Consider the following 57,464-nt stretch of genomic DNA (forward strand, 5'->3'; position numbering starts at 1 on the left):
CGCGTGCCGGTACCGGTGCGGTCGCCGCGATCGGCGCCGTTCTCCAGCACATGCTTCAACAGGTCGAGATATTGGCGCATCGGCTCGGCCTCGATTCGGATGACAAGCGATCATAGCCGACTGGCGGTGGGTCGAATACCCAAAGCCTACAGATGTCGATCCGGCGCGAAAAATCCACGGCGCCGGCACGTTGCCATGCCGGCTGCCGATCGCCTTGCCTCACAGAGAACCCAGTTTGCCCAGGTCCTTCGCCACCAGATAGTAGAAGGTCACGCGGCTCTTGGTGTTGTCGGCGGCCATCGCCTTGCACGCCTTCTCGATCGAGGCGTCGGCCTTCTTGGCGTCGGCAATCCCAAGCTTCTTGGTCACCCAGTTGTCCCGGACGCGCTCGAGCTCCTTCGGGTCCGCACAGGAGACCAGGGAGGAATCGCGGTTCCTGAGCGCGATGCCCAAGTGCTTGACGATCTTCTCGACCGCATCGGCGCTGGCGCCGGCATCGTATTTCTTCACATCCGCAAGATAGTCGGCCATGAAACTTCCCCTCGTCGGCGCCACGGATCCGATCGATGAGGCTTGTGGCGCGCCGCGCAACTTGTGCGCTAGGTCAGGATATTCCTCATCACCGGCGGAGCTTCGATTGAGTAGACGCGCAAGTCAACCCTCGGCTGTCGAGTTTGGCGCAGGGGACAAGCCTCGACTTGGCCCTTTCATTTTCCGTAACCGCTCCCTATATTCGCTTCGTCGGCTTGACCGACTATGGCGATAAACAGGCGATGAAATAAGCCGTTCGGACCCGGGGGCGGTACCCGGCGCCTCCACCAAAAACCGCTCTTCCAAAGGGAGCGGCTTTTGCTGGGGGCGAAATAGGATCGACGAAGGTGTAAAGATCGTACTTTTGCCCGGCATTGTACCACCGTCATCGGGCTAAACTTATAGTTGCCAACGACAACTATGCGGAAGCTCGTCTCGCTGCTTAATGCAGTGCGAACGCTTCAAATCAAGCCCTAGAGGTTCGCACTTCTAGGCGGGGTTCGGAGGTACCTGGCAACAGAAACCTCCACCTTCCCCCTCGCCTTCTTTCCAAGTCAATTGAACGGCCGAGCATGCTTGGCGCGCATGCTTGCGGTCCTGCCTGGGCTGAAAAAGGCCGGGCAATCCCGGCCTCTTCCGATTTTCTATCCGCGTCTTACTCGGCAGGCGCTTCGACCGCTTCGCGCGCACGGCCGAGCGTCAGCTTGGCCAGCATGAAGGAAATCACCGCGCAGAGCGTGATGCCGGCCACCATCGGCAGCGGCGTGCCGTCGAAGAAGAGGCCCGCCACGCCCATGGCCAGCGCGCCGATGGCGAAGTGCAGCGTGCCCATCAGCGCCGATGCCGTGCCGGCGATCTCGCCATGCTCTTCCATCGCCAGCACGGAGGTGGTCGGAATGACCAGGCCAAGGAAGCCGTAGCCGACAAAGAGCAGCGCCGCCATCACGTCGAGCCGGTCGACACCGGATGCCATGATCGCGAACAGCGCCACCATCACCGTGGCATAGCCGGTCACCGCGACCCACACGACCCGCTTCAAGCCGAAGCGATCCGCCAGCATCCCGGTCAGCTGCGACATGCCGATGAAGGCGACCGCGTTGATCGAGAAGAACACGCTGTAGACCGACGGCGACAGGCCGTAGTGGTCGATCAGGATGAAGGACGAACTCGACAGATAGACGAAGAAGCTCGCAATGCCGAAGCCGGCGATCGCCGTCAGGCCAAGGAAGTTGCGGTCGCTCATCAGGTAGCGGTAACCGGCAAGTGCCGTGCCGAAGGACGAGTTGGCGCGCTCCTCCGCCGAACGCGTCTCTTTCAGCGAGGTCGCGAGCAGGATGGTGGCTAAAGCGGCGGCGCCCGTCACAGTCCAGAACACGGCACGCCAGCCGAAGCTCTCGATGATCTGGCTGCCCGTGAGCGGCGCGAGGATAGGCGACACCGAGAACACCAGCATCAGCAGCGACATCAGCTTGGCGGCCTCGTTGCCGGTGTGCAGGTCGCGCACGATGGCGCGCGGCACTGCCATGCCCGCGCTGGCGCCGAGCCCCTGCAGGAAGCGGAAGGCGATCAGCCACTCGATATTGGGCGCCATAGCCGAGCCGACGCCGCCAACCATGAACAGCGCGAGTCCGACATAAAGCGGCAGCTTGCGCCCGACCATGTCCGAGATCGGTCCGACGACGATCTGGCCGAAGCCCATCGACAGGAAGAAGATCAAGAGGCTCATCTGCACGGCGGCGGTGCCAGCTTTCAAATCCTCACCGATCGAAGGCAGCGCTGGAAGGTACATATCGATGGCGAAGGGGCCGATTGCGGACAACAAGCCGAGCACGACCGCGATGCGGAGGAATTTGGGACTCATGATAAGGGCTTCTTTCGGATCTGGTTGTCGCCGTGGTCCGGCGTCTACCCGAGGACGTTCCATCCCGTGGAACCCCGACATCCGGGATGTGAAATCATCGTCGCTTCAAAGCGCGATTCTGTCGTTCCCGGGAGCGGGCTTCGCTTTATTGTGTCTACAAATTTAGACAGCCTTGTCCAATTCGTCAATCATCGCTATATAGTTTCTTATGAAGGTCGGCGTTTCTCCTGACACTTTCCCGCCACGCAGCCACGAGGCCAAGCGCATATCGGTGGTTGATGCTGCCGCTTCGGTCTTCTGCCGCGAAGGCTATGCCGGCGCCAATATCGACCTGATCGCGGCCGAGGCCGGCGTTTCGCGCCAGACCGTCTACAATCACCATGGCGATAAGGAAAAGCTGTTCATGGCCATTGTGCGCGACCTGACGGAGCGCTGCAATGCCGGCATCTTCGCCACCATTGCCACCTTTCCCGACCAGCCCGCCGATCTCGAAGCCGATCTTGTCGCCTTCGCGGTGCGCATGAACCGCAACTGTATCTGCAACCGCGACGGCCGCTTCCTGCGCAAGCTGATCCAGGCCGAGGGCGAGCGCTATCCCGAGCTTTTTGCCGAGTGGCGCGAACAGGGACCGGGCCGCACCTGGTCGGCGCTTGCCGCCCGCTTCGCGCGGCTGGCCTATGCCGGGCACCTCTCGATCGACGATCCGGACGTGGCGGCGCGGCAGTTCCTCGCACTAGTCAACGCCGAGTTGCAGACAACCTTCATGCTCGGCGGCATACCGACGGAGGAAGAGGTGTTGCGCTCAGCGACCAATGGCGTGCGCACCTTCCTGGCCGCCTTCGGCAGGAAGAAAGCGGCAGCCGCCCGGCAGGCCGCCCTCGCCCACGCCTGAGCGATCAAATCGCCGCCAGCCCTCTTGGCCTTAGCTTTCGGCGCCTATATGCGGTTTACGCCGCGCCCAAGCTTGATTACAGCTATGCGGACGATTCAACGGAACCCGACCGTCACATGGCCGACGACCACATCCGCTACGACATTCTGGCCCAGGAGGCATTGCGCGGTGTCATGCGCAAGGTCCTGGCCGAAGTCGCGCGCACGGGCCTTCCGGGCAACCATCATTTCTTCATCACCTTCCTGACCGGCGCGCCGGGCGTGCGCATCTCCTCGCGGCTGCGCGAGCGTTATCCGGAGCAGATGACCATCGTCATCCAGTTCCAGTACTGGGACCTGAAGGTGACCGACACCGGTTTCGAGGTGGGACTCTCCTTTTCCGACGTGCCCGAAAAGCTCGAAATCCCCTTTTCCGCCGTGCGCGGTTTCTATGACCCATCAGTGAATTTCGAACTCGAATTCGACGTCAAGGCGGACAACGCCGCGGAAGACGACGACGCCGCGCCGGCCCCGGAGCTGCCGATCGCGGTCGTGACCGAAAAGAAACCGGAATCGAAGAAAAAGGCCACCGAGGCCGAGAAGAAGCCGGCTGCCGCCGATACCGGCGGCAAGGGTGCCGAAGTGGTTTCGCTCGACGCCTTTCGCAAGAAGTGAGCCGGGGAAATGGGCGAGGTCGTCAATCTCCGCCAGGCCCGCAAGCAGAAAGCGCGCATCGAGAAGGAACGCCTGGCCAGGGAAAACCGGGCATTGCACGGCCGTTCCAAAGCCGAGCGCGAGCGTGACCGGCTGACGTCCGACATGACGGAAAAATTCATGGACGGCCATCGCCGCGAAAAGCCCGGCGATCCGGACCGGCGCTGAGCGCCCGGATGGCCGCTGTCGAAAAACGCTCGGTGACGATCCGCGGCCACCGCACCAGTTTTTCCCTGGAGCAACCCTTCTACGACGATTTGGTGGCGATCGCGACGCAGCGCTCGCTGTCGCTCGCGGCCCTCGTTGCCGAGATCGACGAAACGCGGACACGTGACGCCAACCTCTCCTCCGCGCTCAGACTCTACGTGCTCGCCTGGGCAAAGCGGGGCGGCAAGGCATCTTGACCGGCCTCAGACCGGATCGCCGAGGCTTTCCTGCGCCTTGCGCTTGGCGCCGAAGCTGAGCAGGGCCGAACGGTCGCGTTCCTCGGCCTGCTTTTTCGACCGCACCCGCATCAGGTCCTTCCAGCCGATATAGCCGACCAGCCGTGCATCCTCGCGCGAGACGACCGGCAGATGCGAGACGTTGGCCAGGAGCAGCTTGTCTGACAGTCCTTCCAGATATTCGTCGGGATAGGCGAGCGTGACCTTGCTGCCGGCCAAAAGTTCGCCGAGCGTCGTCTTGCGGTGCTTGCCGGCGCGGCGCCAACGCAGGATCGCCGGCGGATCGATGAGGCCGAGCACATGGCCTTTCTCGTCGATCACAGGAAAGCTCGGATGGCGCGTGTCCGGGGCGGTCAGGAATGCCGCCGCGCCGTGCAGCGTCATCGTCGCCGGCACGCTCTCGACCTTGGTCGTCATCACCTCGCGCACCCTGGTCAGCGCGAAGGGATCGACGCGGTATTCGCGAACGAGGTGGTGTCCGCGCCGCGCCACCTTTTCGGTCAGGATCGATCGCTTCATCAACAGCACGGTGACGGCATGGGCGGTGGCGCAGGCTGCGATCAGCGGCACCAGCATGTGGGTGTTGCCGGTGAGTTCGACCGCGAAGAAGGTCGCGGTCAGCGGCGCGCGCATGGTGCCGCCCATGGTCGCGGCCATCGCCAGCAGCGGCCAGAAGCCGGGCGTCGCCTCGGGCAGGATACCGGCAAGCACCGCGCCCATCGCGCCGCCCATGATCAAGAGCGGCGCCAGCACGCCGCCCGACGTTCCCGAACCCAGCGCCACCGACCAGATAATGGCCTTGACGACCAAAAGCGTCAGCGCTGCCGCCGCCAGCACATGGCCATCCAACATGTTGGCGATGTTGTCGTAGCCGACACCGAGCGCCTGCGGCTCGATCAGTCCACCGATACCGACCACCAGGCCGCCGATCATCGGCCACCACATCCAGTGTATCGGCAGCTTCTGGAAGGCGTCCTCGCAGGCATAGACCATTTGCGTCAGCAAGCCGGAGAGCAGGCCGGCGGCAATCCCGACCAGCACCCAGCCACCCAATCCGGCGATCGACGCTTCCATGCTGCCCGAGAACGGGAAGATCGGTCCGGGCAGGTGCAGCAAGGTGCGTTCGACCTCGGCGATGATGGCGGCGACGGCGACCGGGATGAAGCTGCGCGGCGTCCATTCGAACAGCAGCAGCTCGACGGCAAGCATGATTGCCGCGATCGGCGTGCCGAACACGGTCGTCATGCCGGCCGCCGCGCCCGCCACCAGCAGCGTCTTGCGTTCATTGTCGCTGACCGGCAGCATCTGCGCGATCAGCGAGCCGATCGCCCCGCCGGTCATGATGATTGGCCCCTCGGCGCCGAACGGTCCGCCGGAGCCGATCGAGATCGCCGACGACAATGGCTTCAATACCGCCACTTTGGCGTCGAGCCGCGAGCGGCCGAGCAGGATTGCTTCGATGGCTTCCGGAATGCCGTGGCCGCGGATCTTTTCGCTGCCGAAGCGCGCCATCAGCCCGATGATCAGCGCGCCGATCACTGGAACCAGCACGGCGCCATAGCCGAGCGGCGTGTCCTCGAGCCTGAGCTCGGTCAGCGTGAACTGGCCGAAATAGGCGATGTTGGTGGCGAGCCTTATCAGCTTCAACAGCGCGATGCCGGCAAACAGCCCGGCGGTCGCGACAACGACTGCGATGGCGGCGATGATGAGCACCCGAGGATCGGTGGTGAAGTCGCGGAGATGGCCGTTTCCGGCATGAGCGGATTTCATTGGGGAGCCTGAGCTTTCTGGCGGCGCGGTACCGTCCGGTTGTCGGGCGGCTACATATCGTAACACGATATAATTCTTCAAGGCCGTTTTTGGCGGTTGCTCCGCGTCATTTTGGTCATGGATGCGCCAGGCTTTCATAAGAGTTGAGCTTTGGCCGGAAAGGGCGATAAGTCGTGGCATGACGCACCCGAAGAAACCACGTCCCGCCATCAGCCAGGCCGACTATCAGCGGCTTTCGGAGTTCCGCTACCTGATCCGCCGCTTCCTCGAATTCAGCCAGTTGCAGGCGAATGAGGCGGGCTTGACCCCGCGCCAGCACCAGGCGCTGCTGGCGATCAAGGGCTATCCCGGCGGCGGGCCGGTGGCAGTGGGCGATCTGGCGGAGCGGTTGCGCATCCGCCACCACAGCGCCGTCGAACTGGTGAATCGGCTGAGCGAGGCCGGCTTGGTCGCGCGGGATCAAGACAAGGCCGACCACCGCCGCGTCCTGCTGCAACTCACCCCGCTCGCCGACGACCGTCTCGCCGAATTGTCGGCCGCCCATCTCGACGAGCTTGCCCGCATCGAGCCTATGCTCAAGCGCCTGCTTTCGCGGCAGGAGCCGGTTTGAGCGCTACATCCAGCGCTGTCCTTCGCGACGTCTTGGGTGTTTTGTTCGCCCGCGATTCCGGGCGGAACCGCTATGCAGTTTTCCCGGAATAATGGGTTTCAACCGCCGTCCAGCGACTTCAGGAGGTTGTCGATCGTGAACGGATTGGACTTGGGCTTCGGCGGCTCTGGAACGGAACCGTCGTTGACGCCGGGAAGCGACCGGTCGACTTTTGGCGCCTGCTCAACCGCCCTGCGTTCAGCTTCCAGCCTCGCCTGCTCGGCACGCTTGCGATCCGCCTCGGCCTGGGCTTTCGCGGCTGCGGCCTGTTGCTCGGCCTTTGCCTTGGCATCGGCTTCCGCCTCTGCTTGCGCATCAGCCTCGGCCTTGGCGCGCGCCTCGGCCTCGGCCTGAGCCTTGGCGTCGGCTTCCGCTTTTGCCCTTGCCCCTTCTTCCGCTTTGGCTTGCGCCTCGGCTTCTGCCTTCGCTTGCGCCTCCGCTTCGGCTTTCGCCCTGGCTTCAGCCTGGGCTTTCTGTCGCGCCTCTTCCTCTTGCCGGCGCAGTTCCTCGGCCGCCCGGTCGCGCTCCGTCTGCAGCGCAGCGTAGTAGCGCACCTCGCGCCGCAGCCTCTGCTTCTCGAGCAGCGCCGCCTGCATCGCCTCGACGCGCTGCTGCTCCTTCTCCAGCGCGCGCTGGGTCAGGAACTGCGCCAGCGGCGCGCTGTCGAACTGGAGCGACGTCGCCCCGATCTGGCCTGCAAGGCTGAAGTTCACAGCCGGTTCGGAGCCGACAAGCGCCTCGTCGCCCGGTCGATAGGTGATCGCTCCCTTGGCGGCCAGCGTGCTCGCATCGAGGTCGGCGGTAACGTCCGCCGACAGCGTCGCCGCCGGATTGTCGAGGCTGATCGGCGGCGCCCGCAGCGTGCCATTGGCAACGGTGAAGGGGATATCGGTGTTGCCGGCCGCGAAACTTCCCTGTCCGGCGATCTCAGGCGCGAAGCCGGCGGTCTTGGCGGCATCGATGTCGCGTCCGATTGCATCGGCCTTGGCGATGACGGGGGCAAAAGCATCGGGATTGATGCCGGCGATGGTCAGTCCCTTCAGCGCCGCCGTGCCGGACCCTGACAGGGCGGCGATCATCGCATCGACAGACTTGCCGCTGGTCGACAGCGCGGCCGAAATGTCGCCGCTGCCGCTGATTCCGGCGCCAGGCAGCACTGCGGTAAGATCACTGCCCGCCAGCTTCAACTGACCCGATAACAGGCCTGTGCCCTCCGTGTTCTTGAGCTCGAACAGGCCGGTTAGCGTGCCCTCATAGAGCTTGGCTTTGAGGTCCGAGACACGGATGCCTTCCCGGTCGAGCTTCAGCGACAGCGTCGCGTCATGCGCGGTCGCGAACGGTCCGGCGGCAAGGGCCGCCGTGTTGAGGTCGAGATCGGCGCTGAACGGCAGGGTCGATTTCCGGCTGAACGGCGTCGTCGGCCAGCCACCGTCCTTCCCGGCGAGGAAGGACTGGTCGCCGAACAGCGACACCGCCAGCGGGTCGAGGTCGAGCTCATCGAGCGCCAGCGCGCCGGCAAGATGCGGCAGTCCGTCCTTCATGTCGGCGTTGACGTCGCCGGACACAGTCGCCTTGTTGATGGCGCCGCTGAGCCCGCTCAGCACCAGAAGCCCATTGCCGAAGTCGGCATCGCTGGCGAGCGAAGCCGACGTCCCGGTGCCCATGCCGGGCAGCCCGACACCTGTCGTCATCAGCCATGGCTCGATATCGGCGGCGTCGAGATTGACCTTGCCCTTGGCGGTGGCGCCTTGCTCTGTCTCGGCGATGGTCCCGTCAAAGCTCGCCCTGAAATCGTCGGCCGTCAGGTTGAAGCTGGTTGCCAGACCGCCGCCCAGCGAGCCTTTGGCCGTGATATCGGTGGTGGCCTGTCCAAGCATGCCGAGCGGCAGCGCCGGCAGGCCGTAGAGTGCAAGCAGCGTGGCGGCGTTCTCGTTCCTGGCATTGAAGGTGATCGATACCGGCGCATCGGGAAGCCGATCCCGCGTCCCCCTGCCCGAAAGCGAAGCCGAGAAGGCGGAACCGCCGGCCTTGCCTTGCGCCGAGAGCGCGAGTCCGGTGGTGCCGTCGCCATTGTCGGCGGCACTTGTCACCAGGTCGATCCGGGCGTCCTGGAACAGCTCCGGATAGGCAGCAACACGGGCAGCCAGGCCTTTCAGAACCTGATTGTCCGAATAATGCTGGGCTGCGACATCTATGAGCGGCTTGAGATCGACGGCCACCACGGATGCGTCGAGCTTGCCGGTCGGGCTTTCCGGAAAATCCTTGATGCGCCCGGTGGCGCTGATTGAGGCGCCGGCGAGCCCTCCGACCGAGAGCCGGTCGATCTCGAGCAGGCCCTTGCGCAGCCTCAACGCCGTATCAACTGTATCGGCGGTCAGCCCGGCGGCGCTGACCGGGCCCGCCTTGATCTGGAAATCGAGGTCGCGGTCGGAGAAGCGGTTGGCGCCCTTGTCGCTGACGAAGATCGAGGCGAAGGCCGCCAGCCCATCGACCTCGAGCTCGCCGCCCTCCAGCTGCATCAGCACCGAGGGCCTGGCGCCATCGGGTTGGCTGGAATCGATGCGGCCGGAAAATTTCGCCTTGCCGAGGATCAGCTCGAGGTCGCTGAACGACTGCCGGTTCTCGCTGAGATCGACCTTGGCCTTGAAGCCCGCCGCCGGCAGACGGCGGATCGCGTCGTCGACATCCTTCGACAGCCAGGCGGCGAAACCGGACGGCTGTCCGACAGCAAGCAGCAGGGATCCGGTGAAGCCGAAATGGTCCTCGACGTTCAGCATGCCGTCGGCTTCAAGCGTCGCCCGGCCCGGCAGTGTCGCGGCGAGCGACTTCACCGACCACCCGCCTTCGGCCGGCTCCGCCGAGAGCCGCACGTCGCGAACCGTGGTATCGCCCGCCACCACGGCCGGCAGCCTGACCTCGACCGTGCCCGGTATCGTCGGCTTCGGCATGTGCTGAAGCGTCTGCTCGAACGCCGCGATACGCTGGTCGAGCGTCAATCCGGCACCTGCGGATGCGCCCACCGCCTCGTCGAACTGCACCTGCGCGCCGTTCGCTTCGATCGAAAAATGCGGTTTCAGGCCGAGATCGACCGAGGCCTTGCCGTCGGCGGTATAGGGGTTGTCGAGCGGTCCGGTCTCGAAGCGGAATTCATCGACACCGAGCTTCTGATGGTCGAGCGCGAATTTGCCGTTCAGCCGGAAGCCGGGATCGGGCTTGCTGGCGCTGACCTTCACAGGCTCGGCGTCAGTGCCGCGCAATTCGGCCGAGCTCCTGTCGGCCCCATTCTTGTCAGAAGCCGAAACCTTGAACTGACCGGAATAGACCGCCGCGCCTTTGACGATGCCGGCATTGCCGTCTGTCTCGATGATGAGCGGATAGGCATCCGGGTCGGCTTTGAGCCTGACCCGCATCTGGCCGTCGGCTTCCGCTCTGCCGGTTGAGGCCGAGACTTCCGTGCGCAGTCCGTCGAAGCGCAGCGAGCCATCCATCCGCCACGGACCGGCGAGCGACTTTGCCGAAACGGTCGAGTTGATCTCGGAGATGAAATGGCTGCGCCCGCCGGCGGCATGGCGCAATTCGATCTGCCCTTCGGTCACCGTCAGCTTCTCGATCGCGATCTGTCCGGGATCAAAGGGCGTCGACGGCCGGATCGCCCAGTCGACCGTGCCGTCGCCCGCAACATCGATGGTCGCCTTCGGATGCACCAGCCGCATGTCGAAGATCAGCAGTTCGCCGCGCAGGAACGGCGCCAGCTCCGCGTCCATGGAGAAGGTCTCCATCGTCATCGCCGGCTGTCCGCCAGGGCCGCCTGCGACCTCGACATTGGAGAAGGTCACCGAAGGGAATGGCAAGAGCCGCGCGGTCGCGTCGCCTTTCACGGTCACCTTGCGACCGAGGATGGTGCTCGCCTCGCGCTCGAAATCGGCGCGGTAGCCGGTCCAGTCGACGAAATACGGCACCACCAGCGCCGCGCACAGCACCAGCACGAACAGGCCACCGAAGATCACGAACAGGCGAGCGAGCATCGGCCCCAAAGCCTAGGATTAAGTCAGCCGCACTCTACCCGCATCCGCGCGGCGATAAAGAGGCAATTCGGCTGCAACCCTCGGCGTCTAGGCTCTCGGCAAGATCTTGCCGGGGTTCATGATGTTCAGCGGATCGAGCGCCTGCTTGATCGTTCGCATGACCTCAACGCCATGGCCGAGCTCATGGCGCAGGAAGCCGACCTTGCCCTGGCCGATGCCGTGCTCGCCGGTGCAGGTGCCTTCCATGGCGATCGCCCGCATGTTGAGCCGCGCGACGAATTTTTCAGCGAGTGCGATCTCCTGCGGGCTGTCGACATCCATCAGCACCAGCACATGGAAATTGCCGTCGCCGGCGTGGCCGACGATCGGCGCGATCAGGCCCATTTCGGCAATGTCGGCTTCGGTCTCGGTGACGCATTCGGCAAGCCGTGAGATCGGCACGCAGACATCGGTCGACAGCCCCTTGGCGCCGGGGCGCAGCGTCAGCGACGACCAGTAGGCGTCGTGCCGCGCCTTCCAGAGCTTCGTCCGCTCCTCGGCGACGCTGGTCCACAGGAACGGTCCGCCGCCATTCTCCTCGGCGATCATGCCGAAAGTCTCGGCCTGTTCGGCGACACCGGCGTCGCTGCCGTGAAATTCGACGAAAAGGCACGGGCTCTCGGGGTAGTCGAGCTTCGAATAATTCTTCATCGCCCGCATCTGCAGCGCGTTGACCAGTTCGATGCGCGCCACCGGGATGCCCATCTGAATGGTCGCTATCACTGCGTTGCATGCGGCCTCCAAGGTCGGGAACGGGCAGACGCCGCCGGAGATCGCCTGCGGAATGCCCTGCAGCCTGAGCGTCAGTGCTGTGATGATGCCGAGCGTGCCTTCCGAGCCGACCAAGAGCCGCGTCAAGTCGTAGCCGGCCGAGCTTTTCTTTGCCCGCTTGCCGGTCGTCACTGCCTCGCCGTCGGCCATCACCGCCGTCAGCGACAGCACGTTTTCGCGCATCGTGCCGTAGCGCACGGCATTGGTGCCGGACGCCCGTGTTGCCGCCATGCCGCCCAGCGAGGCATTGGCGCCGGGGTCGATCGGGAAGAACAGGCCGGTGTCGCGCAAATGGCGGTTGAGATCCTCGCGTGTCACTCCGGGCTCGACCGTGCAGTCGAGATCCTGCGGATTGACCGAGAGGATGCGGTTCAAGCGAGAGGTGTCGATGGATATGCCTCCGCCCGGCGCATTGGTGTGGCCCTCGAGCGAGGAGCCGACGCCGAAGGCAATGACCGGCACACGATGCGCGGCGCAGGTGCGCACGATCTCCTGCACCTCCGGCGTGCTTTCGGCGAAGACGACGCCATCCGGCGCCTGGGTCGGGATGTAGGTGGTGGTGTGCGCATGCTGGTCGCGGATCGCCTCGCCGGTCTGAAAACGCTCGCCGAACCGCTGCTTGAGGATGCCGAGCGCGGCGGCGATGCCTTCCTCGTTGCGCTCGACGGGGTTGAGGTCGCTCAAAGCCATGAATTCCTCCGCGAATGGACCAGCGGCCACTCTTGTAATGCAGCTATGGATGATGCCTAAAGCAATTCCAGGAAAAGAGTGAAGCTCCGGAATTGCGCCAGAGCGAAGAGAACCTCACCAGCCAGGCCCTGTCCAGCGACGATCAAGGAAAACCAAATGACGATGCCCGCGCCGATCATTTCCAGCCCGATGGCGATCGAGAAGGACTGGATTGACTATAACGGCCATCTCAACATGGCCTATTATAACGTGCTGTTCGACCGCTGCTCGGACGAAGCGTTCGAGCTGATGGGCATGGGACCGAACTATGCCAAGGACCGCCGCCTCACCATCTACACCGCGGAAGTCCATGTCTGCTACGTGCAGGAGCTTCACCTCGACCACAAGGTGAAGGTCTCGTTCCAGCTCATCGACCACGACGAGAAGCGGCTGAGGGCCTATCAGGAGATTCGCCACGTCGATGGCTGGCTGGCCGCGACGTCCGAGCAGCTTGCGCTGCATGTCGACATGGCCGGGCCGAGGGTCGCTCCCTTCCCGGCCGATGTGATGGCACAGGTTGAAGCCATGCGCGCCGCCCACGCCGCGTTGCCGATGCCGGAGCGTGCCGGCCGTTCGATCGGCATCAAACGCAAGAGCGCTTGAAAACCCGCACACCCGCGTTAACCTTACCAAGGTTTTAACGTGAACAAGCCGATTGAGTCTGTTGAACGACTCAGTGGCGCGTTCGAAAACCGCCGCACCGGGTTTACGCGCGGGCGGCAGGCGGAATGCGGTGCGAGGACAGTGCATGAAAACCGACATCAAGGTCGAAGTGGAGCGGTTGGCGGCCGATCCGCGCATCACCGACTATGATTTCTGGCGATCGTTGAAGAACGTCAACAACGAGATCTTCCACATCGCCAACAACAACGAGCCCATCCCCTTCGACATGATCCGCTGGCGCGCGATTCTCAAGCAGGCGCGCATCAGACGCGGTCACACTGAGCCTTCAGCGCTCCCTTAAACTGCCAAGCGGCGAGCGCGCCTCGACCGGCGACGACTGTATGATGGCGGTGTTGGTCATCGCATAGGGAATAATTTTGTCGATCACCCGCTCCAACTCGGCCACCGAGCCGACATGCGCGAGCGCGATGAAGCAATCCTCGCCGGTCACTCGGTCGCATTGGGCGATTTCCGGCAGGTCGCGAATGATCCCGGCCACCCCGGCAAGCTGCCCCGGGACCGGCCTGATTCGCAGCCATGCCGACAGCTTCATGCCGAGGGCCGTCGGATTGATCTTCACCGTATAGGCTTCGATCACGCCATTCTCCTGCAGCTTGCGAATGCGTTCGGCCACGCTCGGCGCCGAGAGCCCGACGGCGCGCGCCAGTTCCGCCGTGCTGGTGCGCGCATCCTTTTCCAGGAGTCGCAGGATTTTCAGGTCCGCCGCATCCAGCTCGCCATTTTCATTTCGAAGGCGTTTCAAATAATTCTCTTTTCTTCAGAAGGTGAACGGTGATCGGAGCCGTGCATCATCCATATAAGTCGCGAAGTTCGCCTGCGATAATGACCCTATGAATTCTGAAGCGCAAGTTCATCCGACAAACCGGGCCGGCAGCGACACCGACGCTGCACGCCCTGCCCTCGCCGGACTGGCCGATGCGGTGCCGCCGCATGTCTGGTTCTGCGTCAGCGCGATCTTCCACTATCTTGGGCCGGCCTTCGCCGTGCTGCTGTTCGCTCAGGTCGGCGTGCTCGGCATGGCCTGGCTGCGCATCGCCACGGCCGCGCTCGTCTTCGCGCCGCTTACCAGGCCATGGGCGGTTTTCACGCGCGCCGACCGCTCGGCCCGCCTGCTGCTGTTGGCCTTCGGCGCCTGCCTGGCGGTGATGAACTGCGCCTTCTATCTGGCTCTAGACCGCCTGCCGATCTCGCTAGTCGCCGCGATCGAATTTGTCGGCACCATAGGCGTCGCGATGGTCGGCCTCAGAACCCCGCGCAATTTCGCGGCGCTCGCCATCGCTGTCGCCGGCACGTTGCTGCTCATCGATGTCAAATGGTCGAGCGATCCCGTCGGCCTGTTCTGGGCTTTTCTCAACGGCGCGCTGTTCATCGGCTATATCGTTTTGGGCCACCGCATCGCCCGAACTGGCCTCGGCATCGCCGGCCTCGGCACCGCCATGGCGATCGCCTTCCTCGTCGTGCTGCCGGTCGGCTTCAGCGAGGCGCTGCCAGCCTTCTCGGCGCCGCAACTGCTGATCGCCGGTATCGGCGTCGGCCTCTGCTCCTCCGTCATCCCCTACATTTGCGATCAGCTCGCCATGGCGCGGCTGCCGCGCGCGAGCTTCGCGCTCATGCTATCGCTCTTGCCGCTCACCGCGACCCTGATCGGCGTGGTCGTGCTCAGGCAGGTTCCGAGCCTTACCGATTGCCTCGGCATCGCGCTGGTTGTGGCGGGCGTCGCCATGCACAAGCCAGCGCCGGAGTGATCCGCCGCCCGTCGAGGTGTGTTGAGGTTCAGGTCAGGCCGAGCCGAGAATGGTGGATTCCGAGAACCAGAGCGGAGCGTACTTTGAAGTACGTGAGCACCGGAAGCGCAGGAAGCCGCCATTCGCAGGCCGGGCTAACCTGAATATCAACACACCTCAGGCCAGTTTCTCCTTAAGGAAGGCGACCGTCCTCCCCCAGGCCAGATCGGCCGCCTTCTTGTCGTAGCGCGCGGCCGAGGTGTCGTTGTTGAAGGCGTGGTTGACGCCGTCATAGACATAAACGGTGTATTCGACATGCGCGGCGTCGAGCGCCTTCTTGTAGGCGTCGATGCCGGCATTGATGCGCTCGTCCAGCCCGGCATAATGCAGCAGCAGCGCCGCCTTGATCTTCGGCACATCCTCGGCCTTAGGCTGCATGCCGTAATAGGCGACGCCGGCACTGAGGTCCGGCGCATTGACGGCGAGCGTGTTCACCGTGCCGCCACCCCAGCAGAAGCCGACCGCGCCGACCTTGCCGTTGCTGTCTTGGTAAGTCTTGAGATAGGCGACCGTCGCTACGCCGTCGGCCGCGACTTGGGCAGCATCAAGCTTGCTGAACATGTCGCGCGCCTTGTCCTCGTCGGCTGGCGTGCCGCCGAGCGGCGACAGGAAGTCCGGCGCCAGCGCGACGAAGCCTTCCAGCGCCACGCGCCGGGCGACGTCACGGATATGCCCATTGAGCCCCCGGTTCTCATGGACGACGATCACCGTGCCGAGTTTGCCGGACTGATTCGCCGGCTTGACCAGATAGCCCTTCATCTCGCCGCTGCTGCCGGGATAGGTAATGTCCTCGCCCTTCACCCTCGGATCGTTCTCGGCGACGATCGCCGCCTTGGCCGAATTCGCAGCCAGCATCGGCGCGATCGCGGCGGCCGCGGCGCCCGATCCAGCGAGCCGAGTCAATTGCTCCATGAAGCGCCGCCGGTCGAGCGTCAGATGCGTATATTCGTCATAGGCATCGATCATCGCCTGAGTGATGATGGGCTGTGTGACGACAGGCTTGGCGACAGGTTCGGTCATGGCTCTCCTCGACGACTGTTTGACGCGCAAGATAGGGTTAGAACGCGCACGGTCCAGTCATCCGCCGGCGACAACGGCACTCGATCCGAACTTCGACCATGACGATTGCCGGTGGCTTCTGCATCCATCACATTTTGGTCATTCCGAAAACGTTGATGATGCTGTCTCGGTGGGACGGGAAACTGCGGAGCGGCCCGCCCGGTCCGAACGGCAAAAAGGGGAATGCCGGGAACGTGATGGCCGCCGGCGCTGCGGCTGGCTGAGGCGGCGCTTGCTGTCGTCGCTGCAGGCGCTTGGCCACGTGCTCGGCGAAAAAGGCCGGCGCGATTGGATGTCCTCGTCTACTTGGGCAGCGTGTAAGCCATCACATAATCGCCCGGCTTGGTACCGACCGAGCCGTGGCCGCCGGCGACGATGACCACGAACTGGCGGCCGTCGGCGACGGTGTAGGTCATCGGTGTCGACTGGCCGCCGGCCGGCAGCCTCGCGCGCCAGAGCTGCTTGCCCGTCGTAAGGTCATATGCGCGCAGATAGTCGTCGACCGCGGCCCCGAGGAAGGCAACGCCACCGGCCGTGATCATCGGCCCGCCGATGCCTGGAACGCCGACCTTGAGCGGCAGGGGCAGCGGCGTCATGTCGTAGACGGTGCCGTTGCGATGCTTGTAGGCGATCTGGCCGGTTCTCAGGTCGACGCCGGCGACATAGCCCCAAGGCGGCGCCTGACAGGGAATGCCGAGCGGCGACAGGAATGGCCCCATCACCACCGCGTAAGGCGCGCCCTCATTGCGGTTGAGCCCCTGCTCGCTGCCCTTGGTGTCGCCGGGCGGCGGCACGTCCGCGCGCGGAATGAGCTTCGACGTGAAAGCGAGATAAGTCGGCATGCCGAACATCACCTGCCGCACCGGGTCGACCGCGACCCCGCCCCAGTTGAACACGCCGAAATTGCCGGGGTAGACCAGCGTGCCCTGCAGCGAGGGCGGCGTGTAGCGTCCCTCGTAACGCAGTGTCTTCAGTTCGATCCGGCACGCCAGCTGATCGAACATGGTGATGCCCCACATGTCGGCGCCGGTCAGCGGCTTCGGGTTGAACGACAGGTCGGACGACGGCTGCGTCGGCGAGGTATGGTCGCCTTCGATCGCTCCGCCCGGTGCCGGCACTTCCTTCACCGGAATGATCGGTTCGCCAGTGCGCCGATCGAGCACATAGAGATCGCCCTGCTTGGTCGGCCCTACCAGTGCCTGCACCACGCCGCTCCCCGTCGTAATGTCGACCAGCGTCGGCTGCGCCGGCACGTCCATGTCCCACAGGTCGTGATGCACGGTCTGGCGCACCCAGCGCAACTGTCCGGTGTTGAGGTCGAGCGCGGTGATCGAGGAGGAGAATTTTTCGACATTGGCGCTGCGGCCCATGCCGAGCTGGTCGGGCGTCTGGTTGCCGAGCGGCAGGTAGAGCAGGCCAAGCTTCTCGTCGGCGCTCGCCGTTGACCACATGTTGGGCGAGTTGTTGGTGTAGTTCTGCCCCGCCGGCAGCGGCGTCGTCTGATCCGGTTTGCCGGAATCCCAATTCCACAACAGCGCGCCGGTGCCCGCGTCATAGGCGCGGATGACGCCCGACGGCTCCTCGGTCGAATAATTGTCGTTGACCGCGCCCCCAACGATGATCTTGCCGGCGAGGATCAGCGGCGCCGAGGTCGAATAGTAGTAGCCCGACTTCGGAAAGGGCATGTTGGCCATCAGGTTCAGCGTGCCGCCTTCCGCGAAGGACGGACAAACTTGCCCGTTCGCGGCATCGAGGGCGATCAGCCGGGCGTCCGAAGTCGGCAGGTAGATGCGTGCCGCGCAGGGCTGGCCCGCCGCGATCTTCGCATCGGCGTAATAGGAAACACCGCGGCAGGTCTGGTGCTGGCGGTTGGGATCGAGCTTGATCTTCGGGTCGTAGCGCCATTTCTCCTTGCCGGTCGCGGCATCGATGGCGATGGCGAAATTGTGGGGCGTGCAGATGTAGAGCGCATCACCGACCTTGAGTGGCGTCACCTGATAGGTCGTCTCACCGATGTCGTCGGGACCCTTCATGTCGCCGGTACGATAGGTCCAGGCCGGCTGCAGCTTGGCGACATTGTCCGGCGTGATCTGAGCGAGCGGCGAGTAACGCTGGCCGAACGGCGTGCGGCCGTAGAAATGCCATTCGCCCGCCGGCATGTCGCCGCCGAGATTGGCCGTCGGCGTCACCTTATCGGTGTTGAGCGTGCCGCCGATGTCCTTCGGATCGGCGGTCATCGAATAGCCGGCCACTGCAAGCGATGCGAGCACCGCCAGGATGAGCGGAGCGCGTCCGTCCGGACCGGTGAATCCCCGCCTGGCCCATGGCGTCAGCAGCCAGAGCGCGATGAGAACGATGATGCCGCCGCGCGGGCCGAGCTGCCACCAATCAAAGCCGGTTTCCCACACCGCCCAGCACAGCGAGGCGAGCACGATCGCGGCATAGAGCCAGAGCCCTGTCGATCTGCGGCGGAAAACGAGCCAGGCGGTGATCAGGAAGGCCAGTCCGGCAATCAGGTAGTACCAGCTGCCACCCAACGTCACCAGCCAGATGCCGCCGCCGCCGAGGACCAGGCCGATAAGCAAAAGGACGAGGGAGGTGATGGTGACAGCCAAGACGATACTCCTTCGACTGTTGCGCCGTGCGGCGCCTGTGAGGCAACGGCTTGCCGTCCCTGCCCTGCTGGCAGCTTTCTCTCGCAAGTTGCGCCTGTCAAGCCGGCCCCGAACAGGAACAACTAGAACAAAACGGAGACACTTCTGGCCTTTCGCTGCCGAATCACTACATTCGGGGGCGATGTCCGGCTTTTCGGAAGACATGCCCTTTTTTGACGAACCGAATGCGCGGCCCGCCGCCCCATCCGGCCTTGCCGCGCGCGCCATGGCCGCACGCAACGCGCAGAACCGTGCGCCCGATTATCTGAACGGCCTCAATCCCGAACAGCGGCTCGCTGTTGAAACGACCGAAGGCCCGGTTCTGGTGCTGGCCGGCGCCGGCACCGGCAAGACGCGGGTGCTCACCACGCGAATCGCCCACATCCTTGCCACCGGCAGGGCCTTCCCCTCGCAGATTCTCGCCGTCACCTTCACCAACAAGGCCGCGCGCGAGATGAAGCAGCGCATCGGCTTGCTGATCGGCGAGCAGAATGTCGAGGGCATGCCCTGGCTCGGCACCTTCCACTCGATCGGCGTCAAGCTGCTGCGCCGGCATGCCGAGCTTGCCGGATTGAAATCCGATTTCACCATCCTCGATACCGATGACGTGGTGCGGCTGATCAAGCAGCTGATCCAGGCCGAAAATCTGGACGACAAGCGCTGGCCGGCCAAGACCTTCGCGCAGATGATCGACAACTGGAAGAACAAGGGCCTTGGCCCCGACGAGATTCCGGAAGGCGACGCGCGCAGCTTCGGCAACGGCAAGGGGCGCCAGCTCTACAAGGCCTATCAGGAACGGCTGCAGACGCTGAATTCCTGCGACTTCGGCGATCTCCTCTATCACCCGATCCGCATCTTCCGCGCCTATCCGGACGTGCTGAAGGACTATCACCGCAAGTTCAAATACATCCTGGTCGACGAGTACCAGGACACCAACACCGCGCAATACATGTGGCTGCGCTTGTTGGCGCAGAGGCCGCAATACTCCCCCCTTGAGGGGGAGGTGTCCGCGAAGCGGACGGAGGGGGTCGCCGCGGAAGGCGCCGCCCAGTCATCAGGCGCCGGAGCGTCGAGCACTGCCGCGAGGACCCCTCCCGACCGGGCTTCACCCGGCCACCCTCCCCTCAAGGGGGAGGGAAACCGGCGTCAATCCACTGTCAACATTTGCTGCGTCGGCGACGACGACCAGTCGATCTATGGCTGGCGCGGCGCCGAGGTCGACAATATCCTGCGCTTCGACAAGGATTTTCCGGGCGCCACCATCATCAGGCTGGAGCGCAACTACCGCTCCACCGCGCATATACTGGGTGCGGCTTCGCATCTTATCGCCCACAATGAGGGCCGCTTCGGCAAGACGCTGTTCACCGACCGCAACGACCCCGAGGACGACAAGGTGCATGTCCATGCCGCCTGGGATTCGGAGGAAGAGGCGCGCGCCATCGGCGAGGCGATCGAGGCCTACCAGCGGCAAAAGCACAACCTCAACGATATGGCGATCCTGGTGCGCGCGTCCTTCCAGATGCGCGCCTTCGAAGACCGCTTCATCACGCTCGGCTTGAGCTACCGCGTCATCGGCGGTCCGCGCTTTTACGAACGGTTGGAAATCCGCGACGCGCTGGCCTTTTTCCGCGTCGTCGCCAACAGCGGCGACGACCTTGCCTTCGAGCGCATTGTCAACGTGCCGAAGCGCGGGCTCGGCGAAGCCACCATCCGCCAGATCCACGACACGGCGCGCGCCATGCAAATCCCGATGCTGGAGGCCGCGGCGACGCTCGCCGAAAGCGACGAGCTGAAGCCGAAGCCGCGCGCCGCGCTCCGCGAGGTCGCGGCCAATTTCGAGCGCTGGCAGAAGGCGCTGGAGACCACGCCGCACACCGAGCTCGCCGAGACCATCCTCGAGGAGAGCGGCTACACCGACATGTGGAAGAACGACCGTTCGGCGGAAGCGCCTGGGCGGCTGGAGAACCTCAAGGAACTGATCCGCTCCATGGAGGAGTATGAATCCCTGCGTTCCTTCCTCGAGCATGTCGCGCTGGTCATGGAGGCCGAGCAAGGCGAATCGCTCGATGCGGTCTCGATCATGACGCTGCATTCGGCGAAAGGGCTTGAATTCGAGACCGTATTCTTGCCCGGCTGGGAGGAAGGTCTGTTCCCGCATCAGCGCGCGCTGGACGAAGGCGGCCGCTCCGGCCTCGAGGAAGAACGCCGCCTCGCCTATGTCGGCCTGACGCGCGCGAAAAAGAACCTGCACGTCTGGTTCGTCTCAAACCGCCAGATCCACGGCCTGTGGCAATCGACCATTCCGTCGCGTTTCGTCAATGAATTGCCGGAAGCCCATGTCGATGTCGCCGATGGCGGCAATTCCTATGGCGGCTATGGCAATCCCTATGGCGGCGGCTCCTTCGCCTCAGGCCGCGGCGGCGGCCGGCAGAATCCCTACGGCGCCTCGCGCTTCGACAATATCGGCGCGGAAAAACCCGGCAGCTTCTCCAACACCTATGCGACACCCGGCTGGCAGCGCGCGCAGGCGAACCGCACCGAAGCGACCGACCGCAACTGGGGCACACGCTCCGGCCACCAGGTCGAACGCATCGGCTATGGCGAGACTGACAGCGGCTATGGCGCCGGCCGCACCTCGGTGAAAGGCCGCACCATCGAAGGCGAACTGGTCGCCAAATCGGTCGCCGACACACCTTCGCCATTCAAGCTCGGCGACCGCGTCTTCCACCAGAAATTCGGCAACGGCAATATTGCCGCCATCGACGGCAACAAGCTGACCATCGACTTTGACAAGGCCGGCCAGAAACGTGTGCTGGACGGGTTTGTCACCAGCGTTTGAGCGGCGGCCGCCAACGGATTACGTCCGAAAACCGCCAGCCTCTCAGCGATACCGCGCCTGGTTCCATTTGTGGCCGAGCAGGGACAGGATGATGATCAGCCCGTTGAAGAACTGCACGTAGAAGCCGCTGAGGCCCGCGGCGACGACGCCGGTCTGGATGAACGACACGGTGACCGCGCCGATCGCGCCGCCGACCACTGTACCGATACCGCCCCAGGTCGGAGTGCCGCCGACGAACACTGATGCCAGCACCGGCAGCAGATAGCCGTCACCCGCCGTCGGCCACCAGGTAAAGTTGATCATCACCGAGAAGGTTCCGGCGATCGCCGCCCCGATGCCGGTGAAGACGAACACCTTGACCCGGACGCGCTGAACGTCGATGCCCATTTGCTTGGCGCTGTCCGGATTGTCGCCGACCACCTTGACCTGGGCGCCGAAGCGGTGGCGGTTGTAGAGCAGCGCCGAAAACACGACGAAGGCGATCGCCCAGAAGATCTGCACCGGGATGCCCCAGAGCTGGCCGGAGAAGATCGCGTAAGCTGAGCTGTCGGCCAGACTGGTCAGCGCCGTCGACTTGCCCTCGTTGATGATCTGGATCAGCCCGCGCAGCAGGAAGTTCATGCCGAGCGTGGCAATCAGCGACGACAGGCCGCCATAGACCACCAGCGATCCGACCAGGAAGCCGAGCAGCGTGCCGGTGAGAAGCGCCGCGGCGATGCCGAGGAACGGATCGTAGCCGGCCTGCACGACGATCGCGAAGGCCCATGAGGCGAAACCCATCGTCGCCGGGAACGATAGGTCGATCTCGCCGCAGGTGACTACGAAGACCAGCGGCACGACAACGAACAGCGCGACGGGAAGCGTCGTCAGCACCGAGCTGTAAAGATACCAGGTGGTGAAGACGGTCGGGTTGGCGATCATGAAGATCGCCATCATGACGATGAACACGGCGAGCGTGCCTAGCGCCGCGCGATTGTCGAGGACGAAGCCGCGCAGCCAGTGATCGGAAGGATGACTCCACTGCTTGCCTGATTCTGTCGGGCCGCTTGCCCTTCCCAGAGGTGTTTGCAGATCGGGTTCCATGGCCTTGCTCATCACGCTCTCTGCTCCGCTCCGCCCGCCTCGTGTAGCCCTGGCAGGCCACCCGGATGCGCGATCTCTTCCATAAAGTTGATGAGGTCGTCGGCTGACTTGACCTCGCTGCGGTCAGCCGTCAACGCCACCTTGCCGCGGTCGAGCACCACGAAGCGGTCGGCGATGTCGAAGACATGATGAATGTTGTGGCCGATGAACAGGATCGAGCGGCCACTCGCCCGCACCTGGCGCACGAAATGGAAGACCTTGGCGGTCTCCGTCAGCGACAGCGCCGTCGTCGGCTCGTCGAGGATAATCAGCTCCGCCTGCTTGTAGATGGCGCGCGCGATCGCCACACCCTGACGCTCGCCGCCCGAAAGCTGGCCGACGATGGAATGCGGCGTGAACACTTTCGAGGTGAAGCCGATCTCACGCATCAGCCGGCTTGCCTCCTCGATCTCCTTGCCGACCTTGAGCCAGCCCATGAAGCCGGTCAGCTCGCGGCCCATGAAGATGTTGCGCACGATCGTTTGCTGCACGGCCAAAGCCCGGTCCTGGAACACCGTCTCGATGCCGGCATCGCGCGAGCGGGCGGCACTCCATCCGGTCACCGGCTTGCCGCGTACGAGGATGTCGCCGCTGGTCGGCTTGACCACGCCGGATAGGATCTTGATCAGCGTCGATTTGCCGGCGCCGTTGTCGCCGATGAGCCCGACCACCTCGCCGCGGTCGACGCTGAGGTTGACGCCGCCCAGCGCATAGACCTGGCCATAGGATTTCGTGATGTCGCGCAGTTCGATGATGCGTTCGCCCATGCGATCCTCGCTTGAACTGTCTGTCTGCCGGCCGCTTGCCGGCGATCCGGCCGGCCGGGCGTATTCCCGGCCGGCAGCCTGGGAGGTTAGCGCAGCGCCTGCTTGGCGAGCTCCGAGACGACCTGATAATTTTCAGGCGTCACGAAACCGGCGCCGGTGTCGACATTCATCGGCGCCAGTCCGAGCACCACCTGCTGGCAGAGGCTGAGGATCGGCAGATAGCCCTGCAGGAACGGCTGCTGGTCGGCCGTGAGCTGCACCCAGCCGCCCTTGAAGCCTTCGACGATCTGCGGGCTGGTGTCGAAGCCGAAGTTGAAGATGTCGCCAGGCTTGCGTCCCGCCGCCTGCATATAGGTGGCGACGTTGCCGAGCATCTGTCCGCCGGGATAGCCGACCGCCTTGACGTCGGGGTGGTTGAGCAGAGCCGCGGTGATCACCGGAATGGCGAGGTTCGGATCGGACGCCCACTCGCCGCTCGGCGGCGAGGACAGCTGGATCACCTCGACACCCGCCTCCTTCAGCGCCGCGACCGTGCCGCGCTCGCGCGCACCGCGATTCTCGTTCTCGAACGGGCCGATCATGATCGCCTTGTCGCCGGACTTGAGCTTGCCGAGCTTGAACGCCTCGGCGCCGAGCGCGCGGCCCTGCTGCTCCTGCTGCGCGCCGACATAGCCGCCGCCGAATGCTTCCACCACCTTCGGCACCGGCACGTTCTGGTACATCATCTTGATGCCGTCCTTATGCGCCTGCTCGGCCAGCGGCATGATCGCGGCATCGCCCGGATGGCCCATCATGGCGATGCCTTGCGGCTTGACCGCGACCGCCTCGCGCAATTGCTGCACCATCTTCTCGACATCCCACTGGGAGAAGATGTAGTCGACCTTCGGCCCAAGATCGGCCGCCGCCTGCTTGGCGCCATTGTAGACGATGGTGCCGAAGGCGTCGCCCTCGGCGCCGCCGACGAAGAAGCGGATATGGACGTCCTTGCACCATTGGGCGTCAAGCGCCTTTGCCGGCAAGGTGGAGATCGAGGCGCAGAGCGCCGCGGCGGCCGCCACGACGGTCGAGCGCAGAACAGTCCTTCTGGTCGTGATGCTCATGCACGTTCCTCCCTTTTGGTCCCTCGCAACGGAGGGTTTCGACGATTGCTTCGGCCGTAGTCTTGGTGGCCGGCTCCTCCCGCCGGCCGGTCCTCACACCGGATTGGGCAGGTAGCTGGCTCCTCCCCTGCACTGCTTCAGATAGCCCAGCGCCCGCACCTGACCGGTCATCTCGAGGTCGCCGCGATAGACCGGGTCGTGCCAGCCTTCGATGTCGATGGCGCCCTTGTAGCCGGCCAGCCGCAATTCGCTGATCACCCGGGTCCAGTCGCTGTCGCCGAAGCCGGGGCTGCGCATCTGCACGAATGGCAGGCGTCCGAACACGCCGTGCTCGCGGATCACGTCCCAGCGCACGGTGGCGTCCTTGCCGTGGACGTGGAAGATACGCGGCGCCCATTTGCGAATCTGCGGAATCGGGTCGATCAGATAGACGAGCTGGTGGCAGGGCTCCCATTCGAGCCCGAGATTGTCGTCGGGCAATTCGTTGAACATCAGCTCCCAGGCGTCCGGGTTGTGGGCGATGTTCCAGTCGCCGCTCGCCCAGTTGCCGTCCATCGCACAGTTCTCGAAGGCGATGCGCACGCCCTTGTCGGCGGCGCGCCTGGCCAGCGGCCCCCAGACCTCGCGGAAACGGGGCAGGCTGTCGGTCAGCGGTTTGCCGCGCAGCCGGCCGGTGAAGCCGCAGACCATCGTGGTGCCGAACAGATGTGCGTTGTCGATGACGGTCTCCCACGCCGCGAGCACGCCGCGGTCGACCTCGCCGTTCTCCAGCGGATTGCCGAACACGCCGATCGATGAGACGGCGACGTCCGCATCGCCGATCGCTTCGCGGATTTCGCCCGCCAGGCGCTTTAGGTCCTTGCCGCCCAGCGTCTGCCAGAAAAAGGGCTGGATGCTCTCGAAGCCGAGCGGCAGGATCTGTTTCACATAGGCGGCCGGGTCGTCGAGATTGGCTCGCACCATGGTGCCGATCCTGATGTCGAGAAGCGGGTTCGGCATCACGGCGTTTCCTTTGCGATTGCGACGCGGCGTGCGGTCTCTGCGCTTTCGATGGCGCCAAAGACCATGGCTAGGCTTTTGATGTTGTCGGTGCCGCGCGTCTCCGGTTCGGTGCCGGTCTCGATCGCGCGCATGAAATCCTGGATGATGCCGAGATGGCCGTCGACTCTGTCGGCCGCGTCGAGCGCCGGCACCTCGATCGACTGGGTCTTGTCGATGATACCGTCGCGGCCGGACGCAACCACCTCGGCCTTCAACCCGTCATGCCCGTCCCACAACAGGCTGCCGCGCTCGGCGACGATGCGCCAGCTGCCTTCCCAACTCGTGCGGAAACCGTCCGCGCACCAGGAGCCGGCATAGGTGAAGACCTTGCCGCCGCCGAAATCGAACACCGCGCTGGCCGACGAGCCCTGACGGTACCAGGAATTGGCAGGCTCCCACTCCTGGCAATAGACGCCGGCCGGTTCGCCGGCGACCATGTAGCGGGCGGCGTCGAACGTGTGGATCGCCATGTCGAGCAAAAGCACGTGGCGCATCTCCTCGCGAAAGCCGCCGAAGTGCGGCGCGACGAAGAAGTCGGCATGGATGCTGGTCGGCTTGCCGATGGCGCCGGAATCGAGGAACCGCCGGATCCGCCTGACATTGGCGACATAGCGCCGGTTCTGAACCACGGCATGGACCCGCCCCGCGCGGCGCGCCGCTTCGATGATGGCGCGCGCATTTTCTGGGCTGTCGGCAAGCGGCTTTTCGGTGAGCAGATGGCAGTTATGGGCAAAGGCTGAAAGCGCGACCTGGCGCCGCGCAGCAGGAACCACGACATCGAACACGGCATCGGGCCGGGTCTGATCGAGAACGGCATCGAGGCTGGTGCCGATGACGGCATTGGGGAGCTCGTACTCGCGCGCCCTCGCCTGTGCCCGCTCGGCATCGAGATCGACAAGGCCGGCAATGGCAAGCCCGTCGATCTGCCTCGCGGCATCGAGCCACTGCCTGCTCATGGCTCCGCACCCGACCAGGACGACCTTCATCATCCAGCGCTCCTCCTCCGCTCGGCCCCTCCAGGCCGAGTGTCACGGCATTTCCGGCTTCACCGTAAACGTTTTTCCGTAAACGTTTACGAGAACACACCCGATGGCGTAGAATGTCAATCACCTGCTCGCGAAAATCGACATGCACTGCTTGGCCTGAAGGACGGCCGGTGCTAGCGAGGTCAGGGGGAGAACCTACCTTGGCGTCCAGCATCCACGATCTCGCGCGTCACCTGAACATTTCGATCGGCACCGTGTCGCGCGCGCTGAACGGCCGCGCCGACGTCAATGCGGAGACGCGCCAGCGTGTGCTCGAGGCGGCCAGGAAGCTGAACTATTCGCCCAACCAGTCGGGCCGCAGCCTGCGCCAGGGCGCCACCCGCTCGATCGCCTTCATGCTGCAACCGCATCCCGGCGACCAGCAATATGGCGAGCCGTTCTTCATTCCGTTCCTGACCGGCCTGCAGGCGCGGCTCGCCGAGCATGAGCTGGATCTGATGGTCGTCATGGGCGAGCCCGGCCAATATCAGCAGGAGAGGCTGCGCCGCGTGGTTGAGACGCGCCGGGCCGACGCGGTCGTGTTGGCCAATACACGGCGGGAAGACGATCGGATCGACTATCTGAGCAAGGCCGGCTTTCCCTTCGCCACGCTTGGCCGAAGTCAATCCGGCGGCGACACCTATCCTTCGCTCGATATCGATTTCGAGAGGGCGGGTGATGAAGCCGTCGACCGGCTGGTTGCGCGCGGCCACCGCCGCATAGCTGCCATCCGCCCTTCGCTTGATCTCAACTTCGGCTACCTGTTCCTCGACGGCTACCGCAAGGCTCTGAAGCGGCACGGCATCGAAGTCGACCCCGGCCTGATCGCCGACGGCTTCATCAACGAGACCGGCGGCTACCAGGTGACGCCGCGTGTCATGCTCTCCAAGAACCGGCCGACAGCCATCATCTTCAACAATGACGCGATGGCGCTCGGCGGCTGCAAGGCACTGGCCGAGATGGGCATCAGGCCCGGCCACGACATCGCGGTGATCGTCATCGTCGACACGCCGCTCTGCCGCTACTTCTCGCCGACGCTGACCGCCTTCCGTCCGGCGCTGGAGCCGATGGGCCGGCGGCTGGCCGAGATGCTGCTGGCGTCACTCCCGGCCCATGCCGGTCCGGAGGGGCCACGCACGATCCGCGAAGTCTGGCCGCTGGAGCTCGTCGCGCGCGAGAGCGATTGAGCACCCTCTCCTTCTCCCCTTGCGGGAGAAGGAGACGCCGAAGGCGACGGATGAGGGTGCTCCAGGGAAAACCAACGTCTCGCTCCGCTGGAACACCCCTCATCCGTCTCGGCGCTGCGCGCCGATCCACCTTCTCCCACATGGGGAGAAGGCAAGTACCCCCACTCCTGTCACGCAAGTATCATGTTCGCGTCCTAGACCCGATGTGACGCCATTCCGGCTCCGCTCGTCACATGGGGACATCATGAAGCACCTCAACCGAACCGTCGCGCTTGGCGCGGCAATCGCCCTGTTCACCGTGCTGAGCCCTGCGCTCGCCGAGGGTGTTGGCTATGTCAACAAGGGGCTGGTCGGCGTTGGCCGCATCCCCGCCAGCCAGAAGGACAAGTTCGGCGAGACCTTTGGTTCGGGCTCCGGCATGGCGATCGACGCCAAGAGCTGGGCGCGTGACGGCGCCGGCTACAAAGGCTCGCTCTGGCTGCTGCCGGACCGCGGCTACAACGTCGCCGGCACCACCGACTACCGGCCCCGCTTGAACACCATTGCAATCGAGCTGACCCCGACCGCTCCGGGTGCTGCGCCCGCCGCCGGCCAGGAACAGTCGGGCGTCAAGGCAACGCTCGTCGACACGATGCTCCTGACCGACGACAACGGCGCCGACGCCACCGGCCTCGATCCGCTCAACGGCGTGCGCCCCGCTGCCGGCGACATGCCGATCCTGCCGCAGGCCGACAACGGCAAGCTTTCGCTCGACGACGAGGCGGTCGTGCGCCTGCCCGACGGCACCATGTTCATTTCCGACGAATATGGCCCCAACATCTATCGCTTTTCGGCCGACGGCAGCCTGATGTCGGCGACGCAGCCGCCGGCGGCCCTGGTGCCGATGCGCCATGGCAAGCCGAACTTCGCTTCCGACAATCCTGGCCCGGGTGCCGCCGAGCCGGATCCCAAGGATCCCGAGACCGGCCGCCAGAACAATCAAGGCCTCGAAGGCATGTCGATGACGCCGGACGGCAAGTTCCTGATCGCCGTGCTGCAGTCGGCGCCGCGCCAGGATGGCGGCGATTCCGGCTCGACCCGCCGGAACACCCGCGCGCTGGTCTATGACGGCTCCGACCTCGCCCACCTCAAGCTGGCGCACGAATATGTCGTACCGCTGCCGGTGTTCAAGGACGCCAAGGGCAAGATCAAAGTGGCCGCGCAGAGCGAGATCGTGGCGCTGTCCGACAAGAGCTTTTTGATGCTGGCACGCGACAGCGGCAACGGACGCCGAGTCGGTCTACCGCAAGATCGAGATCGTCGACCTGTCCGCGGCCACCGATATCGCCAACGGCCCATTCGACGCCGCCGACAAGCCGGTTGCGCCGAAAGGCGTGCTCGATCCGTCGGTGACGCCGGCCAAGCTCACCTCGTTCATCGACATCAACGACAAGGGCGAACTCGGCCGTTTCGGCCTGCACAACGGCGCGCCGAACGACAGGAACAACCTCTCGGAGAAGTGGGAGGCGATGTCGCTGGTGAGCGTGCTGGACCCGAAGCTGCCTGACGACTATTTCCTGTTCGTCGCCAACGACAACGACTTTCTCACCCAGGACGGCTTCCAGGTTGGTGCCCCGTACAAGGCCGAGGATGGCGCCGATGTCGACACCACCTTCCTGGTCTATCAGGTTACCCTGCCCGGCCTGTCGGGGAACAGTCTCGCCGCAAACTAGTTGCGATTACCTGGTTTACGCCGGACAGGCGGTTCGAGCGTCTCGTGGAAAGATAGCGGGTTCTTACTGCCGCATCACTTTCAGTTTTTCTGCCGCCGAGGCGGCAAGGTCGGCATAGCGCTCTTCCAGCCGCTCTGCGGCCTTGATGACGGGAAAGTCATGGCCGAACTTCTCCAGCGCCAGGCGCAGCTTTTCCGCGAAGTCCGCCTGTTGCTCCAGTGCCGAAAACAGGGTCTTGACCTGCGCCTCGCTGATATCGGGGTTGGCGAGCATCTTCGGCACATCCCGGCCCATCTGTTCGCCGGTGGCGGTCTGCTCCTTCAGGATTCCGATCCAATCGGTCAATGCCGAACTCCTTTTCCGGCAGCATGCGCGGGGCAAGCTGCTGCGGTCAACCCATTGGCGGTACCGCCGTCGATCATTGCAGCGATCAAGGCTTGCCTCGCCCCTGACCGGCGTTAAGTTCGGCTCGACCCGGAATAAGGACATCAACCATGACCAGCGACGCCGAAATCCAGACCGCCCTGCCCGCTTTCGCCTCCGGCAATGTCGCCGTCATCACCGGCGGCGCCAGCGGCATAGGCCTGGCCGCCGCGAAGCGCTTCGCGGCCATGGGCATGAAGACCGTGCTTGCCGACATAGGCGGCGTGCGCCTCGACCAGGCCCGGCAGGCGGTCGCCGTCATTGCCGGGGACGATGCCGTTCTCCCTATCCCCACCGATGTCTCCAAGGCCGACGAAGTCGACCGGCTCGCGGAACTCACCTACGGTGCATTCGGTGCGGTTTCGGTGCTGATGAACAATGCCGGCGTCGGCAACAATCCCGGCAAGCCGTGGGAAAACCGTGAAGCCTGGAAACGGCTGCTGGACATCAATTTCTGGGGCGTCGTGCATGGTGTCGAGGCCTTTGCGCCGCGCATGCTGGCTGCGGGCGAGCCCGGCCTGATCATCAACACCGGATCCAAGCAAGGCATCACCACGCCGCCCGGCAATCTCGCCTACAACGTCTCCAAGGCGGGCGTGAAGACCTTCACCGAGGGCCTGGCCCACACGCTGCGCAACGAGCCTGGGGCCAAGCTTTCCGCGCATTTGCTCATCCCCGGCTTCACCTATACCGGCCTGACCGAGGGCGCGACGGAAAAGCCGGCCGGCGCCTGGACGGGCGAGCAGGTGATCGATTTCATGCTGGCATCGCTCAAGCAGGACTACTTCTACATCCTTTGCCCGGATAACGAGGTCGCTCGGCCCATGGATGAAAAGCGCATGGCCTGGGCGATCGGCGACATCATCGAAAACCGCCCCGCTTTGTCGCGCTGGCATCCGGATCACAAGGACGCTTTCGCCGCCTTTATGAACCGCTGACGGGCCGTTCAGGCGGCGCCTTCCTCTTAGAGCTTGCCTTCCGTGGCACGGTCTTGTTGGCGGCCGCCTCAGCGATCTTGCGGTCGCGCCCGGAACCGTTTTTTATCGTCATAGCCTGCTTGGCCGCTGTTTCGGCGATTTTGCGGTCGTGCCGTTTTGCCGCCGCTTCGCATTTGGCGCGGATCTCCTCGACCTCCGATTCCGTCAGGTGCTCGATGCCGATGAAATGGTTGTGGGCCTCGCTGACGCGAATCAACTCGTCGAGCTTGGTCTGGATTGCGGCGCCATCGCGGTTCTGCGTGTTCTGGATCAGGAACACCATCAGGAAGGTGATGATGGTTGTCCCGGTGTTGATCACCAGTTGCCAGGTATCCGAGAAGCCGAAGACCGGGCCAGTCGCGGCCCAGATCACTACGATCAGAACGCAGACGGCAAAAGTCAAAGGCATACCGGCCAGGTGAGCCACCCAATTGGCAACCTTGGTGAAAAGCTTTTCGATCATCCAGTCCTCACAAAACGCAAGAGCGCGGCACTTCGAGAGAAACAAGGGCCGGCCTCTCCGGTTCCCGCCGGCCCGATTTTCCGCCTGCAATCGCATACACGCCAGAGGCGCATGCCGACGAAAAAACACCTTATGCGTTGTTGCCATGGTGCCGGTGCAGGTCGAAAAGCCTGCTCGTTCCGCTTCACGGCGGCTTACCTCCGGCCCCTTCCGCCGCGCCACCCCCGCATGGCGGAAGGGGCGCGCTGCGCGGGTTCAGGTCGCGGCGTTTTCCCAACGATCGAGGAAGGCCTCGATCGGCAACGACTGCATGTCCGGGATCGCCCTGGCGAGTTTTTCCGGCGTCCAGTCCCACCACGCGACGTCTTCAATGCGCGCCGCCACGTCGGCGCTAAAGCGCTGGCGCAAGGGTTTGGCCGGAACGCCGGCGACGACAGCGTAAGGCGGCACGTCATGCGTCACCACTGCGTTGGCACCGATGACGGCGCCATTGCCGATCGTGATGCCTGGCATGATGACGGCGCCATGGCCGATCCAGACATCGTGCCCGATGCTGACCGGCTTTGCCTGCCGCCGCTCTCGAAATGCCGCGTCGACGCCAAGCCAGCGGAAATATTCGTTGGGCCGGTAGCTCACCTTGTGCTGGGTCAGCCGCTCGATCGGATGCTCGAGCGCGTTGATGCGGCTGTTGGCGGCAATGGAGCAGAACTTGCCGATCATCGTGTAGATCGCTTCCGAATGACGCTCGAAATAGGAAAAATCGCCGACCGTCACGTCGCGCAGGATCACCCGCTCGCCGATCGATGTATAGCGGCCAAGCTTGCACCCCTTCAACTCCGCGGTCGGATGGATGCGCGGCTCGGGATCCTTCGCAACGAGATGTTCAGGACGGTCCATGGCGCGGCTTTACGCCCGAGCGATTGCCCCGGCAAGCGTCACCAATCATCATTGCGGCTTGCCCTTGGCCCACACGACGTTCTGGCCATAGAGCGGCACGGTCGTGACCGACATCTTCGCTGAGCCGTTCTGGACCTGGCGCGAATGCGAGAGATAGATCAGCGTCTCGTTCTTCTTGTCGTAGATGCGGTTCACCACCTGTTTCTTCCAGATCAGGCTGAGGCCCTGCTTGAACACCTCTTCGCCGCGCTCGCTCATGTCGATGTCGCCGATTGTGATCGGTCCGGTCTGCCGGCAGGAGATCGACGAGTCCGACGGATCTTCGAACCAGTTGCCCTTGTGCAACCGATCGATGATGCTGCGGTCGAAATAGGCGACGTGGCAGGTGACGCCGTCGACCTTTGGATCCTTGATCGCATCGATCATGATGTCGTTGCCGACCCAGTCGACGCCGACCTTGCCGACCTCGTCCGCCATCGCTGCGCCGGCGCCGAGGGCAACGCAGGCGGCAATCAAGCCGATCAGTTTTCGCAAGGAAGCCTCCTCGGGTTTTGCGTTTAGCCGATGTCAGGTGGGACAGGACAATGGCATTTGCAAGCCATTCGATGATCGTCGCGACGGAGGCGGCAGGTCTCGTGGTTGCGGCAACGCGACCTCTTTGCGCGCGCGCCGCCAAACCGCTAAGACTGTCCCCGAACAGGCTCGCGCCGGATCCGCCGGGCCGCGACGATCGCGACGGATAGTTTCTGATGATGCGCTCAATTCTGGTCGGCATCCTCGTCCTGATGGCGGCGGGCATCGGCTGGCTCACTTTCGACTGGTATCGCGGCCATTATGGCGGCCAGCCCTACGGCGCACCGTTCACACTGATCGACCAGAAGAACGCGCCGATCACCGAGGCCGCGTTCCGGGGCCACCCAAGCGTGGTCTTCTTCGGCTTCACGCATTGTCCGGAAGTCTGCCCGACAACGCTGTTCGAAATGGCCGGCTGGCTGAAGACGATGGGCGACAGCGGCAAGAACCTCAACGCCTACTTCGTCACGGTCGACCCGGAGCGGGACACGCCGCAGATCGTCAATTCCTACGTCGGCAACTTCTCCGACCGCATCACCGGCATCACCGGCGACCCGGACAAGGTGCATGCAATGGCCAAGGCCTTCGGCATCTACTGGAAGAAGGTCGACACCGGCGACGGCGATTACACGATGGACCACACGGCCTCCGTGCTGCTCCTCAACGCCAAGGGCGAGTTCGCCGGCACCATCGCCTATGGCGAAAGCGCCGACACGGCTATTGCGAAGCTGAAGCGGCTCGCAGCAGGCGGCCAGGCGTGATCCCGAACCGAAGGTTTGCGTAGCAACAAGTGGAACCGGTTCTCGGAAATGATCACGCTCAAACATGAGTCGCCCTGATGGGGCAGACCAGGTTCCATTTCACCGCGGGCAAGGCCGAGGCTGACCGCATCTTCGCGGCGCTTGATGCAGCTTTCGAGGACGAAGGCCTGCCGCTTGCCCTGCTGGAGGTCGACGAGGCCAATGACATCCACGAAGTGTCGCTCTATGCCGATGGCGATGTCGATGCCGTCGCAGTCCGGATCAACGGCATACTCGCGGACCTGGCCCTGCCGAAGCAGGTCGAGCGCGAAGCGCTCCCCGACATCGACTGGGTTGCGCGCTCGCTCGAAGGACTGAAGCCGGTCCGCGCCGGGCGTTTCTTTGTCCACGGCGCGCATGATCGCGACAAGCGCCGCAGCGGTGACCTCGCCATTGAGATCGAGGCGGGTCTTGCCTTCGGCACCGGCCATCACGGCACCACGGCCGGCTGCCTCGAACTGCTGGAACAGGTGGTGCTGCGCGAACGCCCCGGCAACGCGCTCGACCTCGGCACCGGCAGTGCCGTGCTGGCGATAGCGCTGGCCAAGCTCGCGCACATCCCGGTGCTGGCGACCGACATCGATCCGGTCGCCGTTCGCGTCGCTGCGACCAATGCGCGACTGAACCGAGTGAAGGCGCTTGTCGAGACGGTGACGGCGCCCGGCTTCCACCATCCGATCTTCTCTAGTCGCGCGCCCTTCGACCTCATCGTCGCCAATATCCTGGCGCGCCCGCTGATGCGGTTGGCGCCTGAGATGGCCAGGCACATCAGGCTCGGCGGCTCGCTGGTGCTCTCCGGCATTCTCGACCGTCAGCGCGATGCGGTGATCTCGGCCTATGTCGGCCAGAGCTTCCGCCACGTCCGCACCTTGCACCGCGAGGGCTGGGTGACCATCCACCTCAAGCGCTGAAAACCGGATCGTTCAAGACTGGCCCTGTCGAAATCGATTCCGGTTTCGAAGACCTTGCGCTACGGTCGCGCGAGCCATTCGAGGAGATGCGGAAAAATGTTCCAGACCTTTGATTCCGCCGGCGATCCGGCTGTCGGCAAGCCGCGCGTGGCGACGCTGCGCCAATGGCTGGCCGAGAACAAGCTGGACGGCTTCATGGTGCCGCGCGCCGACGAGCATCAGGGCGAATATGTCGCCGACCGGTCGGCCCGGCTGAAATGGCTGACCGGCTTTTCCGGCTCAGCCGGCGTCGCCATCATCCTGCGCGACCGCGCCTTCATCTTCGTTGACGGCCGCTACACGCTGCAGGTGCGCAATGAGGTCGATCTTTCGATCTTCACCGTCGAGAGCCTCGTCGACAATCCGCCGGCCTCCTGGATCAAGGACAATCTCGGCAAAGGGGCCAGGCTCGGCTTCGACCCGTGGCTGCACACGATCGGCGAGATCAAGGCATTGAAAGCCTCGGCCGAGCAGTCCGGCGCGACACTGGTGCCGCTCGAGAAGAATCCGATCGATATCATCTGGGAAGATCAGCCCGAGCCGCCGCGCGCACCCGTGGAACTCCATCCGATCGCCTTCGCCGGCGAGCTCGCCAAGGACAAGCTGGCGCGGCTGGCGGGCGCGATCGAAAAGGAGGGCGCGACGCACGCCGTGCTCACCGACCCTTCTTCCATCGCCTGGGCCTTCAACATCCGCGGCGGTGACGTGGCGCATACGCCGCTGGCGCTCGGCTTCGCGATTCTTGCCGCCGACGGCAAGCATCAACTCTTTATGGACCAGCGCAAATTTTCGCGCCAGGTCGCGGCTTATCTCACCCAGCTCGCCGATCCGCACGACCCAGGCGAATTCGAATCGGCGGTCGCCAACCTCGCCAAGGGCGGCGCAAAAATCGCGCTCGATCCCGTTTTGGCGGCGGAAAAGCTCAAGATGCTGGTCGAGGGCAATGGCGGCATCGTTGTCTCTGCGCCAGACCCCGCTCGCATTCCGCGCGCCACCAAGAACCACGCCGAGGTCGCCGGCAGCCGCGCCGCGCATCGTCGCGACGGCGCCGCCATTGCCAAGCTGCTCTGCTGGCTCGACCGGCAGCAACCGGATACGCTCGACGAGATCGACGTCGTGACCAAACTCGAGGAGGTGCGGCGGCAGACCGGCGAGGAAACACAGATGCCGCTGCGCGACGTCTCCTTCGACACGATTTCCGGCGCCGGCCCGAACGGCGCCATCATGCACTACCGCGTCTCCCGCGCCACCAGCCGCAAGCTGCAAAGCGGCGAGCTGTTCCTGCTCGATTCCGGCGGACAATACCAGGACGGCACCACCGACATCACCCGCACCGTGCCGATCGGCCAGCCGACCGAAGAGATGCGCGAGCGCTTCACGCTGGTGCTGAAGGGCATGATCGGCATCTCGACGCTGCGCTTTCCGGCCGGCACGCGCGGTTCGGAAATCGATGCCGTCGCCCGCGTGGCCCTGTGGAAGCATGGCTGCGACTTCGCCCACGGCACCGGCCATGGCGTCGGCTCTTACCTCGCCGTGCATGAGGGCCCGCAGCGCATCGCCCGCACCGGCACCGAAAAACTGCTTGCCGGCATGATGCTGTCCAATGAGCCGGGCTATTACAAGGAAGGCTCCTACGGCATTCGCATCGAGAACCTGATCCTGGTCACGCCTGCCGAGCAGATCGAGGGCGGCGACATCGCCATGCACGGCTTCGAGACGCTGACGCTGGCGCCGATCGACAAGCGCCTCATCCGCAGTGACCTGCTGACCCGCGACGAACTGCACTGGCTCGACCAGTATCACGCGCGGGTTCTGGCCGAGATCGGTCCGATGGTGGACGGCGAGACGCTGGCCTGGCTGGAGAAAGCCACGGCGCCGCTGCCGCACGACGCCAAGATCTGACTTCTAGCCGACGAACTGCCTGGCCAGAATCAGCACCGCGGCACCGGCCAAAAACATCGCCATCAGGCCGCCGCGCAGCGACACCAGCGCGGTGACGATCAGCGCTGCCCATTCGGCCGGTCCGGCGCCGAGCGCGGCAGGTGCCACAAGTGTCGTCAGCACAGCGGCCGGCACGGCGTTGAGGCCGGCCTCGACACGCGGGTGGACGGTCTCGAAGCGCGAGATGACGAGATGGCCGCCGACGCGCGTGAGATAGGTGGCGACGGCGCCGGCGAGGATGATCCAGAAGGTCGTGCTCATGTGCGCTGCCCCACGCCGCTATGATGCGGCGGCAGAATGACCGCCAGAAGGACGCCGGCAATGGCGCCGATCGAGACATGCCAGGGCGAGCCGACCGTCTTGTAGGCGACGATCGAGGCGGCCGCGCTGGCGACGACCACCGGCAGCCACAGCGGCCGCTTGCGGAAGCCGAGAACCAGGCCGAGGAAATAGATCGGCAGCAGGAAATCGATGCCCAGAGCATGGGTATCCGGGATCATCTTGCCGAAGACCGCGCCGAGCGCGCTTTCGGCCACCCAGAACACATAGACCGGCAGGCCGAGCCCGAGATACCAGACGAACCCGACCGATTGGCCGGACGCCGCGCGCGCCTCGGCCACGGCATATTGCGGATCGGTCAGGATGAAATAGCCCAGCGCTTGCTGCAGCAGCGGCCAATGCGCCATGCGCCGGCCGATGCCGGCGGAATAGAGCACGTGACGGAAATTCACCGCGAAGATCGAGAGCACGATCAGCCAGGGCGCGACATGCTGGCCGAACAATTCGATGCCGACCATCTGGCTGGCGCCGCCGAAGATCAGCGCGCTCATGAGGAATGCTTCCAGGACCGAAAACCCGTTGTCCACGGCAATCGCGCCGAACAGGATCGCGAACGGCGCGGAGGCGACGACGACCGGCATCGACAGCCGCACGCCGTCCCAGAAATCGCTCCTCGCACGGCTTTCGGAGATTGCTTCCGCCGTCATCCAACTGCTCCCTTGAGCGGCTTGATTTAGGGAGCGTCGCCCCGCTTGTCACACCAATTCGCTTGAGCCGACGATCAGCGGAACTGATTGCCGGGCTTTGAGCGGCTCAGGCAGCCTTGCCCTGGATCGCCCTGCCCCAATCGAGCAGCGGCTTGGCGCGCAAGGTGAAGCCGACGAGATCGTCAACTAACGCCGCCATGCAGATGGTTTCGGGATCAATATTATGCCGCACCACGAAATGGCGGTTGCGGACTGCTTGCGCGAGATCGGCTTCGCTGACGTCCTCGAAACCACGCGGCGCGCGCTTCAGGCAATCTTCCCTATCCAGCTCCAGCCCAGTCTTTTTCAGCGCTGAAACCATGGCGCGGAAGGCGGCCGGCTTCGTCACGATCGCCTTGCGCATCGCCTGCAGCAACTCCGGTCCGGGCTGCCACCAGGCGACGCCGGCAAAGCAGCGCTCGAGGCCGATATGCACATAGAACACGCCCTGCTCCATCTTGGTGCCGTCTGGCGACAGGATTGCCGACAGGTGCCGATTATAGGGGCGCTTGTCCTTGGAGAAGCGAACGTCGCGATTGATGCGGAACAGCGACTTCTTGCGGTCGCCGCGCAGGCCAAGTCCCGCCGCCGCGAAACGCTCGCTGAGCGCTTCGACGAGATCGCAGAACGGCTCGTGCAGCTCACTCTCGTAGAGACCGCGGTTTTCCTGAAACCATTCGCGGCTCTGGTGGAAGTCGAGCGCCTTGAGGAACGGAATGGCCTTCTCGCCAAAACCCTTGAACGCTCCGGCCATCAGCCGCCCCTGCCGATGCGCTGCAGCCAGGTGTCCTCGTCGATCACCTCGATGCCGAGATCGCTCGCAACCTTGAGCTTGGAGCCGGCGCCCGGACCCGCCACCACCAGATCGGTCTTGGCCGAAACCGAGCCGGCGACCTTCGCCCCCAGGCGCTCCGCCATCGCCTTGGCCTCGGAGCGCGTCATCTTTTCCAGCGTGCCGGTGAACACCACCGTCTTCCCGGATACCTCGCTGCCGGCCGAGATCTCGACCACATAGGGCTTGGGATGGACTTGCGCCAGCAGCGCATCGAGCACGTCGTCATTGCGCTCATTGCCGAAGAAGTCGCGCAAGGCGTTGATGACGGTGTCGCCGATGCCGTTGATCGACGGGAACACGTCATGCGGATCCTCCGCCTTCGCCGTCTCCTTGCCGACGCGGATCAGTTCCTCGATGGTCGAGAACTGGCGGGCAAGCACCGCCGCCGTCGTCTCGCCGATATGGCGGATGCCGAGCGCGAAGATGAAGCGGTCGAGCTCCGGCTCGCGGCGCGCGTCGATGGCTGCGAACAGTTTGTCGAGGCCTTCGTAGTTGCGATCTTCGATGCTGCGCACATTCTTGCGCGTCTTGCCCGATGCGGCCTCGCGCAGTCTGGCCTGCTCCTCACGCCGCTCCGCCAACGCCTTGGTGACGGCCGGCCGGCGGTCCTTCAGCGTAAAGATGTCGGCGGCGGTCTTCACCAACCCGGCATTGAAGAACAGGTCGATGTTCTCGGCGCCGAGGCCCTCGATATCGAGCGCGCCGCGCGACACGAAGTGGCGCAGCCCCTCCACGGCCTGCGCTGCGCAGATCAGCTCGCCGGTGCAGCGGCGCCGCGAATCCTCCTTGCCGGTCTTCTCGTTGATCTCGCGCGTCGCCGGCGAGCCGCAGACCGGGCAGGTGTGCGGGAACTCATACGGCACCGCATCGGCCAGCCGCTTGTCGATGAGGACCCTGACGATCTGCGGGATGACGTCCCCTGCCCGCTGGATCACCACCGTGTCGCCGATGCGAACGTCAATGCCGTCGCGGATCGGCTGCCCGTTGCTGTCAAAACCCTTGATGTAATCTTCATTGTGCAGCGTGACGTTTTCCACCACCACGCCGCCGACCGTCACCGGCGCCAGCCGCGCCACCGGCGCCAACGTGCCGGTGCGGCCCACCTGGATGTCGATCTTCTCGACCGTCGTCATCGCCTGTTCGGCCGGGAATTTGTGGGCAACTGCCCAGCGCGGCTCGCCGGTCACAAAACCCCAGCGGCGCTGTAGCTCGAGCTGGTCGACCTTGTAGACGACGCCGTCGATGTCGTAACCCAGCGAAGAACGCTGTTCCTCGATCCGGTGGTAGTGCCCGATGAGGTCGTCGATCGACCTTGCCCGCACCATCAGCGGACTGATCTTGAAGCCCCATTCCTGGAACTTCTGCACGGAATCGTACTGGGTCGGAGCGGGATCCGCCGTCGTGTAGCCCCAGGCATAGGCGAAGAATTTCAGATTGCGGCTGGCGGTGACGGCTGGATCCTTCTGGCGCAGCGACCCGGCCGCCGTGTTGCGCGGATTGACATAGTCCTGGCCGCCGATAGCTGCCGAGCGCTGCTTCAACGCCTCGAACTCCGCGTAGGTCATGTAGACCTCGCCGCGGATTTCGATGACCTCCGGCCAGCCAAAGCCCTGCAACTTCTTCGGGATGTCGGCGATGGTCTTGAGATTGGCGGTGATGTCCTCGCCGACCGCGCCGTCGCCGCGTGTCGCGCCTTGCACGAAGATGCCGTTTTCGTAGCGCAGCGATGCCGACAGCCCGTCGATCTTCGGCTCCGCCGTGAAGGCGATATCGAGGTCCTTGTCGCGGTCGAAGAAGCGCCGGCCACGCTCGATGAAATCGGCCACGTCCTGGTCGGTATAGGCCTTGGCGAGGCTCAGCATCGGCACAGCATGCCGCACCTTGGTGAAGCCTTCCGCCGGCGGCGCGCCGACCCGACGCGACGGCGAATCCTCGCGAACGAGATCGGGAAAGCGCCCCTCGATGGCAAGGTTGCGCCGCGCCAATGCGTCGTATTCGGCGTCCGAAATCGTCGGCGCATCCTCCGTGTGGTAGCGCCGGTCGTGCTCGGCGATCTCCGCCGCCAGCCGCTTCAGCTCCTCCGCGGCCTCGCTTTCGCTCAGCGAATCGACTGGTTTTTCAGACATGAAGCGCGGTCCTCGAATTGTGGCGGGCCACTATAAATCAGGATTCGGTATGGAGGAGTCGGCTTGCGCAAAAATCATTGCCGAACAGCAGGATGCAGCCACCTGCTGACTCGGCATTCCAGCCGGGGATCAAGAAGCCTAGGCTGCCGCCGTGTTCTCGCGCAGCAACCGCTCAGCGGCGGCGCGCGCTTCATCGGTGATGGTGGCGCCGGCCAGCATGCGCGCGATCTCTTCCTGGCGCGCCGCGCGATCCATTTCGGCAACGCCGGTTGCGACACGGTCCTTGCCGCCGGACTTCGAGATTAGAAAATGCGTCGCGGCGCGCGCCGCCACTTGCGGCGCATGCGTGACCGAAAGCACCTGCACCCGCTTCGACAGCCTCGCCAGCCGCTGACCGATGGCGTCGGCCACGGCGCCGCCGACGCCGGTGTCGATCTCGTCGAAGACTAGGGTCGGCGCCGAGCCGCGGTCGGCAAGCGCCACCTTCAGGGCCAGAAGGAAGCGCGACAGCTCGCCGCCGGACGCAACCTTCATCATCGGCCCGGGCCGTGTGCCCGGATTGGTGCGCACCCAGAACTCGACCTGGTCGATGCCTTCTTCCATGCGGCCATCGGCATCGCTCACCATCTCGACGATGAACTCCGCCCGCTCGAGCTTGAGGGCCGGCAGTTCGGCCATCACCGCCTTGGTGAGGCCCGCCGCCGCCGCATGGCGCAGCGAAGAGAGCTGCGCCGCGGCTATGTCGTAAGCTTCGCGCGCGGCGGCTGCTTGTTTCTGCAGCCCGTGCAGGCGTTCCTCGCCCGCATCGAGATCGGCAAGGTCGGCCGCCATCGTGTCGCGCAGCTGCGCCAGATCGTCGACCGCGACATTGTGCTTGCGTGAGGCCGCGCGCAGCGAGAACAGCCGCTCTTCGGCCTTTTCCAGGCGCTGCGGATCGTATTCGGTGGCGCGTAGTGCTGTCTGGACGCCGGACTGCGCCGCGTCGAGCGAGATCATTGCCTCGTCCAGCGACTTGACCACATCGTCGAGCAGGCCCGGCACCTCACCCGATTTGCGCTGCAGCCGCCTGAGCAGGCTGGCGAGCTGCGGCAGGGGCGAAGACGGCCCCGACAGCACATCCTGCGCATCGTGAATCTCGGACGCGATCTTTTCGGCGCGCATCATCTGGGCGCGTAATTCGGCAAGCTCGGTCTCTTCGCCCGGCTGCGGATCGAGCTTCGCCAACTCGGCGACCGAGGCCCTGAGATAATCGGCCTCGCGCGCCGCCGCCTCGACCTTGGCGCGGTGCCGCGAAAGCTCCTGTTCGCAGTTCCGCCAATAGCGCCAGGCTTCGCCCGTCCCGCGCACGGCGCCGAGATGGCCGCCGAAACTATCCAGCAATTCGCGGTGGGCGCCGGGATCGACGAGCGCCCGCTCGTCATGCTGGCCGTGTATCTCGACCAGCGCGCGGCCGACGTCGCGCATCAGGGTCACGCTGGACGGCTGATCATTGACGAAAACGCGGGTGCGGCCGTCGGCGGTCTGCACGCGGCGCAGGATGATGTCGCCATCATCCTCGATGTCGTTGTCAGCAAGCAGCGCGCGCGCCGGGTGGTTGCGCGGCACGTCGAACACGGCGATGACCTGGCCCTGCGCCGCGCCATGGCGGACGAGCGAAGCGTCGCCGCGCGCGCCAAGCGCCAGCGACAGCGCATCGAGCAGGATGGATTTGCCGGCGCCGGTCTCGCCGGTCAGCACCGAAAGCCCAGGCAAGAAGTCGATGTCCAGCTTCTCGATCAGGACGATATCGCGGATCGACAGTCTGGACAGCATCAGAAGTGTCAGGCGCCGGTGATCAGCTTCCCGGCCTTGGAGATCCACGACCCGGCATTCTCGCGCGGTTCAAGCCCGTTGCTCTGCAGGAGCTTGTAGGAATCCTTGTACCACTGGCTGTCCGGATAGTTGTGGCCGAGCACCGCTGCGGCTGTCTGCGCTTCCGAAGTCAGGCCCATCGCGTAGTAGGCTTCGGTCAGTCGCGCGAGCGCCTCCTCGACATGGCGCGTGTTGGAGTAGTTCTCGACCACGGTGCGGAAGCGCTTGACGGCGGCGATATATTCGCGGCGTTCCAGATAGTAGCGGCCGATCTGCATCTCTTTGCCGGCGAGCTGGTCGGTGGCAAAGCGGATCTTGTCCTTGGCGTCGTCGACATACTCGGAATTCGGCCAGCGGGTCACCAGGTCCTGCATGGTCTGCACCGTCTGGCGCGCTTCCTTCTGGTCCTGGGTGACGTCCTTGATCTGCCGGTAGTAGCTCAAGCCGATGATGTACTGCGCATAGGCGGCATCGTCGGTTGACGGATAGAGCGTCAGGTAACGTTTGGCGGAACCGATCGCCTCGTCATAGTTGCCGGCGCGATAATCGGCGAAGGCGCCCATCACCATCGATTTGCGGGCGAATTCCGAGTAGGGATGCTGGCGGTCGACGGCGTCGAACTTCTTGCTCGCCTCATCGAGGCGGCCGGCATTCAGATTGGCGAGGCCCTGGTTGTAGAGAACGTCTGCGGGTTCGGTGTGGTCGACATAGGTCGCCAGATTGACGTCCTTTTCGGAGGACATGCAGGCCGACAGCATGAGCGACGGGGCGACCAACGAAAACGCCAGGAAAACAGCCCGATACGGCGCCTTCGATTGACCAACTCGCGAAAAAAACATGTTTGGATTCCGCCCTTTCGGCGTCGTTTCGGTCCCGGCCGCAGCCATAAACCATTATCCCCTTGCCCGGCAACGCTATGTCCGGCCAATCGCACATTTTTGTGGCGGTTTGGGACCGTCCCCAAAGCCGCTCGATTTCACGGGTTTGTGATGCATTTGCGCAACACCGGCTTCGCTACAAAGCCAGAAAATCGTTAAAAATCAGATGACCCAGGGCGCGTAGACCGGTCCGCTGACGGCGATCATTTCGGCGACCCGGCCGCGCTCGCGGCGCCGCGTCTCGACGATCTCGAAGGCCGTACGGTCCGAAAGCAGGCGGCGCAGCGCCGCCGCGTTCATCCGATGGCCGCCACGATAGGAGCGGAAGCAGCCGATGAAGCGCGCGCCGGCAAGCGCCAGGTCGCCCATGGCGTCGAGCGTCTTGTGGCGGGCGAATTCGTTCGGATAGCGCAGTCCGCCGACATTGATGACGCGGTTGTCGTCGCCGATGACCAGCGAGTTCTCCAGCGACGACCCGAGCGCGTAGCCGGCGGCCCACAGCCGCTCGACATCCTTCATGAAGCCGAAGGTGCGGGCCCGCGCGATGTCGCGGCGGAAGATGTCGGGGTTGATGTCGGAGGCGAAGAGCTGGCGGCCGATGGCCGGGCTCTCGAAGTCGATCTCGACCTCGAATCGCATGCCGTCATAAGGGCGGAACTCGGCCCAGGATGCACCGGCTTCGACGCGGATCGGCTTGACCACGCGGATATAGCGGCGCTTCACCGAAAGCGTCTCGATCCCCGCCTGGTCGAAGGCTTCGACAAAGGCCACCGCGCTGCCGTCGAGAATGGGAACTTCCGGACCGTCGATCTCGATGATGAGATTGTCGATGCCAAGTCCGAACACCGTCGCCATGAGATGTTCGACGGTTCCGATATGCTGGCCGACCGGATCGCCGAGCATGGTGCACAGGTCGGTGGCGCCGACCTCGGAGACCAGCGCGCGGAACTCGCGGAACTCGCCGCCATTCGCGAGGTGGAACACGATGCCGGTATCGGCGTCGGCGGGCAGGAAATGAACGGTGACGGGCTTGCCGCTGTGGACGCCGGTGCCAGTCAGCGTCACGCGCGCCTTAACTGTCGTCTGATAGTCGTGCAAGACAAACCCCATAAGCCCAAACCGCCTGTGTCCGCTTGTCAGCCTTAGGCATTATGGCCCGACGGATCATCTGGCCTGCGCGCAAAAGCGGCGAATGAGCAAGGCAGCGGCTCTGATGTATCGGCAGGCAGGGCCAACTCCCCGAATCCCGGCAAACCGACTTTAGTCCGACGCGAAGATAGTGGCCCTTCTGGGAGACTCCAAATCACGGTTTCTTACCCCGTGTAACCGCTGCCCTGAGCGAAAAAACACTCGTAATGCGTTGTTTTTCTATAACTTTTAAAGGCAACAGACAGACGATCTCTCGCCCGCCTGTTAACAGCTGTTATATATCGTTAGTGTATGTTCCGCCCGAAAGTGCACAGCGGTTTTGGGAGAACGACATTATCAAACATTGCTTAAAGCGCGCCGCATAGGCGGCGCGCTTTAACGATTAGTTCGCCTGGCGACGCAGGAACGCCGGGATCTCCAGCTGGTCGTCTTCCTGCACCGTGCGGCTTTGAGGCGTGAGGCGCCCCTGGTCGTCGAGCTGGCCGCGGCGCGGCGCATAGAGCTGCGGGTCCTGGCTGGCGAGGCGGCGCATTTCCGGTGCCGCCTGGCGCAGTTTCGGCTCGCGCGGCTGCGCCGGCTGCAGCCGGGCCGGCTCTTCCTCGCGGCGGGTCAGGCCGTTGGTCAGCCGCTTGATCAGCCCCATCGGTCCGCTGTTCTCATGATCCGCAGGGCGGCTCTTGGCCTCCACCTCGGCCCTCACGACCGGTGGAAAGTCCTCGACGCGCGGCATGCGCTGCGGCGCTGCAGCCACAGGCTGCGGCATCTCGCGCTGCGGCGCGGGCTGCATGACCGGCTGCTGGGCGATCGGCTGCGGCTGAGGCTGGGCCGGCGGAGCCTGGAAGATCTTGCTCTGCGGGCGGAAGTCGTCGACCGGCGCGGGGCGCGGCTGTGCCATCGCGGCGGCGTTCGCCTCTGCAAGCTGGATCGCCTCGGCAACCGGATCGACGGCGCGCGGCTCGTAGGCCTGCTGCTGAACCGGTGCGGGACGGCTTTCCTGAACAGGTGCCGCGGGACGGGCGACCGGCTTCTGCGGCGCGCGGATGGAGATTGGCGCCGCGGCAATTTCGGCCGCCGACTTGTCGATGCCGGTAGCGACCACCGAGACGCGGATCACGCCTTCCAGTTCCTCGTCGAAGGTGGCGCCGAGGATAATGTTGGCGTCCTGGTCGACCTCCTCGCGGATCCGGGTCGCGGCTTCGTCGACCTCGAACAGGGTGAGGTCGCGGCCGCCGGTGATCGAGATCAGCAGGCCCTTGGCGCCCTTCATCGAGGTCTCGTCGAGCAGCGGGTTGGCGATCGCCGCCTCGGCGGCGGCCATGGCGCGGCCCTCGCCCGAAGCCTCGCCGGTGCCCATCATCGCCTTGCCCATCTCGCGCATCACCGAGCGGACGTCGGCGAAGTCGAGATTGATGAGGCCTTCCTTGACCATCAGGTCGGTGATGCAGGCAACGCCGGAGTAGAGCACCTGGTCGGCCATGGCGAAGGCATCGGCGAAGGTGGTCTTGTCGTTGGCCAGCCGGAACAGGTTCTGGTTGGGGATGACGATGAGCGTATCGACGCATTTCTGCAGTTCCTCGATGCCCATGTCGGCCGTCTTCATTCGGCGCTGGCCCTCGAAATGGAACGGCTTGGTGACGACGCCGACGGTGAGGATGCCCTTTTCGCGCGCCGCGCGGGCAACGACGGGTGCAGCGCCCGTGCCGGTGCCGCCGCCCATGCCGGCGGTGACGAAGCACATATGCGTGTTGGACAGATGATCGATGATCTCGTCGATGCACTCTTCCGCCGCCGCGCGGCCGACTTCCGGCTGCGAGCCGGCGCCGAGGCCTTCCGTGACATGCGCGCCGAGCTGAATCAGCCGCTCAGCCTTCGACATCGTCAGCGCCTGCGCGTCGGTGTTGGCCACCACGAACTCGACGCCGCGCAAGCCGGCTGTGATCATGTTGTTGACCGCGTTGCCGCCGCCGCCGCCGACACCGAACACGGTGATGCGTGGCTTAAGCTCGGTGATGTCCGGCTTCTTGAGATTGATGGTCATAGTCTCCGTCCTTTGCCTTTCCCGCCGCCTCGCCGCTGCGGCCGCCTTTGGGGCTGTCCCCGTCAAATTAAAAACTGTCTCTCAACCACTGACTCATGCGATGCAGTTTTCCGCCCGTTCCGGTCATCCTGAAACCGGAAAGTCCTTTCGCCGAATGGCTCTCGAAGCTCGCCATTTGAGGATAGATCAGAAGCCCGACCGGGGTCGAAAACGCCGGCCCCTTGGCCGCTTCCGGCAGGCCTGCCACGCCGAGCGGCCGGCCGATGCGCACGTTGCGCCCAAGAATGCGGCGCGCCGCCTCCGGCAGGCCCGCCAGTTGGCTGGCGCCGCCGGTGAGGACGACCCGTTTGCCGACGGCGTTGCCGTAGCCCGATTTGTTCAGCCGGTCGCGCAAAAGCTCGAGCGTCTCGTCGATGCGCGCCCGGATGATCCGCGTCATCACCGAGCGCGGGATCTGTAGCGGCAGCTCGCCCTCCTCGCCGATCGGCTGGATGGAAACCAGGTCGCGGTCGTCCGCACTGCCCGGCAGCGCAGAGCCATGCATCACCTTCAGCCGCTCGGCGGCGTCGAGCGAAGTCGACAGCCCCTTGGCCATGTCGAGCGTCACATGATTGCCGCCGATGGCGATGGCGTCGCCATGCACGAACTTGCCTTCCGAGAACACCGAGATCGTGGTCGTGCCGCCGCCCATATCGATGCAGGCCGCGCCCATTTCGAGCTCGTCGTCGACCAAAGCCGCGAGACCGCTGGCATAGGGCGTCGCCACCATGCGCTCGACCGACAGATGCGAGCGGTTGATGCAAAGCTCGAGATTGCGCATCGGCGCAGCATCGCCGGTCAGCACATGCATATCGACGCCCAGCGTCTCCCCGACCATACCGCGGGGATCCCGCACGCCGCGCTCGGCATCGAGCGAGAAGCCGACGGGAAGCGAATGAACCACCTCTCGCTCGGCCCGCAGCGCCTGCTTGGCGCCGGCAGCGAGCACGCGCTTGATGTCGGCTTCCTCGACCTGATGGCCGCCGAGATTGATGGTTGCCGAAAAGGCCTCGCTCTTCAGCCGGCCGGCCGTCATGTTGACGATAAGGGAATCGACGGTGAGCCCCGCCATGCGCTCGGCGGCGTCGACAGCGAGACGGATGGCATGCTCGGCGCGGTCGAGATCGACCACGACGCCCGACTTAACTCCCTGCGACTTCTGATGGCCGATGCCGATCACCTGGATGCGATGCGAGCGTCCGCGCAACAGCTTGCCGTCCTCGCGCGGCTTCAGCTTCGCCACCACGCAGCAGACCTTGCTCGAGCCGACATCGAGCACAGTCAGCGTGCCCGACCGGCGCGAGGCATCACCGCCGCCGCCAAGCCAGCTCATATCTTCGTCTCCGGCTTGCGTTTCGTCAGGGTCTTCGGCTTGTCGCTGAGCGCGGCTTCGCGCTGCGTCGCCGCTTCCGGCGAGAGCTCGACGACCAGGCGATCGGACAACCGCATGTCGACGGCAGCGATGTCGCGCGTCAACAGTCCGTTATCATGGTCAAGCTTGACGAGCTCGGCGATCGCCTGATCCTCGCCGTCTTCCGGCAGCTTCACGGTGATGCCGTTCTCCAGCTTGAGATCCCAGCGCCGCTCGCCGACACGGATATAGCCTTTGACCCGCGCCGCCAGCTCGGGATAGCGCTTGATCCTCTCGAGGAAATCCGGTGCCTTGGCCGGCGCGCCCGTGCCGATGATCAGCGGCAGCAAAGCCTGCTTGCCGCCCGAGAACGGCGCGATCACCTCGCCCGACCGCTCGATGACCGAAAGCGAATTGCCCTGCTGCCAGAGCGCGAAGGGCTCACGCTCCTCGACACGGACCTCGAGCGTATGAGGATAGATCTTGCGCACCGCCGCAACCTCGACCCAGGGCAACGTCGCGATGCGCTCGCGCGCAGCCTCGGCATCAAAGCCGATCAGCGACGTCCAGCCATCGAGGCCGAGGCGGTCCAGGATATCGATCTCGGAAGTCTGGCGATTGCCGACGACCTTGATCTGGTCGACGGCAAAACCGGTTCGGGCCGTCACGCCCTGCACGATGCTGTCGGCGTAGCCGCCGAGATAGGCCCCGTAGGCTCCGGCGGAAGCCAACAAGGCAGCCGAGAGGATCGCAGCCGAGAAGCGCGGCGCCTCGTACTCGCCATCGCAGAGACGGGCAAGCAAACGCACCGGCCGCCGCAGCTGGCGCGGCAACACGAAATTGTCGAACGATAGCGGCACGCCGAACAGCGCGGGCCCAGTCCCGCGGCCCTTGCCCTGGCCCCACCTCAACGCAGACACGAAGCGTCCTCCACCATCCAACTCAACAATTCGCCGAACGAATGCCCCGCTTGCGCGGCGATTTCAGGCACCAGAGACGTCGGCGTCATGCCCGGCTGGGTGTTGATCTCGAGCCAGACAACCTCGCCGTTTTCGGAGTGACGGTCGTCGTAACGGAAGTCCGACCGGGAAACGCCCCGGCAACCGATAGCAAGATGAGCCTTGAGGGCCAGTGTCTGTATTTTTTGGTAAATATTCGGTGAAATTTTTGCAGGGGTTTCGTGTTTTGATCCACCCGGGACGTACTTTGAATCGTAGTCGTAGAAGGAATGACCGGTCGGGATGATTTCACAGACCCCAAGCGCCACGTCACCCATCACCGCGCAGGTCAACTCGCGCCCGTGGATGTAGCGCTCGACCATGACGATCTCGCCATACTTCCATTCGGACGAGCCGATGACTTGCGGCGGATGCGACTGCCCCTCATGCACGATGACGACGCCGAAGCTCGAGCCTTCATTGACCGGCTTCACCACGTAAGGCGGCTTCATCGGATGCTTGTTCTGGACGGAGAAGCGGTTGACCACCTTCGATTCCGCGACGGGAATGCCCGACGCCTTGGCGACCTTCTTGGCCTGCTCCTTGTTCATGGCCAGCGCCGAAGCGAGCACACCCGAATGGGTGTAGGGAATTCCGAGATATTCGAGAATTCCCTGGATGGTGCCGTCCTCGCCGAACGGGCCATGCAGGGCGTTGAAGGCGACATCGGGCTTGAGCTCGGCAAGCACAGACCCGACATCGCGCGAAACATCGACGCGGGTGACCTGATAGCCTTCATTCTCGAGCGCATCCGCACATGCCTTCCCCGACGACAGAGACACGGGCCGCTCCGAGGAAAATCCCCCCAGGAGAACAGCCACATGCTTCTTCTTCATCCCGCCTTCCCCTTTCACGCCGGGCCTGCAACCAATATTTCCGCACGCAACATTTCCGCACATTGAGTCCGAGTCTTCCGGCAGGTTGCCCCCCCAGACGGAAAACGCGGGTAACGCGTCAAACGACTCAAATCAGGAAACGCTTTAGAGCAGAGAATCAGAGAGTTGATTCCCTGGCAAGTACCTATGATTCCGAGAGATTCACTTTCCGCGAAAACGGGCGAGAAAAGTGTGTTGTTGAGTCTTTGCGGTAACGCTTGACGGCGTCGCCGACGACGCAAGTTCAAGCACTACTTGAACATCGCAGCGAGCTAAAGAAGCTGGCCCAGGAACTCCTGCACCGCGTGACCCGGCCGGAAGTTGCCCAGCCGCTTGATCTCCCAATGCAGGCGGATGCCCGAATTTTCCAGCACCCGCGCGCGCACCGTCTCGCCGAGATATTCGAGATCGTAGCCGGTCGCCGTGCCGGTGTTGATCATGAAGTTGCAGTGCATGGGAGACATCTGCGCGCCGCCGATCATCAGCCCGCGGCAGCCGGCCTTGTCGATCTCTCTCCACGCCGACGAGCCTTCCGGGTTCTTGAAGGTCGAACCGCCGGTCTTCTCGCGGATCGGCTGCACCGTCTCGCGATGGTTCTGCACGGCATCCATCGCCGCCTTAATCGCAACCTTGTCTTGCGGGATGCCCTCGAAGATGGCGGAGGTAAAGATCAACCCGCCAGGCGCCGACGAATGGCGGTAGGCATAGCCCATATCCGCATTGCTCAGCGTATGGACATTGCCTGCGCGATCGAGCGCCTGCACCTCGACCATGCGCTCGCGCGTCTCGACGCCATTGGCGCCAGCGTTCATCCTCAGCGCCCCGCCGACAGCGCCCGGAATGCCGTGATAGAAATGGAACCCGCCGATGCCGGCTTCATAAGCCACGGCGGCCAGACGCTTGTCCGGCGTTGCCGCGCCAGCCTTAATGGTGGTCGATCCGGTGACTTCGGCCTCGCCGAAGCCCTTGGCGGAGAGCCTCACCACAAAACCGGGGATGCCGCCGTCGCGCACCAGAAGGTTTGAGCCGACGCCGACGACCGTAATCGGGATTTCCTCCGGCACCGCGCGCAGGAAGGCCGCGAGGTCCTCCTCGTCGGCCGGCTGGAACAGCGCTTCCGCCAGCCCACCGGCACGGAACCAGGTGATCTTGTCCATCTCGGCATTGGGCGTGACGCGGCCGCGCAGGCCGGCAAGCTTGTCGCCGAGCTTGTCGATCAGGTCCTGGCCGCGCATCATGAGGGGCCCCCACCGAGTTCCTTGGGCAGCGCATAGGCCCATTGCGTGATGTTGCCGGCGCCAAGGAAGATGACGAAGTCGCCGGGCTTGGCAAGTTCGCGGACGGCCGGCGCGACCGCCGTCGGGCCTTCGATATAGCGCGCGTCGCGATGGCCGCCGGCACGGATGCGCGACACCAGCGCGTCCGAGGTCACGCCCTCGATCGGTTCCTCGCCGGCCGCGTAAACGGGCGCCACCATGACCGTGTCGGCATCGTTGAAGCAGACGGAAAACTCATTGAACAGGTCGTGCAGCCGGCTGAAGCGGTGCGGTTGCGCGATCGCGATGACGCGGCCCTTTGTGGCCCCGCGCGCGGCCTTGAGCACCGCCGCGATCTCCACCGGGTGGTGGCCGTAATCGTCGAAGACCTCGACGCCGTTCCAGGAACCGGTGTGCGTGAAACGCCGCTTGACGCCGGCGAAGGATGACAGGCCTTTCTTGATGGCTTCGGCGGACAGACCGAGCTCGTGCGCGACCGCGATCGCCGCCGTCGCGTTGGAGACATTATGGCGGCCGGGCATGGGCAGTCGCAGACCTGTGATCGTCGTCGTGCCCGGTCCCTTGCGGTCGCGGATCACCACGTCGAACTCGGATGTAGCTCCGTCCATGCGATGATTGGCGAAGCGCACGTCGGCCTGGGCATTCTCGCCATAGGTGATGACGCGCCGATCCTCGATGCTGCCGACCAGCGCCTGCACCTCCGGATGGTCGGTGCACATCACGCCGAAACCGTAGAACGGAACGTTCTCGACGAACTGGCGGAAGGCCTCGCGCACCTTGTCGAAGCTGCCATAGTGGTCGAGATGCTCGGGGTCGATGTTGGTGACGACGGCGATGTCGGCCGGCAGCTTGAGGAAGGTACCGTCGCTCTCGTCGGCCTCGACCACCATCCACTCGCCGTCACCCATGCGGGCATTGGTACCATACGCGTTGATGATCCCGCCATTGATGACGGTCGGATCGAGCCCGCCGGCTTCGAGCAGCGTCGCGACCATGGAGGTGGTCGTCGTCTTGCCATGCGTGCCGCCGATGGCGACCGCCTGGCGGAAGCGCATCAGCTCGGCCAGCATCTCGGCGCGGCGCACGACCGGCAGCAGTTTCTCGCGCGCCGCCTTGAGCTCGGGGTTGGATTTCTTGATGGCGGTCGACACCACGACCACCTCGGCCTCGCCGATGTTCTCGGCCTTGTGGCCGACGAAGCATTCGATGCCCCTGTCGCGCAGCCGCTGCACATTGGCGCCGTCCGCCTGGTCGGAGCCCTGCACCTTGTAGCCGAGATTGTGCAGCACCTCGGCAATGCCGCTCATGCCGATGCCGCCGATGCCGATGAAATGCACGAGGCCGATCGTCTGCGGCATCTTCATGCGCGCGTCCTCCTGTAGTCGGAAACCGTTTTGCCGGACGCAATAGCCTCTGTCAGATCGGCGAGCAACCGCGCCGCGTCGGGTTTTCCGGCCGAGCGGGCAGCCGCAGCCATTGCGGTCAGCCGGCCGGGATCCTCCATCAGCCCGCCGACCAGCGCGGCGATCCGCTCGGCCGAGAGCGTCGATTGCTGATGGACCTCGGCCCCACCGGCGGCGGCAAGTGCCGCGGCATTCGCCGCCTGGTCGTGATCGAGCGCATGCGGGTAAGGCACCAGCAGCGCCGGGCGGCCGATGACCGCGATCTCCGATACGGTCGAGGCACCGGACCGCGACATCACCAGATGTGCGGCCGCCATGCGCGCCGCCATATCGGTGAAGAAGGGCGAGACCTGCGCGTCGACGCCGAGATCGGCATAGGCGGTCTTCACTCGCGCCACGTCTTCCGCGCGCGCTTGCTGGGTGATCGCCAGCCGCTTGCGCTGCGCTTCGGGCAAAAGCGCTATCGCCGCCGGCACAGCATCGGAAAAGAACTGCGCACCCTGGCTGCCGCCGAAGACCAGGAAGCGGAACGGCTCGCTGGCATCCGACGCGACATAAGGCGATTTCGCCGCTTCAAGTATCTGCGGCCTCACAGGATTGCCCGTGGTCACCGTCTTGGCGCCGGCCGCGCTTTCCCCCTCCGGCAGGAACCCGCCGGCAATCGCATCGACCCGGCTCGACAGCGCCTTGTTGGCACGTCCCATGACGGCGTTCTGCTCATGGATCAGCGTCGGCACCTTGCGCCGTGTCGCCGCATAGAGCGGCGGCAATGTCGGATAGCCGCCGAAGCCGACGACGGCGTCGGGCTTGATCCTGGCGATGACACGCCCCGCTTGCCGCACGCCTTGCCAGATCGTCCAGAAGGACGCGAGCACGGCGAAGGGATTCTTCGAACCCAAAGTCGCCGAGCGGATGGAGTGGATCGCGGCGGCGGGAAAGTGGCCGGAGTAGCGCTCCGCGCGGCGGTCGGTGGCAAGATGCACCTCCCAGCCCCGCTCGATCAGCTCATGCGCAAGCGCCTCGGCTGGGAACAGATGTCCGCCCGTTCCGCCGGCCGCCAGCAGGATGACACCCCTCGACATCCCGCCTCATTCCGCCGGCATGGCGCGCTGCGAGAAGGCGTAGCCAATCTGCTTGCGCTTTTCGGGATGCCTGCGCGTCAGCGCCAGCACCATGCCCATCGAGACGGCAATCGCGATCTGCGAGGAGCCGCCGTAGGAAATGAAGGGCAGCGTCATGCCCTTGGCCGGCATCAACTGTAGGTTCACGCACATGTTGATGGCCGACTGCAAGCCGAAAATGGTGACGAGCCCGCCGACGGCGTAACGGGTGAAGTCGTCATGCTCCTTGAGCGCGATGCTCAATCCGCGCAGCACGATGAAAGCGAAAATCGACATGATGAAGAAGCACATGATCAGCCCGAACTCCTCGCCCGCGACCGAAAACACGAAGTCGGCGTGGCTGTCGGGGATGACCCGCTTCACCGTGCCCTCGCCTGGGCCGACGCCGAACCAGCCGCCATTGATCAGCGCCTCGCGGCCCATGTCGACCTGGAAAGTGTCGCCTTCGCCGGTGAGGAACTTGTCAATGCGGGCGGCCACATGCGGAAACACTGTATAGGCCGCGAACACGCCGCCGACGCCGGCAGCCCCCAGCGCGACGATCCAGAACCACGGCAGGCCGGCCATGAAGAACATCACGCCCCAGGTGCCCAGCACCAGCATGGTCTGGCCGAGATCCGGCTGCGCGATCAGCAGCGAGATCACCAAGGCCAGCAGCAGCATGGCGAACAGATTGCCGGGAATGTCTGGCTGGCGCTTGTGCTCGGCAAACAGCCAGGCGCAAATGATGACAAAGGCCGGCTTCAGGAACTCGGACGGCTGGATCGAGAGCCCGGCGAGCGATACCCAGCGCCGCGCGCCCTTCACCTCGACGCCGATATAGAGAACCGCCACCATCAGCACCAGCATGATGCAGATCATCGCCAGCGACATGCGCCTTATTTGTCGCGCTTGCAGGAAGGAAACCGCGAGCATCACGACGAGCGCCGGGATGGTGAAGATGATCTGTCTTGTGGCGAAGTGGAAGCTGTCGAGACCGATGCGCTCGGCGACCGCCGGGCTTGCGGCGAAGGACAAGACGATGCCGAGCCCCATCAGCGACAGGAATGCCGCCAGGAACCAGCGATCGATCGTCCACCACCAGGTTGCGACCGGACTTTTGTCGAGACGGCTTTGCATCAACGTGGCCCTCCGATGGGTTTCACCCCATCAATAGCAGTCGCAGCTTGCCTGAAGGCTTCGCCGCGAACCTCGAAATTCTTGAACTGGTCGAAACTGGCGCAGGCCGGCGAAAGCAGGACGACGGCCTCGCCGCCGGTGTCGCCCGCGGCGTCATGGGCGGCGTGCTCGACCGCGGCCACCAACGTTCCGGAAATTTCGTAAGTCACCGCCTCGCCGAGCGTGGCGGCGAAAGCGGGAGCGGCCTCGCCGATCAGATAGGCCTTGGCGATGCGTGGGAAGAAACCGCGCAGCGGCTCTATCCCGCCTTCCTTGGGCAGGCCGCCTGCGATCCAATAGATGCGGTTGAAGCTCGACAGCGCGGGAGCCGCCGCATCGGCATTGGTCGCCTTGGAATCGTTGACGAACAGCACATGATCCTTGCGGCCCACCTGCTCCATGCGGTGCGCCAGCCCCGGGAAGCTTTCCAGCCCCGCCTGGATCTCGCCGAGTTCCAGCCCGACCCTGAGGCAGGCGGCCACGGCGGCGAGCGCGTTCTGCGCATTATGCTGGCCGCGCAGCGAGCCGATGCCTTCCAGGAATGCGATGCGGCTGTAGCGACCGTGCACGGCTTCCATCAGATTCGTGCCGTCAGCGAAATAGCCGTCGGTCAGCGGCAGGCGCTTGGAAATGCGGATCACTTGCCGGCCTGCCCGCTCCAGCCGGTCGGCGATCTGGGCGCACCAGGAATCGTCGACGCCGATGATCGCGGTGTCGCTGCCGGCGACCAGCCTTTCCTTGATCGAGGCGTAATGGGCCATGGTGCCGTGGCGGTCGAGATGGTCGGGCGTCAGATTGAGCAGGATGCCGGCGGTCGGATTGATCGAGGGCGCGAGATCGATCTGGTAGGAAGAGCACTCCACCACATAGTGCCGTTCGGCCTCGGGCGGATCGAGCGTCATGATGGCGCGGCCGATATTGCCGCCCATCTGGGTGTCGCGTCCGGCCGACTTCAGGATGTGCGCCGTCATCGCTGTGGTCGTCGATTTGCCGTTGGTGCCGGTGATCGCGACGAAGGGTGCGGCCGGCGCGCGCTGGATGCGCTCGCGGCAGAACAGCTCGATATCGCCGATCACCTCGACGCCGGCGCCGCGCGCCAGTTCCACCGTCCAGTGCGGCTTCGGATGCGTGAGCGGCACACCGGGCGACAGGACGAAGGCCGCAAAGCGCGACCAGTCGGCGCCGCGCAGGTCGCCGGTCGCGATCCCGGCGGCTGCTGCCTTGGCGACGCTGTCCGGATTGTCGTCCCAGGCGAGGATCTCGGCGCCGCCGGCGATCAGCGCATGCGCGGTGGCAATCCCCGACCCGCCGAGCCCGAAGAGCGAAACGCGTTTGCCTGCAAATGAAGCGGCGGCGATCAAGCGGGCATCCTATCTGAGCTTGAGGGTGGAGAGGCCGACCAGCGCCAGGATGACGGCGATGATCCAGAAGCGGATCACCACCTGGCTTTCGGTCCAGCCGAGCTTTTCGAAATGGTGATGGATCGGTGCCATCAGGAAGACGCGCTTGCCGGTCATCTTGAAATAGCCGACCTGGATGATGACCGACAGGATCTCCACCACGAACAGGCCGCCTACAATGACCAGCACGATCTCGTGCTTGGTGGCGACAGCGATGGTGCCGATCAGGCCGCCCATGGCAAGCGAGCCGGTGTCGCCCATGAAGATTGCGGCCGGCGGTGCGTTGAACCACAGGAAGCCGAGGCCGGCGCCGATGACGGCGCCCAGCACGACCGCCAGTTCGCCGGTGCCGGGAACGAAATGGATCTGCAGATACTCGGCGAACACCGCGTTGCCGGAAAGATAGGCGATGACGCCGAACGACGCCGCAGCGATCATGATCGGCACGATCGCCAGCCCGTCCAGACCGTCGGTCAGGTTCACCGCATTGCCGGCGCCGACGATCACGAAGCAGGAGAACGGCACGAAGAACCAGCCGAGATGGATCAGGAATTCCTTGGCGAACGGGAAGGTCAGCGACGACGAGAACGGCGCCTGGCCATTGTGCATGATCACCCAGGCCGCGATGCCGGCGACAACGAATTCGATCGCCAGCCGCGCCTTGCCGGAGAAGCCCAGATGCGACTGTTTCGTCACCTTGAGATAGTCGTCGTAGAAACCGATCGAGCCGAAGCCGACGGTGACCAAAAGCACCACCCAGACATAGATGCTGGAGAGGTTTGCCCACAGAAGCGAGGAGCCGATGATGCCGGACAGGATCATCAGCCCGCCCATCGTCGGCGTTCCGGCCTTCTTGAAATGCGTCTGCGGTCCGTCGGCGCGGATCGGCTGGCCCTTGCCCTGGCGAAGCCGCAGCGAATTGATGATGGTCGGTCCGAATATGAAGACGATCAGCGCCGAAGTGATCAGCGCACCGCCGGTGCGAAAGGTGATGTAGCGGAAGACATTGAAGGCCGAGATCTTGTCCGCGAAATCAACGAGTAAAGTGAGCATCGGTCCCCCGGATCCCGACCTCAGGTCGGTTCAATGGTTGCGGCTTCCGCCGGAAATTTGCCGAGCAATGCCTCGACCAGCTTTGAAAAGCCGATGCCTTTCGACGACTTGACCATCACCACGTCGCCCGGCCTGATCGCCGACATGACGACGGGCTTCAGCTCTTCGGCTCCTGGCCGGTACTCGGTTTCGACATCCGAAGGCAAAACCTCGGCCAGTGCCCGCATCTCCGGGCCGCCGAGAAAGACGTTGCGCGTTTCTGTGCCGACAATAAGTTCGGCAAGGGCCGCGTGGAGCTTCGCCGAATGGCTGCCGAGTTCCAGCATGTCGCCAAGCACGGCGATGCGCCTGCCCTCGCCCGATACCGGCGTGGCGTTGAGCAGCGCCATGGCTGCCGCCATCGACGCCGGGTTGGCATTGTAGCTCTCGTCGATCAGCGTGATCGGACCGCTCGGATGACGCAAAATGTGGCGTCGGCCGCGCCCGC

The 57,464-nt window shown here is 64.5% G+C and carries 50 protein-coding genes, 1 other RNA gene and 1 pseudogene (2 of these 52 cut by a window edge); 16 read left to right on the top strand and 36 right to left on the bottom strand.

The features are described from left to right. Together P9230_RS03900 and P9230_RS03905 are read right to left on the bottom strand one after the other, a co-directional pair. On the bottom strand, positions 1-80 hold the start of the coding sequence (locus P9230_RS03900) for a thymidylate synthase (RefSeq protein ID WP_067323197.1). The gene continues 715 nt to the left of window position 1, outside the view; 80 of the gene's 795 nt are visible here — the first part of the coding sequence; its start codon is at positions 78-80; its stop codon lies beyond the left edge, outside the window. Positions 81-219: 139 nt separating this feature from the next. Beyond that, complete coding sequence (locus P9230_RS03905) at positions 220-531, bottom strand: DUF2853 family protein (protein WP_066990883.1); 312 nt, start codon at positions 529-531, stop codon at positions 220-222. Between the two features lie 170 nt (positions 532-701). Between P9230_RS03905 and ssrA the strand changes: the two genes are divergently transcribed. After that, positions 702-1,062: a transfer-messenger RNA gene (gene ssrA / locus P9230_RS03910) on the top strand. 124 nt (positions 1,063-1,186) lie between these two features. Here ssrA and P9230_RS03915 read toward each other — a convergent pair. Next, positions 1,187-2,392, bottom strand: coding sequence for a multidrug effflux MFS transporter (locus tag P9230_RS03915; RefSeq protein ID WP_095802676.1), 1,206 nt, complete (start codon positions 2,390-2,392; stop codon positions 1,187-1,189). Between the two features lie 208 nt (positions 2,393-2,600). On the opposite strand from P9230_RS03915, the gene P9230_RS03920 reads away from it, so the two are divergent. The 4 genes from P9230_RS03920 to P9230_RS03935 all read left to right on the top strand — a co-directional run bounded on the left by P9230_RS03920 (position 2,601) and on the right by P9230_RS03935 (position 4,380). Beyond that, positions 2,601-3,284 (top strand): TetR/AcrR family transcriptional regulator, encoded by a 684-nt coding sequence (locus tag P9230_RS03920; RefSeq protein WP_095783789.1) that lies wholly within the window; start codon positions 2,601-2,603, stop codon positions 3,282-3,284. A 116-nt stretch (positions 3,285-3,400) separates the two neighbouring features. Next, complete coding sequence (locus P9230_RS03925) at positions 3,401-3,937, top strand: SspB family protein (protein WP_066990875.1); 537 nt, start codon at positions 3,401-3,403, stop codon at positions 3,935-3,937. Between the two features lie 9 nt (positions 3,938-3,946). Beyond that, complete coding sequence (locus P9230_RS03930; protein ID WP_095802677.1) at positions 3,947-4,144, top strand: DUF4169 family protein; 198 nt, start codon at positions 3,947-3,949, stop codon at positions 4,142-4,144. Positions 4,145-4,152: 8 nt separating this feature from the next. Beyond that, positions 4,153-4,380: a ribbon-helix-helix domain-containing protein gene (locus tag P9230_RS03935; protein ID WP_095779013.1), complete on the top strand. Its 228-nt coding sequence runs from the start codon at positions 4,153-4,155 to the stop codon at positions 4,378-4,380. Between the two features lie 6 nt (positions 4,381-4,386). Here P9230_RS03935 and P9230_RS03940 read toward each other — a convergent pair whose 3' ends face one another. Beyond that, positions 4,387-6,189 carry a chloride channel protein gene (locus P9230_RS03940; protein ID WP_278117507.1) on the bottom strand — a complete coding sequence of 601 codons (1,803 nt, stop codon included), beginning with the start codon at positions 6,187-6,189 and terminating at the stop codon, positions 4,387-4,389. Between the two features lie 178 nt (positions 6,190-6,367). On the opposite strand from P9230_RS03940, the gene P9230_RS03945 reads away from it, so the two are divergent. After that, on the top strand, positions 6,368-6,799 hold the full coding sequence (locus P9230_RS03945) for a helix-turn-helix domain-containing protein (RefSeq protein WP_066990862.1): 432 nt from the start codon (positions 6,368-6,370) through the stop codon (positions 6,797-6,799). A gap of 98 nt (positions 6,800-6,897) precedes the next feature. Here the strand turns inward: P9230_RS03945 and P9230_RS03950 are convergent, their stop codons facing one another. Then, entirely contained in the window at positions 6,898-10,863 is a 3,966-nt protein-coding gene (locus P9230_RS03950) for an AsmA family protein (RefSeq protein ID WP_278117509.1), read from the bottom strand. Between the two features lie 87 nt (positions 10,864-10,950). After that, complete coding sequence (locus P9230_RS03955; RefSeq protein ID WP_278117511.1) at positions 10,951-12,363, bottom strand: FAD-linked oxidase C-terminal domain-containing protein; 1,413 nt, start codon at positions 12,361-12,363, stop codon at positions 10,951-10,953. A gap of 156 nt (positions 12,364-12,519) precedes the next feature. Here P9230_RS03955 and P9230_RS03960 point away from each other — a divergent pair, with 156 nt between their 5' ends. Then, positions 12,520-13,005 (top strand): thioesterase family protein, encoded by a 486-nt coding sequence (locus P9230_RS03960; protein WP_095779017.1) that lies wholly within the window; start codon positions 12,520-12,522, stop codon positions 13,003-13,005. A 145-nt stretch (positions 13,006-13,150) separates the two neighbouring features. Further along, entirely contained in the window at positions 13,151-13,366 is a 216-nt protein-coding gene (locus tag P9230_RS03965) for a hypothetical protein (protein ID WP_067323171.1), read from the top strand. Here P9230_RS03965 and P9230_RS03970 read toward each other — a convergent pair. Next, on the bottom strand, positions 13,352-13,828 hold the full coding sequence (locus P9230_RS03970; protein WP_278117513.1) for an Lrp/AsnC family transcriptional regulator: 477 nt from the start codon (positions 13,826-13,828) through the stop codon (positions 13,352-13,354). The genes P9230_RS03965 and P9230_RS03970 overlap by 15 nt on opposite strands. Before the next feature lie 88 nt (positions 13,829-13,916). Here P9230_RS03970 and P9230_RS03975 point away from each other — a divergent pair, with 88 nt between their 5' ends. Continuing rightward, on the top strand, positions 13,917-14,831 hold the full coding sequence (locus P9230_RS03975) for a DMT family transporter (protein WP_278117515.1): 915 nt from the start codon (positions 13,917-13,919) through the stop codon (positions 14,829-14,831). A gap of 156 nt (positions 14,832-14,987) precedes the next feature. Here P9230_RS03975 and P9230_RS03980 read toward each other — a convergent pair whose 3' ends face one another. Both P9230_RS03980 and P9230_RS03985 read right to left on the bottom strand, forming a co-directional pair. Further along, positions 14,988-15,890: a dienelactone hydrolase family protein gene (locus P9230_RS03980; protein WP_127245789.1), complete on the bottom strand. Its 903-nt coding sequence runs from the start codon at positions 15,888-15,890 to the stop codon at positions 14,988-14,990. A 341-nt stretch (positions 15,891-16,231) separates the two neighbouring features. Beyond that, entirely contained in the window at positions 16,232-18,544 is a 2,313-nt protein-coding gene (locus tag P9230_RS03985; protein WP_278117517.1) for a glucose/quinate/shikimate family membrane-bound PQQ-dependent dehydrogenase, read from the bottom strand. Positions 18,545-18,725: 181 nt separating this feature from the next. Between P9230_RS03985 and P9230_RS03990 the strand changes: the two genes are divergently transcribed. Beyond that, positions 18,726-21,422 carry a UvrD-helicase domain-containing protein gene (locus P9230_RS03990; RefSeq protein WP_278117519.1) on the top strand — a complete coding sequence of 899 codons (2,697 nt, stop codon included), beginning with the start codon at positions 18,726-18,728 and terminating at the stop codon, positions 21,420-21,422. A 42-nt stretch (positions 21,423-21,464) separates the two neighbouring features. Here the strand turns inward: P9230_RS03990 and P9230_RS03995 are convergent, their stop codons facing one another. From P9230_RS03995 to P9230_RS04015, 5 genes are all read right to left on the bottom strand, one after another. Beyond that, positions 21,465-22,517 carry an ABC transporter permease gene (locus P9230_RS03995; RefSeq protein ID WP_095779023.1) on the bottom strand — a complete coding sequence of 351 codons (1,053 nt, stop codon included), beginning with the start codon at positions 22,515-22,517 and terminating at the stop codon, positions 21,465-21,467. Then, positions 22,517-23,311 (bottom strand): ATP-binding cassette domain-containing protein, encoded by a 795-nt coding sequence (locus P9230_RS04000; RefSeq protein WP_127240840.1) that lies wholly within the window; start codon positions 23,309-23,311, stop codon positions 22,517-22,519. The genes P9230_RS03995 and P9230_RS04000 overlap by 1 nt, the downstream gene beginning before the upstream one ends. Positions 23,312-23,397: 86 nt before the next feature. Further along, positions 23,398-24,411: a substrate-binding domain-containing protein gene (locus P9230_RS04005; protein ID WP_278117521.1), complete on the bottom strand. Its 1,014-nt coding sequence runs from the start codon at positions 24,409-24,411 to the stop codon at positions 23,398-23,400. Positions 24,412-24,504: 93 nt separating this feature from the next. Continuing rightward, entirely contained in the window at positions 24,505-25,410 is a 906-nt protein-coding gene (locus tag P9230_RS04010; RefSeq protein ID WP_197504177.1) for a sugar phosphate isomerase/epimerase, read from the bottom strand. Beyond that, a complete protein-coding gene (locus tag P9230_RS04015) occupies positions 25,410-26,441 on the bottom strand; it encodes a Gfo/Idh/MocA family oxidoreductase (RefSeq protein WP_278087842.1) in 1,032 nt (343 codons plus the stop codon). The genes P9230_RS04010 and P9230_RS04015 overlap by 1 nt, the downstream gene beginning before the upstream one ends. A 197-nt stretch (positions 26,442-26,638) precedes the next feature. Here P9230_RS04015 and P9230_RS04020 point away from each other — a divergent pair, with 197 nt between their 5' ends. Beyond that, positions 26,639-27,664 carry a LacI family DNA-binding transcriptional regulator gene (locus tag P9230_RS04020; RefSeq protein WP_278117524.1) on the top strand — a complete coding sequence of 342 codons (1,026 nt, stop codon included), beginning with the start codon at positions 26,639-26,641 and terminating at the stop codon, positions 27,662-27,664. Between the two features lie 244 nt (positions 27,665-27,908). Beyond that, positions 27,909-29,376: pseudogene (locus tag P9230_RS04025) on the top strand (esterase-like activity of phytase family protein). A gap of 63 nt (positions 29,377-29,439) precedes the next feature. Here the strand turns inward: P9230_RS04025 and P9230_RS04030 are convergent. Then, the gene (locus tag P9230_RS04030; protein ID WP_095824909.1) at positions 29,440-29,721 is read right to left on the bottom strand and encodes a hypothetical protein; all 282 of its coding nucleotides are present in this window, start codon (positions 29,719-29,721) and stop codon (positions 29,440-29,442) included. Between the two features lie 149 nt (positions 29,722-29,870). Between P9230_RS04030 and P9230_RS04035 the strand changes: the two genes are divergently transcribed. Further along, positions 29,871-30,737 (top strand): SDR family NAD(P)-dependent oxidoreductase, encoded by an 867-nt coding sequence (locus P9230_RS04035; protein ID WP_127245794.1) that lies wholly within the window; start codon positions 29,871-29,873, stop codon positions 30,735-30,737. Here P9230_RS04035 and P9230_RS04040 read toward each other — a convergent pair. The 3 genes from P9230_RS04040 to P9230_RS04050 all read right to left on the bottom strand — a co-directional run bounded on the left by P9230_RS04040 (position 30,724) and on the right by P9230_RS04050 (position 32,613). Further along, positions 30,724-31,239: a low affinity iron permease family protein gene (locus P9230_RS04040; protein ID WP_066990799.1), complete on the bottom strand. Its 516-nt coding sequence runs from the start codon at positions 31,237-31,239 to the stop codon at positions 30,724-30,726. The two genes, P9230_RS04035 and P9230_RS04040, sit on opposite strands and share 14 nt — an antisense overlap. Positions 31,240-31,494: 255 nt before the next feature. Continuing rightward, complete coding sequence (locus tag P9230_RS04045) at positions 31,495-32,136, bottom strand: DapH/DapD/GlmU-related protein (protein WP_278117526.1); 642 nt, start codon at positions 32,134-32,136, stop codon at positions 31,495-31,497. A 48-nt stretch (positions 32,137-32,184) separates the two neighbouring features. Next, a complete protein-coding gene (locus P9230_RS04050; protein ID WP_095802437.1) occupies positions 32,185-32,613 on the bottom strand; it encodes a CreA family protein in 429 nt (142 codons plus the stop codon). A gap of 272 nt (positions 32,614-32,885) precedes the next feature. Between P9230_RS04050 and P9230_RS04055 the strand changes: the two genes are divergently transcribed. From P9230_RS04055 to P9230_RS04065, 3 genes are all read left to right on the top strand, one after another. Further along, positions 32,886-33,470 carry an SCO family protein gene (locus P9230_RS04055; protein ID WP_278087846.1) on the top strand — a complete coding sequence of 195 codons (585 nt, stop codon included), beginning with the start codon at positions 32,886-32,888 and terminating at the stop codon, positions 33,468-33,470. A gap of 77 nt (positions 33,471-33,547) precedes the next feature. Then, positions 33,548-34,420, top strand: a complete 873-nt coding sequence (locus tag P9230_RS04060; protein WP_278117529.1) for a 50S ribosomal protein L11 methyltransferase — start codon at positions 33,548-33,550, stop codon at positions 34,418-34,420. A gap of 96 nt (positions 34,421-34,516) precedes the next feature. Continuing rightward, complete coding sequence (locus P9230_RS04065; protein WP_095824914.1) at positions 34,517-36,361, top strand: aminopeptidase P family protein; 1,845 nt, start codon at positions 34,517-34,519, stop codon at positions 36,359-36,361. A 3-nt stretch (positions 36,362-36,364) separates the two neighbouring features. On the opposite strand, the gene P9230_RS04070 is transcribed toward P9230_RS04065, so the two are convergent. The 18 genes from P9230_RS04070 to P9230_RS04155 form a co-directional block, all read right to left on the bottom strand. Beyond that, entirely contained in the window at positions 36,365-36,661 is a 297-nt protein-coding gene (locus P9230_RS04070; protein ID WP_067329066.1) for an AzlD family protein, read from the bottom strand. After that, the gene (locus P9230_RS04075; RefSeq protein WP_095802426.1) at positions 36,658-37,386 is read right to left on the bottom strand and encodes an AzlC family ABC transporter permease; all 729 of its coding nucleotides are present in this window, start codon (positions 37,384-37,386) and stop codon (positions 36,658-36,660) included. Before P9230_RS04075 ends, P9230_RS04070 begins: the two co-directional genes overlap by 4 nt. Positions 37,387-37,492: 106 nt before the next feature. Beyond that, positions 37,493-38,179 (bottom strand): TIGR02453 family protein, encoded by a 687-nt coding sequence (locus P9230_RS04080; protein WP_067329064.1) that lies wholly within the window; start codon positions 38,177-38,179, stop codon positions 37,493-37,495. After that, the gene (gene ligA, locus P9230_RS04085) at positions 38,179-40,386 is read right to left on the bottom strand and encodes an NAD-dependent DNA ligase LigA (RefSeq protein ID WP_278117533.1); all 2,208 of its coding nucleotides are present in this window, start codon (positions 40,384-40,386) and stop codon (positions 38,179-38,181) included. The genes P9230_RS04080 and ligA overlap by 1 nt, the downstream gene beginning before the upstream one ends. Positions 40,387-40,524: 138 nt before the next feature. Continuing rightward, positions 40,525-42,198: a DNA repair protein RecN gene (gene recN, locus P9230_RS04090; RefSeq protein ID WP_095802423.1), complete on the bottom strand. Its 1,674-nt coding sequence runs from the start codon at positions 42,196-42,198 to the stop codon at positions 40,525-40,527. A gap of 8 nt (positions 42,199-42,206) precedes the next feature. Then, positions 42,207-43,076 (bottom strand): outer membrane protein assembly factor BamD, encoded by an 870-nt coding sequence (locus tag P9230_RS04095; RefSeq protein WP_066990991.1) that lies wholly within the window; start codon positions 43,074-43,076, stop codon positions 42,207-42,209. 201 nt (positions 43,077-43,277) lie between these two features. Then, positions 43,278-44,225 carry a UDP-3-O-acyl-N-acetylglucosamine deacetylase gene (lpxC, locus tag P9230_RS04100; RefSeq protein WP_278117535.1) on the bottom strand — a complete coding sequence of 316 codons (948 nt, stop codon included), beginning with the start codon at positions 44,223-44,225 and terminating at the stop codon, positions 43,278-43,280. Between the two features lie 421 nt (positions 44,226-44,646). Then, positions 44,647-46,302 carry a cell division protein FtsZ gene (ftsZ, locus tag P9230_RS04105; protein ID WP_067329056.1) on the bottom strand — a complete coding sequence of 552 codons (1,656 nt, stop codon included), beginning with the start codon at positions 46,300-46,302 and terminating at the stop codon, positions 44,647-44,649. Between the two features lie 67 nt (positions 46,303-46,369). Continuing rightward, positions 46,370-47,674 carry a cell division protein FtsA gene (gene ftsA, locus P9230_RS04110; protein ID WP_278117537.1) on the bottom strand — a complete coding sequence of 435 codons (1,305 nt, stop codon included), beginning with the start codon at positions 47,672-47,674 and terminating at the stop codon, positions 46,370-46,372. After that, complete coding sequence (locus P9230_RS04115; protein WP_095828963.1) at positions 47,671-48,612, bottom strand: cell division protein FtsQ/DivIB; 942 nt, start codon at positions 48,610-48,612, stop codon at positions 47,671-47,673. Before P9230_RS04115 ends, ftsA begins: the two co-directional genes overlap by 4 nt. Next, positions 48,600-49,526, bottom strand: a complete 927-nt coding sequence (locus P9230_RS04120) for a D-alanine--D-alanine ligase (protein WP_066990754.1) — start codon at positions 49,524-49,526, stop codon at positions 48,600-48,602. The genes P9230_RS04115 and P9230_RS04120 overlap by 13 nt, the downstream gene beginning before the upstream one ends. 311 nt (positions 49,527-49,837) lie before the next feature. Continuing rightward, on the bottom strand, positions 49,838-50,803 hold the full coding sequence (murB, locus tag P9230_RS04125; protein ID WP_127217036.1) for a UDP-N-acetylmuramate dehydrogenase: 966 nt from the start codon (positions 50,801-50,803) through the stop codon (positions 49,838-49,840). Next, a complete protein-coding gene (gene murC, locus P9230_RS04130) occupies positions 50,800-52,206 on the bottom strand; it encodes a UDP-N-acetylmuramate--L-alanine ligase (protein WP_278117538.1) in 1,407 nt (468 codons plus the stop codon). Before murC ends, murB begins: the two co-directional genes overlap by 4 nt. Beyond that, on the bottom strand, positions 52,203-53,327 hold the full coding sequence (gene murG, locus P9230_RS04135; RefSeq protein WP_278117540.1) for an undecaprenyldiphospho-muramoylpentapeptide beta-N-acetylglucosaminyltransferase: 1,125 nt from the start codon (positions 53,325-53,327) through the stop codon (positions 52,203-52,205). Before murG ends, murC begins: the two co-directional genes overlap by 4 nt. A 6-nt stretch (positions 53,328-53,333) precedes the next feature. Further along, entirely contained in the window at positions 53,334-54,485 is a 1,152-nt protein-coding gene (gene ftsW / locus P9230_RS04140; protein WP_278117542.1) for a putative lipid II flippase FtsW, read from the bottom strand. Further along, a complete protein-coding gene (gene murD / locus P9230_RS04145; RefSeq protein WP_278117544.1) occupies positions 54,485-55,885 on the bottom strand; it encodes a UDP-N-acetylmuramoyl-L-alanine--D-glutamate ligase in 1,401 nt (466 codons plus the stop codon). The genes ftsW and murD overlap by 1 nt, the downstream gene beginning before the upstream one ends. Before the next feature lie 9 nt (positions 55,886-55,894). Next, a complete protein-coding gene (gene mraY, locus P9230_RS04150; protein ID WP_095802416.1) occupies positions 55,895-56,977 on the bottom strand; it encodes a phospho-N-acetylmuramoyl-pentapeptide-transferase in 1,083 nt (360 codons plus the stop codon). 20 nt (positions 56,978-56,997) lie between these two features. Then, on the bottom strand, positions 56,998-57,464 hold the end of the coding sequence (locus tag P9230_RS04155; RefSeq protein ID WP_278117546.1) for a UDP-N-acetylmuramoylalanyl-D-glutamyl-2,6-diaminopimelate--D-alanyl-D-alanine ligase. Its footprint extends 967 nt past the window's final position; only the last 467 of its 1,434 coding nucleotides appear in the window; the start codon falls outside the window, past its right edge — the gene reads right to left on this strand; it ends in the stop codon at positions 56,998-57,000.

The sequence above is a fragment of the Mesorhizobium sp. WSM4887 genome, assembly GCF_029625865.1.
Classification (GTDB): Bacteria; Pseudomonadota; Alphaproteobacteria; order Rhizobiales; family Rhizobiaceae; genus Mesorhizobium.

Coding starts and splice junctions, on each gene's coding strand:
- P9230_RS03905 (WP_066990883.1), bottom strand. CDS start 531: ATGGCCGACTATCTTGCGGATGTGAAGAAATACGATGCCGGCGCCAGC.
- P9230_RS03915 (WP_095802676.1), bottom strand. CDS start 2,392: ATGAGTCCCAAATTCCTCCGCATCGCGGTCGTGCTCGGCTTGTTGTCC.
- P9230_RS03920 (WP_095783789.1), top strand. CDS start 2,601: ATGAAGGTCGGCGTTTCTCCTGACACTTTCCCGCCACGCAGCCACGAG.
- P9230_RS03925 (WP_066990875.1), top strand. CDS start 3,401: ATGGCCGACGACCACATCCGCTACGACATTCTGGCCCAGGAGGCATTG.
- P9230_RS03930 (WP_095802677.1), top strand. CDS start 3,947: ATGGGCGAGGTCGTCAATCTCCGCCAGGCCCGCAAGCAGAAAGCGCGC.
- P9230_RS03935 (WP_095779013.1), top strand. CDS start 4,153: ATGGCCGCTGTCGAAAAACGCTCGGTGACGATCCGCGGCCACCGCACC.
- P9230_RS03940 (WP_278117507.1), bottom strand. CDS start 6,189: ATGAAATCCGCTCATGCCGGAAACGGCCATCTCCGCGACTTCACCACC.
- P9230_RS03945 (WP_066990862.1), top strand. CDS start 6,368: ATGACGCACCCGAAGAAACCACGTCCCGCCATCAGCCAGGCCGACTAT.
- P9230_RS03950 (WP_278117509.1), bottom strand. CDS start 10,863: ATGCTCGCTCGCCTGTTCGTGATCTTCGGTGGCCTGTTCGTGCTGGTG.
- P9230_RS03955 (WP_278117511.1), bottom strand. CDS start 12,363: ATGGCTTTGAGCGACCTCAACCCCGTCGAGCGCAACGAGGAAGGCATC.
- P9230_RS03960 (WP_095779017.1), top strand. CDS start 12,520: ATGACGATGCCCGCGCCGATCATTTCCAGCCCGATGGCGATCGAGAAG.
- P9230_RS03965 (WP_067323171.1), top strand. CDS start 13,151: ATGAAAACCGACATCAAGGTCGAAGTGGAGCGGTTGGCGGCCGATCCG.
- P9230_RS03975 (WP_278117515.1), top strand. CDS start 13,917: ATGAATTCTGAAGCGCAAGTTCATCCGACAAACCGGGCCGGCAGCGAC.
- P9230_RS03980 (WP_127245789.1), bottom strand. CDS start 15,890: ATGACCGAACCTGTCGCCAAGCCTGTCGTCACACAGCCCATCATCACT.
- P9230_RS03990 (WP_278117519.1), top strand. CDS start 18,726: ATGTCCGGCTTTTCGGAAGACATGCCCTTTTTTGACGAACCGAATGCG.
- P9230_RS03995 (WP_095779023.1), bottom strand. CDS start 22,517: ATGAGCAAGGCCATGGAACCCGATCTGCAAACACCTCTGGGAAGGGCA.
- P9230_RS04000 (WP_127240840.1), bottom strand. CDS start 23,311: ATGGGCGAACGCATCATCGAACTGCGCGACATCACGAAATCCTATGGC.
- P9230_RS04005 (WP_278117521.1), bottom strand. CDS start 24,411: ATGAGCATCACGACCAGAAGGACTGTTCTGCGCTCGACCGTCGTGGCG.
- P9230_RS04010 (WP_197504177.1), bottom strand. CDS start 25,410: ATGCCGAACCCGCTTCTCGACATCAGGATCGGCACCATGGTGCGAGCC.
- P9230_RS04015 (WP_278087842.1), bottom strand. CDS start 26,441: ATGATGAAGGTCGTCCTGGTCGGGTGCGGAGCCATGAGCAGGCAGTGG.
- P9230_RS04035 (WP_127245794.1), top strand. CDS start 29,871: ATGACCAGCGACGCCGAAATCCAGACCGCCCTGCCCGCTTTCGCCTCC.
- P9230_RS04040 (WP_066990799.1), bottom strand. CDS start 31,239: ATGATCGAAAAGCTTTTCACCAAGGTTGCCAATTGGGTGGCTCACCTG.
- P9230_RS04045 (WP_278117526.1), bottom strand. CDS start 32,136: ATGGACCGTCCTGAACATCTCGTTGCGAAGGATCCCGAGCCGCGCATC.
- P9230_RS04050 (WP_095802437.1), bottom strand. CDS start 32,613: ATGGCGGACGAGGTCGGCAAGGTCGGCGTCGACTGGGTCGGCAACGAC.
- P9230_RS04055 (WP_278087846.1), top strand. CDS start 32,886: ATGATGCGCTCAATTCTGGTCGGCATCCTCGTCCTGATGGCGGCGGGC.
- P9230_RS04060 (WP_278117529.1), top strand. CDS start 33,548: ATGGGGCAGACCAGGTTCCATTTCACCGCGGGCAAGGCCGAGGCTGAC.
- P9230_RS04065 (WP_095824914.1), top strand. CDS start 34,517: ATGTTCCAGACCTTTGATTCCGCCGGCGATCCGGCTGTCGGCAAGCCG.
- P9230_RS04070 (WP_067329066.1), bottom strand. CDS start 36,661: ATGAGCACGACCTTCTGGATCATCCTCGCCGGCGCCGTCGCCACCTAT.
- P9230_RS04075 (WP_095802426.1), bottom strand. CDS start 37,386: ATGACGGCGGAAGCAATCTCCGAAAGCCGTGCGAGGAGCGATTTCTGG.
- P9230_RS04080 (WP_067329064.1), bottom strand. CDS start 38,179: ATGGCCGGAGCGTTCAAGGGTTTTGGCGAGAAGGCCATTCCGTTCCTC.
- ligA (WP_278117533.1), bottom strand. CDS start 40,386: ATGTCTGAAAAACCAGTCGATTCGCTGAGCGAAAGCGAGGCCGCGGAG.
- recN (WP_095802423.1), bottom strand. CDS start 42,198: ATGCTGTCCAGACTGTCGATCCGCGATATCGTCCTGATCGAGAAGCTG.
- P9230_RS04095 (WP_066990991.1), bottom strand. CDS start 43,076: ATGTTTTTTTCGCGAGTTGGTCAATCGAAGGCGCCGTATCGGGCTGTT.
- lpxC (WP_278117535.1), bottom strand. CDS start 44,225: ATGGGGTTTGTCTTGCACGACTATCAGACGACAGTTAAGGCGCGCGTG.
- ftsZ (WP_067329056.1), bottom strand. CDS start 46,302: ATGACCATCAATCTCAAGAAGCCGGACATCACCGAGCTTAAGCCACGC.
- ftsA (WP_278117537.1), bottom strand. CDS start 47,674: ATGAGCTGGCTTGGCGGCGGCGGTGATGCCTCGCGCCGGTCGGGCACG.
- P9230_RS04120 (WP_066990754.1), bottom strand. CDS start 49,526: ATGAAGAAGAAGCATGTGGCTGTTCTCCTGGGGGGATTTTCCTCGGAG.
- murB (WP_127217036.1), bottom strand. CDS start 50,803: ATGATGCGCGGCCAGGACCTGATCGACAAGCTCGGCGACAAGCTTGCC.
- murC (WP_278117538.1), bottom strand. CDS start 52,206: ATGAAGATGCCGCAGACGATCGGCCTCGTGCATTTCATCGGCATCGGC.
- murG (WP_278117540.1), bottom strand. CDS start 53,327: ATGTCGAGGGGTGTCATCCTGCTGGCGGCCGGCGGAACGGGCGGACAT.
- ftsW (WP_278117542.1), bottom strand. CDS start 54,485: ATGCAAAGCCGTCTCGACAAAAGTCCGGTCGCAACCTGGTGGTGGACG.
- mraY (WP_095802416.1), bottom strand. CDS start 56,977: ATGCTCACTTTACTCGTTGATTTCGCGGACAAGATCTCGGCCTTCAAT.